Source organism: Catellatospora paridis, assembly GCF_009720365.1.
Classification (GTDB): domain Bacteria; phylum Actinomycetota; class Actinomycetes; order Mycobacteriales; family Micromonosporaceae; genus Catellatospora; species Catellatospora paridis.
The window spans coordinates 227,489-285,159 of sequence record NZ_WBZD01000020.1; the positions used below are offsets into that span (position 1 = coordinate 227,489).

A 57,671-nucleotide genomic window follows, 5' to 3' on the forward strand; every position below is an offset into this window, starting at 1 on the left:
CGGGTGAGCAGCTCGTCGACGGTGTGCACCTCCTTGGCCACCCGGGTGTTGACCGCGAACCCGGTCAGCCCGGACTGCCACGGCACCGCGTAGCGCAGCTCCTGGTCGTACGGGCGGGCCTTCAGCGAGGGCAGCAGGTTGCGGCGGTAGTTGGGCGTCTTGGCCGCGTCGAGTTCCTGGGCGAAGCCGTTGCGCAGGAACTTGTTGACCATCCAGTCCGAGAACACCACGATGTCGCGGTCGATCGGCTGGCAGGCCCCGAGCTGCGCACGGATCTTGCCGTAGTACTCGTTGTTGTCGTTGATGTCCTCGGTGTAGGACACCTCGATGCCGGTCCTGGCCTTGAAGGCGGCCAGCGTGGGGTGGCGCTTCTCGTCGTTGGAATCCACGTCGAGGTACTGCACCCAGTTGCCGAACGAGACCTTGCGCTCCGTGGCGGACAGGTCCGTGGCGGTGCAGGCGGGACGGGTGGACGCACCGGCCTGGGGTTTGATGCCCGACGGGCTGCAGGCAGCCAGCGCCCCGCCGGTCGCGGCGAGCGCGCCGCCGGCCAGGGCGCCGCGGAGCACGCGCCGCCGCGAGGAGGTCGCCGTGGTGGCCGCGAGCAGGGCGCGGGCCGGGGCCGACAGAGGACGAGCGCGCAATCGAGGCACCTTCCGCTGGGCAGGCTGAGAGCCTGGAGGGGTGACGGGTGACCCGCAATTGTGCCCAAAACGGCCCGCCACACGCCCGCTGAGGTGCGGCAGCTCACAAACCACCCGTTACTGCCCAACCATGTCGCCCAGGTTGCCGACGTACTACGAAATCCGTAGCCGTCGTGCGAAAATACTACTGAGAGGGTTGCTGCATCTCGACTACGTGTGCGATAACCGTAGGCAACGCCGCAACGTACCGATGAGTGAGGCCTCACGATGGGCAAGGAAACCGACCACCTCTGGATGCACTTCACCCGCATGGGCGCCTACCGCGAGGGCAGCGTGCCGACGATCGTCCGCGGCGAGGGCACGTACGTCTGGGACAGCAACGGCAAGCGGTATCTCGACGGCCTCGCCGGCCTGTTCACCGTCAACGCGGGCCACGGCCGCGCCGAGCTGGCCGACGCGGCCGCCAAGCAGGCGCACGAGCTGGCCTACTTCCCGCTGTGGTCGTACGCCCACCCGAAGGCCATCGAGCTCGCGGACCGGATCGCCGAGCTGACCCCCGGCGACCTCAACCGGATCTTCTTCACCACCGGCGGGTCCGAGGCCGTGGAGAGCGCCTGGAAGCTGGCCCGCTCCTACTTCAAGAAGGTCGGCCAGCCGCTGCGCCACAAGGTCGTCAGCCGCTACCTCGCCTACCACGGCACCTCGATGGGCGCGCTGTCCATCACCGGCGTCCCCGCGTTCCGCGCCGAGTTCGAGCCGCTGGTGCCCGGCGGCATCAAGGTGCCGAACACGAACTTCTACCGCGCGCCCGAGCACGGCGACGACTACGAGGCGTTCGGCGTATGGGCCGCCGAGGAGATCGCCCGCGCCATCGAGCGCGAAGGCCCCGAGACGGTGGCCGCGGTGTTCCTGGAGCCCGTGCAGAACGCGGGCGGCTGCTTCCCCGCTCCGCCCGGCTACTTCCAGCGGGTACGCGAGATCTGCGACCGCTACGGCGTGCTGCTCGTGTCCGACGAGGTCATCTGCTCCTGGGGGCGGCTCGGCGAGTACTTCGGTGCCCAGTTCTACGGCTACCAGCCCGACATCATCACCACCGCCAAGGGCATGACCTCGGGATACTCGCCGCTCGGCGCGATGATCGCCAGTGACCGGCTGATCGAGCCGTTCCTGGCCGACGGGCAGATGTTCGCCCACGGCATCACGTTCGGCGGGCATCCGGTCAGCTGCGCGGTCGGTCTGGCCAACCTGGACCTGTTCGAGCGCGAGGACCTGGTCGGGCATGTGCGCGAGAACGCGCCCGCGTTCCGGGCCACCCTGGAGAAGCTGTACGACCTGCCGATCGTCGGCGACGTCCGCGGCGAGGGCTACTTCTACGGCATCGAGCTGGTCAAGGACCGGGCCACCCGGGAGACGTTCAACGCCGAGGAGTCCGAGCGGCTGATCCGCGGCTTCCTGTCCGGGGCGCTGTTCGAGGCGGGCCTGTACTGCCGCGCCGACGACCGGGGCGACCCGGTCATCCAGCTCTCCCCGGCGCTGACCGCGACCCAGCAGCAGTTCGACGAGATCGAGCAGATCCTGCGCGACGTGCTGACCCGGGCCTCTTCACTGCTGTGACCTCCCTGTGGTTCGACACCGCGGGCGGGGCCGTCGCGTCCCGCCCGCCCCTTTCCGGCGACCTCGACGTCGACGTGGCGATCGTGGGCGCGGGCTACACCGGCCTGTGGACGGCGTACTACCTGCGCCGTGCCGACCCGGCGCTGCGAATCGCGGTCGTCGAGGCCGAGCAGGCCGGGTTCGGGGCGTCCGGGCGCAACGGCGGCTGGTGCTCCGGGCTGCTGCCCACGCCCTTGCCGAAGCTGGAGAAGCTGCACGGGCGGGCGGCGGCGGTCGCGTTCCAGCAGGCGATGATCGACACTGTCGACGAGGTCGGCCGGGTCGCCGCCGCCGAGGGCATCGACTGCCACTGGGACAAGGGCGGCACGCTGGGGCTGGCCCGGTCGGCGGCGCAGTGGCGCGGGGCCCGGGCGGAGTCGGAGCTGGCCGCGTCGTACGGGTTCGAACTGCGACTGCTCGACCGGGGCGAGGCGCTGGAGCGCTGCGGGGCGACCGACGTGCACGGGGCCACCTGGTCACCGCACTGCGCGGCACTGCACCCGCTGCGGCTGGCTCGCGGGCTGGCCTCGGTCGTGGAGCGACTGGGCGTCACGATCTACGAGCAGACCCGGGTGCTGGAGATCATGCCGGGCGCGGTCCGCACCGAGCATCGCACGGTACGCGCCGCCGTGGTCGTCCGGGCCACCGAGGGCTATACGCCCGGCCTACCCGGCTACCGGCGGGCCGTGGTGCCGATCTACTCCCTGATGATCGCGACCGAGCCGCTGCCGCAGTCCTTCTGGGACACCGCGGGTCTGGCCCGGCGGGAGACCTTCACCGACCACCGGCGGCTGGTCATCTACGGCCAGCGCACCGCCGACGACCGGCTCGCCTTCGGCGGGCGCGGCGCTCCCTACCACTACGGCTCCGCGGTGCGCCCGTCCTTCGACAGCGATCCCTCGGTCCACCTTGCCCTGCGCAACACCCTGGTGGAACTGTTCCCCGCGCTCGCCGACACCAAGCTCACCCACGCCTGGGGCGGCCCACTCGGCATCGCCCGCGACTGGCACCCGTCCGTCGGCCTCGACCGGACCACCGGCCTGGCCTGGGCCGGTGGCTACGTCGGCGACGGCGTCGCCGCCACCAACCTCGCCGGCCGCACCCTCGCCGACCTGATCACCGGCGCCGACTCACCGCTGACCGCCCTCCCCTGGGTCAACCACCGCTCCCCCCGCTGGGAGCCCGAACCCCTGCGCTGGCTCGGCATCAACACCGCCCTGCGCACCGTCGTCGCCCTCGACCGCTGGGCAGGACGGGGATCCGCTTAGTGCGGCGGCGGCACGATCGCTGTTTCGTGCCAAGACCTGCGGTCCGACCTCATGTGTTGACACGAAGCAGCGATCTTCGCGGTGCAGCACGCGGTGAGCTGGTGGTGCAGTGGCCCGGTCAGGACGGGGGGATGACGCGGAGGTGGCCGCGGCGGCCGGGGGTCGGCGGGCCGTGGGGCGGTTCCGGGGCGGGCTGGCGGGGGGCGGGGCGGGCTGCTTCGCGGACGGCTTCGGCCAGGGCGACGAGGTCGTCGGTGGTGGGGGGCGGGGGCTCGAACTCGCCGTCGTGGCGGACCAGGTCCCAGCCGCGCGGCGCGGTGAGGCTCAGGGCGTGCGGTTCGCACAGGTCGTACGTGTGCGGCTCCTGGTATGCGGCCAGCGGGCCGACCACCGCCGTGGACTCTGCATAGACATAGGTCAGCGTTGCTACCGCCTGCCGGGGGCAGCCGTTACGAGAGCAACGCCGTGGAGACCTCACGGCGTGTGACGTTAGCGCCCCGCCGCGCACCGGCACGCCGGTTGCGCCGCGACACGCCGAGGGAAGGATCACGGCCCCGTACCGGGTCCCGGTGCTGGCGCTCGGGGATACATTTGCCGGGTGACCAGTCCCGCCCGACGCCGCCCCACCGCCGCCCGCCGCCGCCGCGACCGCCACGGGCGGGGTATGCGGGGTCGGCTGGTGCCGGCCAGCGTGCCCCTGGCCAGGACCAAGGCCGAGGTCTTCGACGAGCTGGTGCTGGACACGGTGGAGTCGCTCGAGGCGCGGTTCGCGACCGAGCTGGCCGGGGTGGAGTTCGCGGTCGAGGACGTGCCGCCCGACCTCAACGTCTACGACTCCGACGTGCTGGAGGACGGGCGGGTGCCGCTGGCGCGGCTGCTGCCGGGACGGCCGGGACGGCACGGGGTGCCGCCGCGGATCGTGGTCTACCGGCGTCCGCTGGAGTTCCGGGCCTCGGACCGGGACGACCTGGGCGAGCTGGTGCGTGACGTGATCGTGGAGCAGGTCGCCAACCTGCTGGGCCTAAACCCCGACGACCTCGCTTAAACAAAGCCGGAACGCTGTCGGACCCGCCCCCACGGGCCCGACAGCGGCCGAAAGTCTCAGATCGCGCGGCGCTTGAGCTTGCGCCGCTCGCGCTCGGACAGCCCGCCCCAGATGCCGAAGCGCTCGTCATGCGACAGCGCGTACTCCAGGCACTCGGACTTGACCTCGCAGCGCGAGCAGATGCGCTTGGCCTCGCGGGTAGAACCACCCTTCTCAGGGAAGAACGCCTCCGGGTCAGTCTGGGAGCACAGCGCGTGCTCCTGCCACTCGGGCGCGTTGCCCAGCAGATCCGCCACGACGGGGCGACCGTCCATCTCCGCTGCCTCCTTATTGCGCGCCGGCTCGCGACCGGCGCAACCCCCCACCTGGAGAGCGTTTGTCCACATAGGCGGTTTTGTGGATGCCGCTACCTCCAGCCCCACGCAAAATTACACGCGTGTCCTACGTGCACCGTCAAGCTCACTCTGGTACACGCCCGGCAGGGCCGTTCGGTTCGGGTTTTCACCGTCCCGCCACTGCCCTATCGATTCAGACCCGAAACCGGTGACGGCATGTCGGGCGTGTCGTGGCGAAATTCTGCTGGCGTGTCGAACTTGACGGCAGGGTGCTGACTACCTTCGGACAGGAGTGAGCTGCTAGCGCGCGTAACTCGTCGTGCGCTGGCGGGCGGGCCGACCGGCGGCCGCGGCGATGGCGTGCAGCTGTTCCACCGTACGGGCCGAGCCGTGCGCCGACCCGGCCATTCGGGAAATCGTCTCCTCCATGAGAGTGCCCCCGAGGTCGTTGCAGCCGCCGTTCAGCATCGCGACGGTGCCCTCATCGCCCAATTTGACCCAGGAGCACTGGATGTTGGGGATGCGCCCGTGCAGCAGCAACCGGGCCATCGCGTGCACGACCCGGTTCTCGCGCCAGGTCGCCCCCGCGCGCGAGATGCCGGCCAGGTAGATAGGGGCGTTGGTGTGCACGAACGGCAGCGCCACGAACTCGGTGAAGCCGCCGGTACGGTCCTGCAGCCCGGCCAGCACCCGGAAGTGGCCCAGCCAGTGCCGGGGGTGGTCGACGTGCCCGTACATCATCGTGGAGCTGGACCGGATGCCCAGCCGGTGCGCCGCCTCGACGGTCTCCACCCAGGCCGAGGTGGGCAGTTTGCCCTTGGTCAGCACCCAGCGCACGTCGTCGTCGAGGATCTCCGCGGCGGTGCCCGGAATGGTGTCCAGTCCCGCGTCCCGCAGCCGGGTCAGCCAGTCCTTGACGGACACCCCGGCCTTGGCGGCGGCGGTGACGATCTCCATAGGAGAGAAGGCGTGCACGTGCATGCCCGGCACCCGCGCCTTCACCGCGCGGACCAGGTCCGGGTACACCGAGACCGGCAGCTGCGGGTCGATGCCGCCCTGCACGCAGATCTCGGTCGCGCCGTCGCGCCAGGCCTCCTCGGCCCGGTCAGCGACCTGCTCCACACTCAGCCGGTACGCGTCGGCATCGCGCTCACGCTGCGCGAACGCGCAGAACCGGCAGCCTACGTAACAGACGTTCGAAAAGTTGATGTTGCGATTGACCACATAGGTGACGTCGTCGCCGACGGTGTCCCGGCGTACGTCGTCGGCGATGCGGCACAGCTCGTCCAGCGCCTGGCCGTCGGCGTGCAGCAGTGCCAGGGCCGCCTCCTCGTGCACCGGCTCCAGCAGCGCCGCCGGGTTCTCCCGGGCGATCCGCAGCCCGGCCGCGAGCGCGCCCACGGTGACCGCGGGACCAGCGCCGCCGACCGCCGCCCCGACGGCCGACCAGTCGCCGTACACCGTGTCGAAGTCGCCGCGGCGGTCCTCGGCCCGGCCGTCGGTGTCGATCTCGCGGTGCAGGTCCACCCGGCCCGTGCCGCCCTCGACCTCGGGCTCCTGCCACGGACGGCCCACCACCGGTGCATCGGCGACGGCCATGCCGGACTCGTCGGCCAGCGCCCGCACGTGCGGCTGCAACCGCGGATCGAGCCAACGGTCGCCGCCGCCGCGCACGTAGTTCGGATACACCGTGAGCCGCTCCCGCAGCTCGAACCCGGCGGCCTTCGTCAGGTCCGCGAGCTCGTCCAGGTGCGGCCACGGCCGCTCCGGGTTCACGTGGTCCGGGGTGAGGGGCGAGACACCGCCCCAGTCGTCGATACCGGCCTTGACCAGCAGCTCGAACGACGCGTCGATCAGGTTCGGCGGAGCCTGGATGCGCATGCCGGGCCCCATCAGCAGCCGCGTCACCGCGACCGTGGCGGCCAGGTCCAGCACGGACGCGTCGGGAGTGGAGCGCATCGCCGTGTCCGGCTTGGCCCGGAAGTTCTGCACGATGATCTCCTGCAGGTGGCCGTACTCGCGGGCACTGCGGCGCATCTCGAAGATCGCGTCGACCCGCTCGGCGTGTGTCTCGCCGATGCCGATCAGGATGCCCGTGGTGAACGGCACACCCACCCGGCCCGCGTCGGCCAGCACCCGCAGCCGCACCGCGGGCTCCTTGTCCGGCGAGCCGTAGTGCGGGCCGCCCGGCTCCGACCACAGCCGCGTCGCGGTCGTCTCCAGCATCATGCCCATGCTCGGCGCGACGGGCCGCAGCCGCTGCAGATCGGCCCAGCTCATGACACCCGGGTTCAGGTGCGGCAGCAGCCCCGTCTCCTCCAGCACCGCGATCGCCACCGCGCGCAGGTAGTCGATCGTGGACCCGTACCCCCGCTCGGTCAGCCACTGCTGCGCCGCAGGCCACCGCTCCTCCGGCCGGTCACCCAGCGTGAACAGCGCCTCCTTGCAGCCCAGCGCCGCGCCCTGCCGGGCGATCGCCAGCACTTCGTCGCGGTCCAGGTAGGCCGCGGGCAGCCGGTGCGGCACCGTCGCGAACGTGCAGTAGTGGCATCGGTCACGGCACAGCCGCGTCAGCGGGATGAACACCTTCTTCGAGAACGTGATCACCCCCGGCCGCCCGGCGTCGCGCAACCCCGCATCGCGTACGCCCGCAGCCAGCCCCAAAAGCTCGTCGAACGCCTCGCCCGAGGCGCTGAGCAGGGCAGTCGCCTCCGCCACGTCCAGCGCCTTCCCGGCCCCCGCACGCTTGAGCGCACGGCCGATCTCCGCGGAAGTGACCACCGGCTGCGCTACGACCTCGCTGGACATGGTCGCCAGCCTACGACCCTGGCCCCGGCGTCCGGCCGCGGTGCGGGAGGATGTCGACATGCGGATCGTGGTGCTGGCAGGTGGCATCGGCGGCGCGCGTTTCCTGGCCGGAGTGCGGGCCCACGCCCACGCCACCGGCGACGAGGTGACCGCCGTCGTCAACGTGGGCGACGACGTGTGGATGCACGGGCTGCGCATCACCCCCGACCTCGACTCGGTCATGTACACCCTGGGCGGCGGCATCGACCCCGAACGCGGCTGGGGCCGCGCCGGCGAGACCTGGACCGTCAAGGAGGAGCTGGCCAAGTACGGCGCCGAGCCCACCTGGTTCGGCCTCGGCGACCGCGACATCGCCACCCACCTGGTGCGCACCCGCATGCTCAACGCCGGCTACCCGCTGTCGGCCGTCGTCGCCGCGCTCTGCGACCGCTGGCAGCCCGGCATCACCATGCTGCCCGCCACCGACGACCGCCTCGAAACCCACGTCGTGGTCGCGGCCGAGGACGGCAGCGGCGACCAGGCGATCCACTTCCAGGAATGGTGGGTACGCCACCGCGCCGCACTGCCCGCCAAGCAGTTCCGCTTCGTCGGCGCCGACACCGCCAAACCCGCGGCAGGCGTGCTCGACGCGCTTCAGGCCGCCGACATCGTGCTGCTCGCCCCCAGCAACCCCGTCGTGTCCATCGCGCCCGTGCTGGCCGTCAGCGCCCTGCGCGACGCCCTCGTCGGCGGCCCCGCCCCCGTCGTCGGCGTCTCCCCCATCATCGGCGGCAGCCCCGTCCGCGGCATGGCCGACAAGTGCCTGTCCGCCGTGAACGTCCCCTGCACCGCCGAGGGCGTCGGCCGCCTCTACGGCGCCCGCTCCGACGGCGGCGTGCTCGACGGCTGGCTCGTCGACTCCACAGACGCCGCCACCGACGTCCCCGGCGTACGGGTCGCCGCTGTTCCCCTGTGGATGACCGACGACGACGCCACGGCCGCCATGGTCCGCGCCGCCCTGGAACTCGGAGGACGAGCATGATCGACGGTTTCAGCGTGCACGCGGTCCGGGGCATCCCGGACGTGCAGCCGGGCGACGACCTCGCCAAACTCATCGTCGGCGCGGCCCCGTGGCTCGCGGACGGCGACATCCTGGTGGTCACCAGCAAGATCGTGTCGAAGTCGGAGGGTGCGCTGGCGTCGGTGCCCGTCGGCGGGCCCGAGCGGGAAGCCGCCCGGGAGCAGGTGCTGCGCTCGCAGACCGCCCGGCCCGTCGCCACCCGCGGGCACACCCGGATCGTGCAGACCCACCACGGGTTCGTCATGGCCTCCGCGGGCATCGACAACTCGAACGTGGACCGGTCTCAGCTCGTGCTGCTGCCTGTGGACCCCGATGCGTCCGCCCGTGCGCTGCGTGAGGCACTGCGGGAGCGGTACGGGCTCGACGTGGCCGTCATCGTCAGCGACACCATGGGGCGGCCTTGGCGCAACGGGCTCACCGACGTCGCCCTCGGGTGTGCGGGGATCGAGCCGCTGCGGGATCACCGCGGGGAGACCGACCCGTACGGCAACGAACTGCAGATCACGCAGATGGCGGTCGTGGACGAGCTGGCTGCTGCCGCGGAGCTGGTCAAGGGCAAGGTGGATCGGGTGCCGGTCGCGGTCGTACGCGGGCTGCTCACGTCCACGCGGGACAGCGGCGGGGTCGTGCCGACGCTGGTCCGGGACGCGGAACACGACCTGTTCTCGCTGGGCACCGCGGAAGCGCGGGAGCAGGGGCGGGCGGAGGCACTCGACCAGGCGTGATCCACAGGGGCTCGCTGGGTTATCCACAGGTGGTCCGGTAGGGGCTGTGCTCAGCGTGTTCAATCCGTTACCCTGCCCGCAGGCGTCCCGGCGGGTGTGGATCGAATGGTGCCGGGGACGCTTCCACAGCGCGCTTCTTTGGGGAGGGAAGCATGCCTGAACGACGTACACCGGTGCAGATCACCGTCGACCTGGCTGGCTTGCGCGAAGTCAGCGCCGACCTGCGTCACCAGACCGAGGCCCTCAAGTCCGACCTGGCCGTAGCACGGCGGAGAATGGGCTGGGGCGCGCGCTTCTGCCTCGCGTTGGACTGTGCCGAAGGGCGGGCTGCCCGAGTCTCAGCGGGCGACGTACTGGCCCAGCACCGGCACAACGCCGAGGTGCAGCTGCGAATCACCGAAGGGCTTAACAACGCTCTGGACCAGATCGCGAAGAACTACGCCGACGCCGATGCGCGCGCTGCCGCCCGCATTTACGACGTCGAGGCGGAGCTGAACAAAGCGATCGCTGAGCTGAAGAGGGCCGCCGAGACCAAGCAAGCACCTCTCCTCCGAGGAATGCTCCCATGACCACTCGGACCACGGGCATGCTCTCCTCTGAAAGAGGCTATGTCGTCACGCAGCAAGGTGCTTTGGCGCTGTGGCCGACGGTGGGGACGACGAATTGGGTCGCGGTCGATCCGCCCCGAGTCTGGGACATGCTGCAGCACGAGGATGACGCACTGGGCTGGGAGCAGGTAACCGGCCTACGTGCCTACGTCTCCCTGGTCAATGCGCAGGCCAACAGGTTGTCAGGCCACCGCACGGCGCTCGCCCAGATCTGGCCGGCCGAACAGAGCCAGGCTGCTGCAATCGCATTGACCAAGCTGGACGATATGATTGACCTGCTGCGCGCTGACAGCGAAGCCGCCATGCAGAACGCTCTCGCGATCCAAGGCATCATGGAGGCTACGGCCAAAGCCAAGCGCGAGGTGCACCAGATCGTGAAGGCGTGGGAGCTGACCACGAATGACGGGGGTCCGGAGTGGTGGGATCGTGAAGCCACCCGGCTGAGTTACGTGACAGAGCAGACCATGGTGGCTACGGAGCGGGCAATACGCGACCACCGTGCACAGATGGTCCTGCCTCCCAACTGGAAGCCTATCGACGACGGAACGCAGGTCGGAACACGCCTCCCACTCCGGGAGACCACCACAGCCGCCCGGCTGCTGCCCACCAGTACTACCCGCACCAACGGGCGAACCAACGAGCGGCCGACTCCTCCTAGCCTTCCCGGTCGTCCACCGCTCGTCAGTCTGCCGCCGTCAGGACCGGGGCCGGATCTGCAAGGTGCCACTCCACCAGTTCCGGCCGTTCCCGGGCAACCTGTATCCATGTTGCCCATCGCACCCGGCAATCCCTACGCGCCGTATGGCGGTGCTTACGTATTGCCCGGTCCTGGCGTGGGCCCGAACGGATACGTCGTGGCACTGCCCCCGCCCGGAAGCGGAGGCAGTCCAATCGTTTCGCAGCCGCGAACGAGCGGTGGATCACCAGGAATGATGCCAATGCCCATGGGCGGCCCGTTCGGGCAGCGGGATGGACGCGGCGGTGATGCGTCTTATCGGCGTGGCGCAGGCACCCACTGGGAGGTCGCGCAGGGTGTGACGCCAGTGATCCGGCCCGAAGGGTCTGGCCGGATCACCCCCACGGAGGAAGAGACTGAGGAGCAATTCCGCCAGTGGTTCACCCAGACAGCCATGCCCTGGCGCAATGACAACGCCCAAGACAGCCCCACCCCGATCGTCACTATTCGACGAGGAGCCGGTCCATCTTGATCCGATCCAGCCGAGTGCTCCGCGCCTTCTCAGCCCTCATCCTGACGGTGGCGTTACTCGGCACCGCCGCCCCGGCCCAGGCTGATGAAGTTTCTGATGGCCAGTGGTTTCACAGGTTCCTACGAACAACAGATGCCCACCGAATCACCGAGGGCGCAGGTGTGACAGTGGCCGTCATAGACAGCGGTATCGATGCGACACATCCAGACCTGCAAGGTTCGGTGTTACCAGGCGCGGACCTAACCTCGGAAGGACCCGGCAACGGGTGGATCGATAAAACAGGACATGGCACCGCCATGGCCGGGCTCATCGCCGCGCACGGAAAGGTCCAGGGCTTGGCTCCTGCGGCGAAGGTCATGCCCGTCCGTGAGTCGGAACGGGGCCTGGGGAACACGACAGAGATCGTAAATGCCATCACCTGGGCAACAGCTCAACACGTCGACGTAATCTCGATCTCCCTCGCCATGGACTTCGACGACCCCACAATGCGAACAGCGGTAGCCGAAGCGCTCAAGGCAGACATCGTCGTCGTGGCCGGGGCAGGTAACACTCCTGCCCGCAACGTTGGCTTTCCTGCCGCCATTCCTGGAGTGGTCGCAGTCGCGGGCGTCGGAAGAGACGGCGAGCACGCGAAGATCTCCGTGACCGGCGCAGCCGTTGCGATCTCGGCACCGAGTGATGACATCACCAGCACAGGCTTAGGCCATGGCTGGCGGAAAGGCACTGGAACCTCGGACGCGACAGCCATCGTCGCGGGTGCCGTGGCCCTCGTCCGCGCCCGCTACCCGGACCTCTCCGGGCCAGAGGTCGTACACCGGCTTACGGCCACCGCTATTGACAAGGGCCCCGCCGGCCGGGATGCGCAGTACGGCTTCGGCGTTATCGACTTGGTCGGCGCGCTGACGGCAGACATCCCCCCGCTCAGCTCGCCGACGGCATCCGCAAACGCGCCCCAGGACCCCGCGTCCGAAGGCCCGAGCCCGTGGATGTGGGTCGTCGGAGCCGTCGTAGTGCTCGGGGTACTCGTGTTGGCCGTCAGGTCACGACGGCGTGGGTGAGCGGCCGGCGAGCATCGCGTGGCCGAGGGGGGTGAGGGTGTGCAGGACGGTGTTGCGGTCTCTGAGGCTGTGCACGAGCCCGGCTTCGCGCAGCACGGCCACGTGCTGGCTCGCTGCCGCCGGCGACACCTCGAGCCGCCGCGCGAGTTCTGTCGTCGTGCTCCCGTCGGCCACCAGCTCGACCACCGCGGCCCGGGTACGCCCGAGCAGCGCCGCGAGCGCCTCCTGGCTGCGTACGACCGCGGCCCGTGCCTCGTGGTGGACCGAGTAGACCAGCACCGGCGGCAGGTCCGGGTCGAACAGGCAGACGGGTTTGCTGGGAGTCTTGAAGTAGGACGGGACGAGCTGCAGCCCGCGCCCTTCGAGGTGCACGTCCCGGTCCGACGGATACTCGGAGATCTCCAGGACGCTGCCGTCGAACCGTACCGTCGGGTGAATGGTGTTGAGCAGGCCTTCGGTGCCGGTTTCGAGCATGGTGCGGGCGCGCAGGCCGCGGTCGGCGTCGACGGCGGTGCGCACGCGGTCCCACATGGGCGCGATGGCCGTCTCGTGGTAGCGGCTGATGGCGGTGCCGAGTTCGCCCAGCGCCCGGGTGGATCCGACGCCGACGTCGTCGACGTTGCCCGAGAGGGATCCCTGCGCGTCGCCCAGGGCGTTGATCTCTTTGCGCAGCCGGTCCTTGGGAGTGGACAGCACGGCTTCGAGTCCGGGCGCGATGCCGGCGGCGGCTTCGGGCGGGGTGAGGAAGTCGGGGAAGTAGCCAACGGGCGGGTTGAGCGCGAGCAGCAGGCCGACCTGGTCGCGGAGGGCGCCGCCGGGCTTCAGGTCGGTGATCATGCGGTTCTTCCAGCCGCCCAGCAGCGGATCGGTGCCGCGGTATCGCAGCAGGTGGATGCTGAGCGCGAGTTCCCACATCGGGTCCGGTGTCGACGAGATCCGGGTACGGACCAGGTCGGCGCTGGAGAAGTGGATACGCAGCATGGGCTCTCCGGGCTAGGGGTCGGCGCTGACTCTACCGGCCGAGGTGACCTGGGTCTTTAAGTCACAACCGAAAGACGTAGACCCTTCACCGTTCGGTGGATGATCCTTGGCGCAGCCTGGGGAACCGAGGCCGCGCCTTTCTCGAGGCGCGAAACTCGGCCGTACGGGGGCGTACGGGGCGATGCGGTAGCGGCTGGTCGGTTTGCCGGGGGGCAGGCCGACCGGCCGCTCCGTACGCGGGACGAGGCTTGGGAACCCCAGTTCAAAGCCATAATGCGATGCGGTGGTCCTCGTCGGCCACGTACACGGGGGCACCGTCGCGTTCGGAGACGCCTTCGACGTGGTGCAGCGGTGCCAGGTCGGCGATCAGGTCCGGGGACACCAGCGCCGGGCCGGTGCCGTCCGGCAGTTCGAAGCGCAGGTGCCGGCAGGTGGCGTCGCGGGCGTCGGGGTGCTGCTCCAGCAGGATGGAGCCCTTGTCGAGGGCGTCGATCGAGCCGACGACGACGTCGAAGGCCCCGTCGTCGCGGGCCGCGAGCGCGCGTACGCCGAGCGGCCCCGGGCCGATGCCGGTGAGCGCGTAGACCCCGGCCACGCCGAGGGTTTCCGCGCCGCTGAACAGGCCGGGCACGCCGGTGATCTCGACGAGGATCGGCTCGCCGAGCGCGGTGACCGGCCAGCGGAGCCCGGCCAGCAGTGTGCCGCGGGCGGTGAACGCGGCCCCCTCGACGTTGACCGGGTGGTCGCCGGGCGCGAGCTGGTTGGTCCAGCGCTTGCCCTTGGCGGTGCCGCGGCGTACGGCCTCGGCGATGAAGCCGGCGTGCACCACGTCGCGGACGGGTTCGGGGGCGGCCGGGTGCCCGGTGACCGCCAGCGCGGCCAGGGCGTCGTTGACCGCGCGGTGCAGGGCGAACCGGTGCCTGATGATCTGGAGTTGCGGGCGCGCAGATTCGCGGAAGCGGGCCACGAAGGCACGTTTGGGCTGCAGCGGGCCGGCTTTGGAGCCGAAGTGGGAGCCCAGCACGTAGACCCAGCCGTCGAGCCGGGCGAGCGCCTCGGCGTCTTCGGTGCGTCCCTCGTGCTCGCCTGCCGTCGCGGCGACGTGCTCGGCCCGCCAGCCGCCGTCGTGCTGCTCGACGAGCAGCGCCAGGCACTCCTCGACCGGCCCCTCGTCGAGGACGGTCCAGTAGGCCCGGCGCGCGCCGAGTTCCGCGAGAAGATCTTCGTTGTGTACGGGCAGCAGGTCGCTCGCCTCATTGCCCGCCGCGGACAGCTCCACCAGTTGCATGGAGATCAGCTTAGGCAGTCCAGGCGAGCCCGCCGCCGGCTCAGATCCGGCTGTCGCCGCGCTCCTTGAGCTCGTCGACGAGCTTCTTGACGTCCTGGGCCCGATCGCGCGGGCAGACCAGCACCGCGTCCGGGGTGTCGACCACGATCATGTCGTGCAGGCCGAGCGCGGCGACGAGCCGGCCGGACTGCGGCACGACGACGGTGCCGGTGGAGTCATGCAGCAGCACCTCGGCCTTGCCGCCGTCGAGCGTGGCGCTGTCGCCGACGATCACGTTGCCGGCGTCGTCGGCGGGCAGCACGTCACCGAGGGTGTGGAAGTCGCCGACGTCGTTCCAGCCGAAGTCGCCGGGCACGGTCGCGACGAGCCCGGCCGCGGCCGCGCCCTCCATCACCGCGTAGTCGACGGAGATCTTGGGCAGGGTCGGCCAGATCTCGCCGAGCACCTGGTCTCGGTCGTCGGTGTCCCAGGCCGCGGCGATCCGGATCAGCCCGTCGTGCAGTTCGGGCTGCTGGCGGTGCAGCTCCTTGAGGAAGACGTCGACCCGCCACACGAACATGCTGGCGTTCCACAGGTAGCGGCCGGACTGCACGTACTCGGTCGCGACGGCCAGGGAGGGCTTCTCCTTGAACTCGTCGACGGTGCGGATCGGGCCCTCGACGGTGGGGCCGCACTGCAGGTAGCCGTACCCGGTCTCGGGGTGGGTGGGGGTGATGCCGACGGTCATCAGCAGGCCGCGGTGGGCGCCGGCCTCGGCGTCGCGCAGCACCTCGACGAAGCGCGCGCCGTCGCGGATCAGGTGGTCGGCGGCGAACGAGCCCATCACGGCCTCGGGGTCGCGCTGGGCGATGACCGCGGCGGCCAGGCCGATGGCGGCGCAGGAGTCGCGCGGGCTCGGCTCGATGAGGATGTTGGAGTCGGGCAGGTCGGGCAGCTGCCGCGCGATCCCGGGCGCGTGGGCGACGCCCGTCACCACGTAGGTGTCACCGAGTGCCGCCACCGGGGCGAGCCGGGCCACGGTCGCCTGGATGAGGGTCTCGGCGGTGCCGGTCAGGGGGTGCAGAAACTTCGGGTTCTTGGCGCGCGACAGCGGCCAGAGACGGGTTCCACTTCCACCTGCGGGAATAACGGCGTGCAGCATCCGGCCATTCTGCCTGACGGGTACGACCGGCATGTGCACCCCGCCCGTGACACAAGCCACAATTGTGTGCTAGTGAGCGGGGTGCAGGCCTGCTCAGCGCTGGTGCCGGATGGACCGCTGCCAGGCGGTCACATGCGCGTCGGCGCTGGAACTCCAGCTGAACTCCTTCGCCCGGGCCAGGCCGGCCGCCGCCAGCGCCGACCGGCGCGCCTCGTCGTCGAGCAGGATGGCGAGGTCCTTGGCGATGTGGTCGGCGTCCTGGCCGGTGTAGGCGACCGCGTCGCCGCCGACCTCGGGCAGCGACAGCCGCGGCGTGGTCAGCACCGGCGCGCCGCAGGCCATGGCTTCCAGGATCGGCAGGCCGAAGCCCTCTCCGTGGCTCGGGTATGCGCACAGCACCGCGCCGCCGAGGAAGCCGGGCAGGTCGGCGTACCGCAGATAGCCCGGGCGCAGCAGCCGCAGGTGCGCGGGCACCTCGGCGGCCACCCGGTCGATCTCGTCGTCGTGGCCCTGGCCGCCGGCCAGCACCAGCGCGGGCGGGTCGATCCGGTCGCGCACCGCCGCCATCCAGCCCCTGATCAGGTTCGGGACGTTCTTGCGGGGCTCCTTGGCGCCCAGGAAGGCGATGTAGCTCTGCTCGCCGAGCCCGAGGCGGGAGCGCACCCGGGCCTTCTCCTCCTCGCCGGGCACGTGGAAGGCCGTGTGGTCGACGCCGTGGTAGGCCACGTCGATCCGGGTCGGGTCGGCGTCGAGCAGCCGGATCAGCTCGTCGCGGGTGGCCTTGCTGGGCACGATGACCCGCTCGGCCCGGCGCAGCGAGGTCTTGATCGCGGACCGGAAGAAGGTGCCGCGCGACTTGTCGTAGTGCTCGGGCTCGGTGAAGAAGGTGGCGTCGTGCACGGTCACCGTCACCGGGCAGCTGGCCCGCAGCGGGCAGGTGTAGAACGGCGAGTGCAGCACCTGCGCGCCGACCTGCTGGGCGAGCAGCGGCAGGCCGGTCTGTTCCCAGGCCAGCCGGGCCGGGCGGTGGGCCACCGCGGCGGGCGCGGCGACGACCTGCGCATGCGGCAGGGTGCGGGCGTAGCGCTCCTGGTCGGTCCGTTGGGATACCACGACCAGGTCGATGTCGGAATGGTCGGCCAGAGCGCCGAGCAGCCCGTCGAGATACCTACCCACGCCGCCGCGGTCAGCGGGAACGCTGGTGGCGTCGACAAGCACCCGGGGAGAGCGAGCGATCGTCACGGTGAACACTCCTTGTGGGGGTGTGCAGCGCAGCCCAGCCGACCGCCGCTCTGCGGTTGTGAGACTGTGCGCTGTTTCACAGCAGTCACGCTTCAGACTACGCCCGACATGCCCCATGGCAAGGTCCACGACGCGGCAGTGTCGGTAGCCTGACCACGTGTCCACTATCGGTCAGCTCTTCGCCGCGACGGTCGCCACCGATCCGGCAAAACCCCTTCTCACCTGGTACGACGACGCGACGGGTGAGCGTACCGAGCTCTCCGGCGCGACGCTGGCCAACTGGGTGTCCAAGACGGCGAACCTGCTCGTCGACGGGTGCGGGCTCGGCCCCGGCAGCGTCGCCTCGATCTCGCTGCCGCCGCACTGGCAGACCGCTTCGATCATGCTGGCCTGCTGGACGGCCGGGCTGGCCGTGTCGCACAGTGCGGACGTGCCCGCCGACGTCGCCTTCGTCGAGCCCGAGGCCGCCCCCGCCGCGCCCGACACGTACGCCGTCAGCCTGCACCCGTTCGCGCTGCCGCTGCGCGGCCTGCCGTCGGGCGTGTCGGATTGGGTCAGCTCGGCCCGCGCGCACGGCGACTTCTACGGCGGCCCGGCCGCCGACCCGGGTGCGCCATCGCTGGTCGGGCTGCCCGGTGGCGGCGGTTCGATCACGCACGCCGAACTGGCGGAGCGCTCGCTGGCGCGCGCGAAGGAGCTGGAGATCGCCAAGGGCGACCGGGTGCTGATCGACATCGGCGCGCACCCGCGCCCGCTGGACTGGCTGACCGCCCCGATCGCCGCCGGCGCGTCGCTGGTCCTCTCCTACCGCACCGCCCCCGGCATCCTCGACACCCGCGCCGCCACCGAACGCGCCCGCCTCATCCCCTGACCGTCCCGACCCGCCCCAACTTAAATAGACACTGGCCTATCTAGTTGAAAAATCGTAGATCGCCCTCAACCAGATAGGCCAGCGTCTATCAAGGACGGTTGGTCGCGGCGGTGGGCCGCCCTGGCGGCAGCGGGTCAGCGGGACTTGGCGAGGTGTTCGAAGGCGAGGAGGGATTCGGGGTTGGCCAGGGCGCCCTTGGCGGCGGCGGACTCGACCGGGGTGCCGGTGAGGATGCGCTTGACGGGGACTTCGAGCTTCTTGCCGGACAAGGTGCGCGGGACGGCTGCGACCTGGTGGATCACGTCGGGAATGTGGCGCGGGGACAGCGCGGTGCGCAGCTCGCGGGCGATCTTGGACTTGAGGGCGCCGTCGAGGTCGAGGCCGGGCTGGAGCACCACGAACAGCAGCAGCTCGCCGGCGCCACCCTCGTCGTCTTCCAGGTGGACCACGACCGAGTCGGCGACCTCGGCCATGCCCTCGACGACGGAGTAGAACTCGGCGGTGCCGAGGCGTACGCCGCCGCGGTTCAGGGTCGCGTCGGAGCGGCCGGTGATGACGCAGGTGCCGCGGTCGGTGACGGTGATCCAGTCGCCGTGCCGCCATACGCCGGGGAAGACGTCGAAGTAGGCCTCGCGGTAGCGGGAGCCGTCGGCGTCGCCCCAGAAGGCGACCGGCATGCTCGGCATCGGCGCGCTGATGACCAGCTCGCCGAGCGCGTTGTCGAGCGGGTGGCCGGTCGGGTCGTACGCCTCCACCTTCGCGCCGAGCGCGCGGGCCGAGATCTCACCGGGGTAGACCGGGTTGAGCGGGGTGCCGCCGACGAAGCCGGTGCACACGTCGGTGCCGCCGGACAGCGAGATCAGCAGCAGGTCGGGCTTGACGTTCTCGTACACCCAGAGGTAGCCCTCGGGTGGCAGCGGCGCGCCCGTCGAGCCCAGCCCGCGCAGCTTGGACAGGTCCGCGATCTCCCGCGGCACGATGCCGTCCTTGCGGCAGGCCAGCAGGTAGGGCGCGGAGGTGCCGAAGTAGGTCATGCCCGCCTCCTCCGCCAGCCGCCACAGCGCGCCGAGGTCGGGGGCGGCCGGGTTGCCGTCGAAGAGCACGATCGCCGAGCCGACGGCCGGGCCGGAGACCAGGTAGTTCCACATCATCCAGCCGGTGGTGGAGAACCAGAAGTAGCGGTCGCCCGGCCCCAGGTCGTGGTGCAGGGCGAGCATCTTCAGGTGCTCCAGCAGGATGCCGCCGTGGCCGTGCACGATCGGCTTGGGCAGGCCGGTGGTGCCGGAGGAGTAGAGGACGTACAGCGGCTGGGCGAACGGGACCGGGGTGAACTCCAGCGGCTCCGCGGTGTCGGCGGCCAGCTCGCCGAGGCCGATCTGGCCCTGGGTGTACGGCAGCAGCACGGTGTGGACCAGCGACGGCAGCGCCGTTTGGATGGCCGCGACCTCGCCGTGGCGGTCGATGAGCTTCTCGCCGTAGCGGTAGCCGTCGACGGCGACCAGGACCTTCGGCGAGATCTGCTGCCAGCGGTCGGTGACGCTGCGGGTGCCGAACTCGGGCGCGCAGGACGAGAAGATCGCGCCGAGGCTCGCCGTGGCCAGCATCAGCACCACGGTCTCCGGGATGTTCGGCAGGTATGCCGCCACCCGGTCCCCCTCGCCGACGCCGAGCCGGCGCAGCCCGGCCCGCGCCCGGCGGACCTGCTCGCGCAGCTGCGCGGCGGTGAGGATGACCGGCTCACGGGTCTGCGAGTAGCCCAGCACCATCGGCTCGTCGTCGCCGACGCCCGGCATGCGCAGCACGTGCTCGGCGTAGTTCAGCGTCGCGCCGGGGAACCAGTCCGCGCCCGGCATGGTGGCGGCGGCCAACACCTCGGTGGGCTGGTCATGGGCGATGACCTCGAAGTAGTCCCAGATCGAGGACCAGAAGCCGGCCAGGTCGGTGGTGCTCCAGCGCCACAGCTCGTCGTACACGCCGCCTGGGCGGCCCGGCTGCTCGGTGAAGGTCAGCCCGCGCTCGCGCTCCAGCCAGCCCAGATAGTCGCCGATGCGGGAGTGCTGCCTGATGTCGGCCGGTGGGGTCCACAGCGCTTCGGTCATCATGATCCTCTCCCGCGAAACAACGTCGTACCGCAGTCGCATCCTGCCGCATGGCACGACGGATCATTCTCCGACCTGGCCGGGCCTGGCCGCGCTGGGTTCAGGCACACCGCATGCCGCCCGTCCATGGTCCACGCCGACATCAGCGCCCGCCACCGGTCCCTGTCACGCGGGACCGGCGGGACGAGGGCCGGGCGCGGTCAGGCGCCGTCGGCGCGGTGCTTGTCGATGGCCTTGCGGCGGGCGAGGCGATGCTCGCGGCGGATCTCGGCCTCGTGGGAGCGGCGTACGTCCTCGGGGCTCTCCGGGACCACCGGCGGCACCGCGCGGGGGTTGCCGTCCGCGTCGACCCCGACGAACACCAGGTATGCCGTGGCCACGTTGACGGGCTCTCGGTCGGCCTCGTTCCAGCGCTCGGCGAACACCGTCACGCCGATCTCCAGCGAGGTCTTGCCGGTCCAGTTGACCTGCGCCTTGGCGTGCACCAGGTCGCCGACCTTGACCGGCACCATGAGCGTGATCTCGTCGATGGCCACCGTCACCGCGTTGAACCCGCAGTGCCGGGCCGCGGCGGCGCCCGCCGCGTCGTCCACGAACTTCATGATCACGCCACCGTGCACGGTCCCGTACAGGTTGACGTCCTGGTTCGTCATGATGCGGCTCAGCGTGACCCGCGAGAACGCGGTCGGGTGGCCGTGCGGTGGAGTGTCGATCACGCCGTTCACCGTACGCCCCCGGCCGAACGGTTGACGCACGGCGGGATTTCAGTAAGGTAGCCGCACATGCGCCATGTATGGAGCCTTCTCGCCGGAATTGTGATCACGCCCCTGGCCTGGTTCGCCGTCGCGTACGGACAGGCCGTCATGTTCGACGCCGCGCAAGTCGGCGGTCACCGTCCGCTGTGGCTGGGGCTGGTGCTGTTCGCCGCCGTCGGCCTGCTGCTCGGCCTGGTCGGCAGCCTGCGGGTGTCACCCGCGGGACCGCTGTTCGTGGCGTTGAGCTACGTCGGCGCGACCGCCTTCCTCATCGCCCGGCCCGAGGCGGCCAAGCAGGCGCTGCCCGACCTGCTCGAGGTCTCCGGCACCCTGATCGTCCCGCTGAGCCCGGTGTCCACCGGCGTGCTGGGGTTGATCGGGATGATGCTGCTGATCGCCGTACTGAGCCTGCAGCGCTGGCGCAGCTGGCCGCGTCCGGCCGCGGCGACCGAGCCGACCTGGCCGGAGATGCTGGCCCCGTCCTCCGCCGACCGCCACGAGAACACGCTGGCAGACCGCGACTCGTTCAACGGCTTCGCCGACTTGCGGACCCCGGCAGACGCGAGCGGCGTCGATGCGCCATCCTGGAGCGCGCCAACCAAGGTCTGACCCCGGAGGCATGGATGCGCCACATTGGATCGTTTCTGCTCGCGCTCGTGTTCGCCCCAGCGATCTTCTTGCTGACCGGGACCGGACTCAGCGCCTTCCAGACCATGTGGGTGTCCGGCGGTGCGCCGTCCGCGGTCGTCGACGCCGCCGTCGCCACGGGCGCGCTGCTGCTGGCGAGCATCCTCTACGCGATCCTCACCATGGTCCGGCTGTCCCCGGTCGGCCCGTTCCTGGCCGGGCTGGGCATGTTCGTCATGAGCGCGTGGGCGGCGAGCTGGCCGCAGTCCTATGCCGAGACGTTCGCCATGCTCGACGTGCACATGGGCGGCGCGGTCGGCCAGTCCGGCCTCGGCCTGGTGCTGGCAGTGCCGCTGCTGGCCACGGTGGTGAGCCCGCGCCGCTGGCGCAAGCACGAGCGGCTGGCCGACGAGACCGTCGCGCTGCAGGCGTACCCGCTGCAGCAGGGTCGCCCGGCCGTGCCTGCGGACCAGACCCGGGCGTTCACCAGCGTGCCCGGCGAGACGGGGTACACCGGCCTGCCCGACGTGCCGCCGCCGTCGCTGCACTACCCGCGTGCCACGCCGCAGAGCATCCCGACGGTGAACGTGCCGCCCACCCCGGTCGCACCCCCGCAGGCCGCACCGCCGCAAGCTGCACCCCCGAAGGCTGCACCGTCGAAGGCGGCCCGGTCGAAGGCCGCGCCCGTCGCGGCTGCTCCGCCCGGCGAGGCCCCGCCGCTGCCGCGCCGCACCCCGGCGGCCGAGTCGGCCGTCGCCGCCGCGGCGACCCAGCCCGCGGTTTCCGCGCAGGCCACGACCCAGCCGGCGCCCCCGGCCCAGGCTGCTCCGCCGGTGGCGCAGCCTCCGGTCGCGCAGCCCGCGGTCCCGCCGCAGCGTTCGGCCACGGCGCCTTCCTCGGCCGCTCCGGCGGCTTCGCAGAGCCCGGTGCCGCCGCCGCTGCCCGAGGAGTCGACGGTCATGCTGACCCCGCCCGCCGACCAGCAGACCATCAAGTTGGAGAGGGACTGACTCACCCGGCCCACGACTGCGTTGTTGTGACAACGACACAGCAGTCGTGGGCCGCGCCGTCAGCTGTCCGCCGGGCGCGGCCCGTCGGCGTCAGGCGGGCAGGCTCGCCAGGGCGCGGTAGATGCGCTTGTCGGAGACCGGGTACGGCGTGCCCAGCGACTGGGCGAAGTAGCTGACCCGCAGCTCCTCGATCATCCAGCGGACCTCGGCCAGGGTGTCCCAGCCGGGCGCGCCGGGCCGGACCGCGGCGCGGGCATCCGCGTACTCCTGCTGGACATCCTCGATCAGCAGCAGCCTCTCCCGGTCGCGCTGCGGCGACTCGGGCAGCTTCGCCAGCCGCTGCTCGACGGCGCGCAGGTAGCGCACGAGGTCGGGCAGCCTGCGCAGCCCGGTCGCGGCCACGAACCCGGGGTAGACCAGCCGGGTGAGCTGGGCCCGGATGTCGGCCACCGAACGCACCAGCAGCACGTTGGTGATCGACTTGAGCTGCCGGTCGATGTCGTAGGTGAGCGACAGGATCGGGTCCAGCTGCTGCAGGATCTCGTACATCGTGTCGGGCATGTCCGCCCGTGCCTTCGCGACCAGGGCGGCGAACGCGTCGGCGTCCCAGGCCGGGCCGCCCGCCTCGATGATCACCTTGTCGACGGCGGTGGTGACCACGTCCTCCAGCAGCTTGCCGACGCTGCCGTGCGGGTTGCGGCTCAGCGCCAATTTCGCCTGGTTGGACAGCCGTCCCTGGAGCGACTTCAGCGGTGGCGGCGCGCACAGCAGCACCAGCCGCCGGGTGCCGCGCCACATCGCGTTCCACTGCTCGCCGGGGCTGTCGAAGACGCCGACGCCCACGCTGTCGCCCTCGTCGACCAGGGCCGGATAACCCTTCACGGCGTAGCCACCGCGCTGCCGCTCGACGACCTTCGCGAGCGGGCCGATGGTCCAGGCGCGCAGCCCGTGCTGCTCCATGTCGTCGGCCGCCGCGGCGACGGCGGCCTGTGCCTTGTCCCGCAGCCGTCGCTTGAGCTCGGCCAGGTCCTTGCCCTCGGCGAGGGTCTTGCCCTGCTCGTCCTCGACCCGGAAGGTCATCCGCAGGTGGTCGGGCACCTTGTCCGGCTCCCAGGCCTCCCGGGCCACCACCACACCGGTCATCGCGCGCAGCTGCCGTTCCAGCAGCGCGAGCAGCGGCTGCCCGTCGGGCTTCTGCCCGGCGAGCGCCTCCTTCACGTAGTCGGGCACCGGCACGAAGTTGCGCCGGATCGACTTGGGCAGCGAGCGCACCAGCGCCACGGCCAGTTCCTCGCGTACGCCGGGGATCTGCCAGTCGAACCCGGCCGGGGTGATCTGGTTGAGCAGCGGCAGCGGGACGTGCACGGTCACGCCGTCGGCGTTGGCGCCCGGCTCGAACTGGTAGGTCAGCGGCAGCTCGAACTCGCCCTGCTGCCACACGTCGGGGTAGTCGTCCTCGTCGACACCGCCCGCGGCCTCGTTGACCAGCATCGACTTCTCGAAGCTGAGCAGGTCGGGGGTTTCGTGGCGGGCTTTCTTCCACCAGCTGTCGAAGTGACGGCCGGAGACGATGTCGGCGGGCAGGCGCTCGTCGTAGAAGTCGAACAGGGTGCCGTCGTCGACGAGGATGTCGCGGCGGCGTACCCGATGCTCCAGCTCTTCCACCTCGGCCAGCAGGTCGCGGTTGGCGTGGAAGAACTCGTGGTGGGTCTCCCAATCGCCGTCGACCAGGGCGTGCCGGATGAACAGCTCCCGGGACAACACCGGGTCGATCCGGCCGAAGTTGACCTTGCGTTTGGCGACGATCGGGATGCCGTAGAGCGTCACCTTCTCGTACGCCAAAACCGCGGCCTGCTTCTTCTCCCAGTGCGGTTCGCTGTACTGCCGCTTGACCAGGTGTTCGGCCAGGCTCTCGGCCCACTCAGGTTCGATCTTCGCGGCGATGCGGCCCCACAGCCGCGACGTCTCGACCAGCTCGGCCGCCATGACCCACTTGGGCGACTTCTTGAACAGCGACGAGCCGGGGAACAGCGAGAACCGCGCGTTGCGGGCGCCGATGAAGTCGCGCTTCTCGGGGTCGTGCATGCCGATGTGCGACAGCAGGCCCGACAGCAGCGACTGGTGCATCCGCTGCGGGTCGGCCGGCACGGTGTTGAGCGTGAAGCCCATGCCCTTGACCACCTGGCGCAGCTGGGACTCCAGGTCCTGCCACTCCCGGATGCGCAGGTAGTGCAGGAAGTCGGTCTTGCAGGTGCGCCGGAACTGGTTCGAGGACAGCTCCTGCTGCTGCTCCTTGATCCAGTTCCACAGGTTGAGGAACGCGACGAAGTCGGAGTCCTTGTCCGCGAAGCGGGCGTGCTTCTCCCCCGCGGCCTGCTGCTTGTCGGCGGGACGTTCCCGCGGGTCCTGGATGGACAGCGCGGCCGTGATGATCAGCACCTCACGCAGGCAGCCGTTGCGGTCTGCTTCGAGGACCATGCGGCCCAGGCGCGGGTCGACCGGCAGCTGGGCCAGCTTGCGGCCGAGCGGGGTGAGCTTGCCGGGCTCGCCGCGCACTGGGGCCTCCAGCGCACCCAGCTCGTGCAGCAGGTCCAGGCCGTCGGCGATGTTGCGGCGGTCCGGCGGGTCGATGAACGGGAACGCGGCGATGTCGCCCAGGCCTAGCGAGATCATCTGCAGGATGACCGAGGCCAGGTTGGTACGCAGGATCTCCGGCTCGGTGAACTCCGGCCGGCCGAGGAAGTCCGCCTCCTCGTAGAGCCGGATCGCGATGCCGTCGGAGAGGCGCCCGCAGCGGCCCTTGCGCTGGTTGGCCGAGGCCTGCGAGACCGCCTCGATGGGCAGCCGCTGCACCTTCAGCCGGTGGCTGTAGCGGGAGATGCGGGCGGTGCCCGGGTCGACCACGTACTTGATGCCCGGCACGGTCAGCGACGTCTCGGCGACGTTGGTGGCGAGCACGATGCGCCGCCCGGTGTGCTGCTGGAAGACCTTGTGCTGCTCGGCGGTGGACAGCCGGGCGTACAGCGGCAGGATCTCGGTGTGCCGCAGGTTGCGCTTGCGCAGCGCCTCGGCGGTGTCGCGGATCTCCCGCTCGCCGCTGAGGAACACCAGCACGTCGCCGGGGGCCTCGTTGGCCAGCTCGTCGACCGCGTCGGAGATGGCCTGGATCTGGTCGCGCTCCTCGTCGCCGTCCTCCTCGTCGCCCTCGACGACGAGCGGCCGGTAGCGCACCTCGACCGGGTACGTCCGGCCGGACACCTCGACGATCGGGGCGGGCTTGGGATCGCCGCCGACGACGGCCGTCGAGAAGTGCGCCGCGAAGCGCTCCGGGTCGATGGTCGCCGAGGTGATGATCACCTTGAGGTCGGGACGCTTCGGGAGCAGCTGCCTGAGGTAGCCGAGGATGAAGTCGATGTTGAGGCTGCGCTCGTGCGCCTCGTCGATGATCAGCGTGTCGTACATCGAGAGCATCCGGTCGTGCTGGATCTCGGCCAGCAGGATGCCGTCGGTCATCAACTTGATCATGGTCTGGTCGCCGACGTGGTCGGTGAACCGCACCTTCCAGCCGACGACGCCGCCGAGCGGGGTGTCCAGCTCCTCGGCGATGCGCTCGGCGACCGTACGGGCGGCCAGCCGGCGCGGCTGGGTATGGCCGATCAGCCCGCGTACGCCGCGGCCCAGCTCAAGGCAGATCTTGGGGATCTGGGTGGTCTTGCCGGAGCCGGTCTCGCCCGCGACGATCACGACCTGGTGGTCGCGGATCGCGTCGGCGATGTCGTCGCGCTTCTGGCTGACCGGCAGTTCGGCCGGATAGGTGACCGCGGGCACCCCGGCGACCCGCAGCGCGAGCTTCTCCTCGGCGGTGGCGACGGCGGCAGTGATCTGCGCCACGGTGGCGTCCAGCGCCGGTCCGGGCTTGGTCCGGCGTACGCCGTCGAGGCGCCTGCCGAGCCTACGGCGATCCTGCGCCGTCAGCTCGTCGACGCGTTTACGCAGCTCAGCGAGCTGGCTGGGGTTGCGGGGCGGCCTGTTGCGGAGCGGCGCGGGCTCGGACTGCGATGTCATGACGGGCCCCAGGATATGCCGCCGACCTCCCCTGCCGACCAGCGGTTTTCACTCGGAGCCGGTCACAGCCCGGCGAGCAGCGCGACCACCTCGTCGGCACACCCCCAGGACAGCGTCACCCCGCACCCGGAGTGCCCGTAGTTGTGGATCACGGTGCGTTCCCCGGACCGGTCCACCTCGACCCGCACCCCGGAGGCGCGGTTGGGCCGCAGACCCACCCGCCGCGCCCGGACCGTGGCACCCGCGAGCCTCGGCTCGATCACCTCACAGCGCTCTCGGATCCCCTTCTCGACGGCAGAGTCGGGGTCAAGGGTGTCCTTCGCGTCGTCGTGGTCGACGGCGATGCCCCCCATCACCACATGATCACCGTGTGGCAGGAAGTAGGTGAGGTCACCGTGCTCGGCCGAATCCTGGAAGAACCAGTCCACCCCGGGGTTGTCCACCACCACCAGCTGGCCCCGGGTGGCCTGCAGGTCCGGGTCCTTGGTCAGGTCACGCGCCCCCAGCCCGGTGCAGTTGATCAACACGCCGGGCAGCGACACTTCCGCGAAGCTGCGCAGCGGACGGGGCAGTTCGGTCACGCGGACCCCCGCCTTCGCCAGCCTCGCGGTCAGGTATCGCAGGTAGACGGGCATGTCGATGAGAGGGATGGTGTGCCACCAGCCGACGACGAACCCGGCGGGCAGCTCCGTACTGTCGCAAAGCCGATAGTCACTAAGAGCAGTCGCCCACGCGGGCGGCTCCGCCGGCTCGACCGACGCCTCCATGCCCCGTACGAACCGCACCCCGGAGGCATCGCCGTGCGCGATGCGCGCGAATTCACCCAGGGTCGTCGCGCTCCAACCCGTCACCCGCTCGTCATCGACCATGTACGGGCCCCAGCTCGCACCGGCGAGAGCGGAGGTGGTCCGTGACGGCGGCCGCCCGGCGATCACCTGGACTCGGACGCCGGTCTCGGCGAGCCGAATGGCCGTGGTGAGACCGGATACGCCCGCCCCGATGACGACTGCCTCCTGCCGCGAAGAAGCCACCATTCGATTAGATTAACTTACATGGAGAAATGTAAGGACCGGCCCGCCACCTCGATCACGCTCCGTGGCTGAGCTCGAACGTTCGGTCTATTGTGACCCTTGGACGTCTTGTCACGCCACACCCTCATGGAGTGCAATCAATCGATCATCTTCACCACGGGCGGGAGCGTTGCTTGACGACCACCAGGCAGGCGGCTGAGGTCGTCATCGGTGAGGTGCACACCGCACTGCTGCAGCACTCCAGCGCCGTGTCCGCCACCACCGGCGCCAGCCTGCTCGCCCTCACCTCGGGCGAACGGGTGCGCCGATCGGAGCGGCCCATCGCCTATGCCGTGTCCCCGGCACAGCTGACCGGCGTCGACTGCGACCTGCCGGCGGCCGTCGGAACGGGCCGGCGGACCCGGCTCGCCCCGGTGCGCGCCGTCGGCACGGTGACGTCCCGGGCCGTGCTCACCGGCGGCCACGTGCTGCAGGGCTCCGCATACGCCCGGGTCGTCGCGGACGGTGAGCGCCGCCGTATGCCGTGGTCGCACTACCTGGCACGGCCCGGCGTGCTGGAACTGATCGGCAAGTCCGGCGGCCTGGACGTCGCCGGCGGGCACCTGCACAGCACCGAACCGCAAACCGGCCTGCTCGACCTCGGCGCCATCGGCAACCGCACCATCGACACGGTCCAGGCATCCCGGGACATCGACCGCGCGGCGCCGTTCAAGTCGGCCCGCACCGGACTGCGCTGGTCGGCGTCCGAAGGCGGGGCGTTCGAGTTCCGGCTCGTCGACGACCGCCACCGCACCGTCCGGCTGCCCCGGGTCGTCGCCGACGCCGAGGCGGCCGCGGTCCTCTGCGAGGACATCGCTTTGCACGACTGGCTGCTAACGACATTGTTGTCGCTGGTCAGCCGAGCTCCCGCCGGCAGGGCGGGACGCCGTCAGGTGGTCGAACGGCTCGCGCCGGCACTCGACTACCTGTTGCACCTGTGGATGCCCGCCGCCCGCGTCGACGCGGCGCTCGCGCCCGTCTGGCGCGGCCTCGAACAGCGGCCGGGCCTGACCCGGCAGTGGCAGACCAACGTCGACCGCGTGCGCGACCAGTTGGCACTGGCCGTGATCGAGGCATCCGGTCACCGCTCGTGACAGGGGGAGTCATGGCCAATCAGAACGACCGCGCCAACCGTACGCCCATGAAGGTGCTGGTCAGCCTCGTCGCCTTCGGCATCACCTTCCTGGCGACCTATCTGTTCGAGGCGCTGGGCACGCATCCCGACGTCCTGGTCGGCTTCGGCGCGTCGCTCTTCGTCGCCGGCGTCACCTTCGTGGTCCAGTTCCTCTACGACGTCGAACGGCGGCTCGACAAGATGGAGGAGCAGCTGTCCCGGCACTCGGCGGAGAACGAATCGCGGATCAACGAAGGCTTCCAGCGGATCAGCGAAGCGACACACCTGTTCAGCCTGGTCGAAGCATCGGCCATGCAGACCGATGCGATCACCCAGCTGGTGGGCAACTCGGTGCGGATCAAACCCAGCCCGCAGCTCGTCTTCGATCTCGCCCAGGCGGAGATCCAGCGGTTGTCGGAGATGCTGAAGACCCTCGGCGACTCGGGCGACCTCACCTACGACGGCGAAGACCGCGACTGGCTGCTCGGCCTCACCAAACACGTCAACCACAGCCTGGACGCGATCAGCACCACCCTGGACGTCGGCGGGCAGGACTACTTCGACGGCAGTCTGTGGCAGAGCGATCTCGGACAGCGCTACCTGGAGGCGCAGCGCGACGCCATCCGGCGCAACGTCCGGGTGCGCCGGATCTTCATCCTCGACCGGGCCGAACTGGTCGAGGACGAGAACTTCCGTCGGGTGATCGGCATGCACCACGACATCGAGATCGAGGTCCGGGCACTGGATCCGACGCGGTTCCCCCGCCAGTTCATCCCGCCGTTCGGCGACTTCATCGTCTTCGACGGCGTGGTGAGCTACCAGACGTCGCCGTCCGCGCCGGTCACCGACCTCAACCGGGCCACGATCGCGAGCACGCAGCTCGTCACCAATCCGGTGAAGGTGCAGCGCAACGTCGACCGCTTCAACGACCTGTGGAAGGTCGCCGCGCCGCTCACCTGAGCGGTGCGGTGGCTCCGTTGACGAACGTGTAGTCGATGCGGTCGAGGATGTCCGCGGACAGTGTCCCGCCCTCGTCGGCGGCGCGGGCGAGCACCAGGTCGTTGACCGCGGGATCGACCGACACCTGGCCCAGGATGGTCCGCACCGCCCCCTCCACCGGCAGGAAGCGGGTGCCGAGCACGGAGAACGTCCGGTACGCGAAGAACGGGCGGGCGCCCGGCCGCAACCTGGTCACCGGCGCCAACTCGCGCCAGGTGGCCGGGAGTTGGCCGGCCGGGTCCCGAGGGACCGCCACCGCCCGTCCCTCGTGTCGCAGCAGACCGAGCCGCAGCAGCTGCCACACGGCCGCCAGCATCGGGCACGACCAGCGCCGCCCGCTGCGCGGCTCGTCCCACAGCTCTACATCCATGAAGATCGAATGCTGGTGCACCAGGTTCTGGCGCGGCGGCCGCCAGGGCTCGACCGCCTCCATGGCCTCAGCGGCGACCGAGTGCGGCGACCGCTCGCCGTTGCTGAGCCAGCCGGTCTCGGTGACGGGCGGACGGCTGCCGTTCGCGTGCCGCGGCGGTTCGGCCACCAGCCGCCCCTCGACCAGCCGGGCCGGCTCGACACCGTCCGCGGTCGCGCAGGCCGACTCCCTCGCCAGGTAATCGATGACCAGATCCGCTTCCGCCGCCGCCCGCTGGAGCATCGGCACCAGGTCGGCGGGCGAGCCGAACGGCGAGAAGTAGTCGTCCACCAGAAAGCAGGTGCTGATCCGTGCCTTGTCGCCCCAGACCGTGCGGCACACCTCGCCGGCCAGGTGCGCCCACGGTCTGACCCTGGTGAACAGCTCCACCAGCCGGCCGTAACCCGCCTTGAAGTCCTCCATGTACAGGTGTCCGAGTTCGACGGACAGGTGCGACAGCGGAACCTCGTCGAGCTTTGCCGTGGCCGCGCTCTCCTGGAACACGATCTCCAGGTCGGTCACGCGCCCTCCCAGACAGCGTCCTCGGTGAGGCGTTTCGCGATGCTGTCGAACGCCTCCACCGTGGCCATGTTGGCGATCTGCTTGGTCACCGTGTCGGCGTCGGAGATGAGCTGTTCGCGCAGCTGGAGCACCGGTTCCAGCGGCACCGAGCCCAGCGTGACCGCCTGGCCCAGCCGTTCGGCCCCCGCCAGCCGCTGCAGTTCCCCGTTGTACGCCTCGAACCACTCCATCTGCGCCGGGCGCAGACCGGACAGCTGCTCCGAACCCGGATCGAGCACCGCGGTGCGCACGAACCGGATCGCCCGCCGCAACCGCTCCGGGTCGTGCCCGCGGGCGGCTCCCATCTCGATGATCCCCCGCTGGCCGTAGACCAGCCCGGAAGCGGCGATGATGTGCTGGCGCGTCCACCGGTGGAACACCAGCCAGCGGGCGGTGACCCCGCGCAGCTGCGGAGCCGCGAGCGCGGCGAGCACGATGTCGGTGGCGTACGACCGGCCGGAGCTCAGGTCCACCAGGGTCAGGTCGAACTCCTCCTCCATGCGCAGCATCAGCTGGACGCAGCGTTCCACGATCGCCGGGTCGGCGGCGAACTCGGCACCGCCGCTGTCCCCCGGGATCAGGCAGAGCTGCCCCGCGCCGTCCGGACGCCCGCGCAGGCTGAGCCGGTCCGACTCGCCCCAGACATCCACCCGCATCGGCCACGGCACCTTCTCCCGCAGGTAGGAGTGGAGCCCGTTGGCCCGGGTGCCGCGCGCCAGGTCGGCGATGGCGAAGATGGCTCCCGCCGTGGGCGAGCCGAAATCGAAGTCGAGGTAGCAGACGTCGCTGCCCTGCAGCGACCTGCGGTAGATGAGGTTGCTGCTGGTCACGGACCTGCCGGTGCCTCCCTTGTCGGAGGTCGCGAACACGAGCATGTCAGGACGCCCCCGTCACGTCGCGCCGCGCCTCCGCCAGGCTGTCGAGTTCCCGCAGCACGTCCAGGACGAGGGCGACGGTGGTGCCGGGCCGCTCTCCGACGATCTCGCGGGCGTGCCGCAGCCGGGTGCGCAGCGCCTGCATCGCGTTGCGCATGTTGGCGCCGCTCTCGGTGGATCCGACGAGCTGCTGCTTGTCGAACAGGTGCTCGGCCTCGGCCAGCAGCTCCCCCGCCAGCACGTCCAGCTCTGCGCTGCTCAGCGGATCGGTGCGGGCCAGATCCGCCGCGAACACCAGGCTTTCCACCACCCGCACCGTGTGGTGCCAGCTCAGCCGTCCGGCATCCGCCTCCGCGGTGGTGAGCACACTGGCCGCGGCCGGGTCGAACGCGCCCGCGGGCTGGTCCCACAGACCGCGGTTGCGGCCCACCTGGATACGGCGTTTGAGCAGGTGATCCCAGATCTCGTCGGCCAGCGACAGGAGCTGTCCGCGCAGCTGCACGCTGGTGAGGTTGCGGGCGATGCGGATGGTCCGTTTGAGCAGCAGCGGCGCGAAGTCTGCCGCGACCCAGTTCAGCTCGGGCACCTCGGCCTCGGTGGCCGATGCTCCGACCGAACCGCTCGCCTGCTCCGTCTCCGACTTCTTCTCCGGCTCCCGGTCGAGCGCGATGGCGACACCCGGATGGTGCATCGCGAGCGCCGTGTCGGCGGCGATGGGGCGGCGGGTGATCCGGGCGCGGTTGGCGAGCTCGGAGAGGACGCGGCCCAGGCGGCTGAGGTCGGCGTCGCTGTCGCGGTCCTCGAGCAGGCCTCGGGTGGCGATCGAGGTCACCAGGAGGCTGAAGTAGTCCGACTCGGCGCCGTCCGTGGTGCGCCAGGGCAGGTCCTCCAGCGGCCAGCGGCCGGCGCCGAAGCCGGCGATGACCGACCAGTAGTTCTGGGTCAGTTCCCAGCGCAGCTGCAACGCCGCCGCCAGCCGCAGCTGCTCGTCGTCGAGCAGGCGCAGCAGGCGGGTGCGCGCGGAGAACAGGTCGGCGATGCCGTCGAGCGCCTGCACGGTGAAGTAGAGGTACGGCGCGTCGTAGGCGTAACCGGCGCGTTGGGTGCCGGAGCTCTCGACGAAGTCGACCTGCGGCGCGCCGGGGATGACGCCCCAGGACCAGCCGCACTCGAACAACCGGTCCGGCGACTCGAGATCGTTGAGCTCCTCGATGCCCACGGTCAGGTCGCGCAGACCCGCGATGGTCGGGCGAAGCGCCTCACGGAGGTCGGTGACCAGCCGGTTGTCGGAGAGGTTCGACTGGTTGATCGTGCGGATCAGGTGCTGGCCGTGCGGGCCCGCGGCCTCGTACGTGAAGACCGTGAAGCTGCGCAGCAGTCCCACCATCGCCTCGGTGAGCCGCTTCTTGGCCAGCCGCACGAGCTCGTCCAGCTCGTCGAGTTGGTGCTGCTGGTAGGTGCCCGGGGCGAGAGCGTTGCGGTACACCCCGACGAAACCCAGCGTCGCCAGGGTGAGGGTGATGGACAGGGCGAAGGATTCGACGACGTCCAGGGAGAGCTCGTCCTCGGTCAGCACCTCGGCCTGATCGCGGGCTGCCAGGTACGAGCCGCCGGGGAAGATCGGCCGGCCGCCGTCCTGCGAATAGCGGCGGTGGTAGTCGCTGAGCGCCTTGACCAGCACCTGTGGAATCCGCAGCTTGTTGCCGAAGGGCGCCAGCGCCGCGGCCACGTCGTCCTCGGTCAGGTCGGGCTGGTCGAGCCGAAACCGGGGGATCTCCGTCGCGGGCAACATGATGCACAGGAGCTGCTCGGCATCTTTGATCGAATCCCAGCGGCCGTCGCCGCCCCACACCCACTGGCCCTCGACGTAGGAGCTGCGAGCCGCGGCACGCCAGATCTCCAGCAACTGTTGACGCGGTTGGATCTTCATGGCTGCCCGTCCGCCGTTCCGTCAGCTGAGAGCGACTCCCGTCGCGAGGATCATGCCGCCGTAGCCACGGCGCAACGGTCTCTTCGTCTCCACCATGTCGATGCCGACGACCTCCGCCACCACCGATAGACAGTCTTCCACGTCGGCGATGCCGACGGCAACGGCCGGAAACTGGGTCTTGTCCACTTTATAGCCCTGCGAATCGGCCATGAATGCGGCGGCGAATGGCGCCCCGGGCTTGAGCGCGCGGACGAAGCAGCCGACCGCCCGCCAGAACTCGCGCGGATCGTACGTGAGCGATTCGGCGACGAAGAACATGGTGCCCATGTCCCATTCGCGTTCCGGCAGGTCGAAGATGCTCATACGCTCCACCCGCGCGGCCTTGCGCATCGCCTCCCGCGGATTGGCCAGACTCCGATATGCCGGGACCTGCCGATAGACGTTCCAGAAGTCGTCCCAATGCGGGTCGTAGTGCTCCAGCTGGTCACTGAGCCAGCGCACGTTGGAGCGGGAGAACTCGCGCAGGTCGATCTGTTTGCAGTGCGGAAGCATGGACATCGCCGGGTAGAGGTTCGCGCCGCTGCCGACGTCCAGGCCGCGCAGCGGGACCGCGGGCGGCTTCAGCCGCGCCTGGAAGAACTCGCCCACGGCGGTCATTATCGCGGTGTCGTCGTCGCGCAGGCTCAGGTAGTTGTGGGCGCGGTACCAGTCGGAATTGAACTGGTCCCAGTCGAAGTCGGCGTTGTATCGCCGCTTGCCCGTGCGACGCCCGGCGGTGGCCGCATGGCCGGAGGAACGGGCCGTCGTCAAGGCCCCCGCCGGATGCTTCATCGTGCCCTTCGCTCTGTGGCCACAGACGGAAGGGAGCAGGATGGCCACAGTTCCCGCCCGGCAGATCCATGTCAACGAACGTCGAGGCTGACGGTAGCGCCCCGGCTCCACGGACCCGCCTGAGCAGACAGCAACCGAGTTGGCTGTGTCAATGGGTCATAAGCACGAAATGCATGAATCCGCACCACACCGAACGAAGAGTTCAACGAGGTAGACCCGCTGTGGTAGCGAGATTCACTCGACCCGGTGGCACACCAGAGACGATCGGGGGTTCCCGATCGCCGCGAACACCGTTCGCCTTCACCGAAGCCGGGACGACCGACGTCGTGGCCGGCGGATCCGTTGCCACGGATCCGCCGGCCACAGGGCGGAGCTAGTTCAGGACCGGGCCCAGCGCGCCGATGAGCGCGTTGTCGTCGGAGTCCTGGCTGAGTTCCCACGCCATCGCGCCGCGCAGGCCGAGCAGCTTGATCAGCGCGGTGCGCTCGGCGAGCGACTTCGGATCGGTGTAGACGATCGTGGTCGGCGCGGTGACGGTGCCGGTGGTGAGCACGTGCTCCGCCGCCGGGTTCCACAGGTAAGGCTCACCGGCGAACACGTTCCACTTGCGGGTCCACCCGTTGGCGCCGGCCCCGGCGGGGGTCAGCGCGCCCGACACGTCCACCAGGTCGTGGTACGACGGCTGCGGCTTGGAGTCCCAGATCAGTGAGTCGGGATTCATGCCGGTGTTGTCGAACGCCTTGTACAGCCCGTTGGGGTTGCGGATGTACTGCACGCCGTAGAAGGGCACGCCGACGACGATCTTGCTGGCGGGCACCCCCTGGGCGAGGTAGTAGCCCACCGTGCCGACGGTGTTCCAGGTCCAGTCGTCGGCCTCGGGGTCGCGCGGGTCGCCGGTGAACAGCGTGCTCGGGCCCGCCACGGAACCGCCGGGCACGTTGAAGTCGTAGGTCATGATGTTGACCCAGTCCATCGACTTCGAGAACTCGCGCAGCTCGTAGTACTTGGTGGAGCTCTTCGCCGCGGGCAGCGCTGCGGTCAGCAGGTAGTGCTTGCCGTCGAGGCGGCCCTGCACGTCGAGCTGGCGGCGGAACTCCTGGGCCAGCAGCGTCGCGTTGTGCCGGTCCTCCGGGCCGTAGTCGACGTTGCTGTCGGCCTTGGCCGTCGGGTACTCCCAGTCCAGGTCGATGCCGTCGAAGATGCCCTTCGCGACGCCGATGCCGCCTGCGTCCTCGGGCCAGCCGCCGGTCGGCAGGTTGCCCTTGATGAAGGTGTCGATGCAGGCCGCCACGAACGCCTGGCGGCGCTCCGGGGTCTTCGCGACGCTGGAGAACCAGGTCGACTTCGTCCAGCCGCCGAGCGAGATCTCGATCTTCAGGTGCGGGTTGGCCGCCTTGAGCTTGCGCAGCTGGTTGAAGTTGCCGTAGACGTTCTGGCCGGGGTACGTGTCGGCGACACCGTCCACGGTGTTCTCCGGACCCCAGTAGACCTGCTGGTAGTCGGCCCACGGGTCGAGCACGTCGCAGCCGACCGCGCCGGTGGCCTGGTTGAACGTCGGCACGCCGAAGGCGTACTGGATGACGTTCAGCTTGTCGGCGGGGATGTCCTTGACGAAGTAACCCCGCCCGTAGACGGACCAGTTGGTGAAGTAGGCGGAGATCACCTTCTTCGGCGCGTCCGGCTTGGGGGCGCCGCCGGCCGCGGTGGCCGGAGCTGCCAGGAAGCCGGCGCCCAGGGCCAGGGCGACCGCCCCGGCGATGCCCGGGCGGAGCAGTGTTCTGAGCATATGCACTCCCATCGTTCGTCCATGCGAACCTTCACGCGGGAGCGGCACTTCAGTCAAGAGACCTAACAGTTAGATTTCCTAAGTGTCCCAACGGAATCCGGCGCCGCCTGCAGCGACCGGGGCGGATCAGCCGGGCCGGCGGAGGTGTGCGTCGGCGGATACCGCCGCCCGGCGGGGGCGCACCGGCTCGTCGTGGAAGTCGGGCTCCGGCCTGCCGTCGGCGCGCCGATCCTCGGCGAGCGAGTCCTCGCCCACGAAATAGCCCGGCCGGGCCTGGATGCCCCGGTAGATCCGGCCCACGTACTCCCCCAGCAGTCCCAGGCAGATGAGCTGGGCGGCGCCGAGGAACAGGACCACCAGCGAGAGCGAGGTCCAGCCCGGCACCACGGCGCCCTGGGCGTACGCCACGAGCACCTTCACGGCGGCGACGGCGCAGGCAAGGGCGCCGAGCCCGCCCAACCAGATGCCCAGCCGCAACGGGGCCGCCGTGAAGCTGACGATGCTGTCGACCGTCAGGTTGATCATCTTGGCGAGCGGGTACTTGCTGGTCCCCGCGGCCCGCTTCTCCCGGGTGTAGACGACCTGCCCGCTGGGGAAGCCCAGCCACGGCACCAGCAGGCGGTAGACGGGCGCCTGCTCGGGCAGGCTGCACAACGCGTCCACCATGGCCCGGCTGAGCAGCCGGAAGTCACCGGCGCCCGAGGGCATCCGGTTGCCGACGATGTGGCGCATCAGCCGGTAGTAGAGGTCGGCCGTGCCCCGCTTGAAGGCGGTGTCGCTGGCCCGGTCGCCGCGTACGCCGTAGACGATGTCGAGGCTCTGCGCCTCGGCCAGGCCCAGCATCTCGGCGATGGCCTCGGGCGGGTCCTGCAGGTCGGCGTCGAGGGTGACCACGTGGTCGCCGCGCGAGCGGTGCAGGCCCGCGGTGATCGCGGCCTGGTGCCCGCTGTTGCGGCGCAGCCGGATCAGCCTCAGCTCGGGCCACTTCGCCCGCATCAGGGTCACCATCGCGGCGGTGGCGTCGCGGCTGCCGTCGTCGACGGCGACCACCTCGTAGGTCCGGCCGAGCCCGTCGAGGACCGGGCGCAGCCGGCTCACGAGCAGGGGCAGGACCGCCTCCTCGTTGTACATGGGGATGACGACGGACAGTCTCGGCACGGCCATGGCGAAACGATAACCACCGAAGTGCGCAACGCCTCCGTTCGCGCCGGGCTGTCTCAGATGGAGAAGTCGGGGTTGTTCTTGATCACCGAGAAGGTCGCGCCCTGCGGGTCCTTCAGGATGGCGAACCGTCCGGCGGGCGAGTCCTCCGGTGGCATGACCTTGGTCGCGCCCAGCTCCAGTGCCTTGGCGTAGACCGCGTCGCAGTCGTCCACCGCGAAGTACACCGACCAGTGCGACGGCATCGGGCCCCACGCGGCGTCGATCGGCATGGCACCCGCCACCGCCCGGCCCTCGGCCTCCAGCAGGGTGTAGGTCAAACCCTCCGCCATGGACACGTCACGCATGCTGACCCCGAAGACCTCCTGGTAGAAGACCTTGGCGGCGTCGATGTCGGAGGTCATCAACTCGTTCCAGGTGACGCTGCCCGGCTCGTTCGCCAGCTCGAACCCGGAGAACGCCAGCGGCTGCCACGCCGAGAAGAACGCGCCCTCGGGGTCGGTGAAGACCGCCATCCGGCCCTGGCCCATCACGTCCATCGGCGGCACGATGACGGCGCCGCCGTGCTCGGCGACCTTCGCCATGATGTCGTCGGCGTCGTTCGCCGCGAAGTACGTGGCCCACGAGCTGCCCCGGCCGCCGTCGGTGGCGGGGCCGAGACCGGCGACCTGCCTGCCGTCCTTGCGGAACATCCGGTAGCCGCCCGCGTCCGGGCCCAGGTCCTCGTCGGTCCAGCCGAACAGCCGCCCGTAGAAGGACACCGAGCCGTCGACGTCCGTGCTGCCCAGATCGACCCAGCTCGGGGTGCCCTGCTCATACATTGCCGCCATGCCGACATCCTTGCTCCGCGCGCGCGAGAAGACTCCGGCATCACCGAAATTCCGCTGAAAGAGCAAATCTGCCGCAGAAGTGTTCAATCTTCAGGTTTGGCACGCGGCGCATTGGCTACAGACCAAGACAGCCGCGGCGGACTTCCGCAACCGGCAGTCCGCCGCAGGCCGCTCCTGAAAGACTGGCCACGGCGTGCCGCGTACCCACCGGGTCGGCATTTCTGCTGGTTGCAAGCCTGCGCTCGGCTATGCCGGCGCAGCCGGAACGAGAGGAACCTCGATGCCCACCAAGTCGCCCGCGAAGGCCGCCGCGGCCCGCGGCAGCCAGCCCATGCTGCACCAGAAGGGCGTGCAGATCCAGGAGTTCGGCACCGTACGCCAGCTCCCGGTGGGCCTGTCCCACGACGCCCGGATGTACTCGTGCGAGCGGCTGAACCAGTGCCTCGCCGACTCGCAGATCCTCTATGGCCTCTACAAGAAGCACCACTGGCTGATGCGCGGCCCGACGTTCTACCAGCTGCACCTGCTGCTGGACAAGCACGCGGGCGAGCAGCTGGCGCTCATCGACACCATCGCCGAGCGGGTGCAGACACTCGGCGGCGTGGCCATCGGCGACCCCCGCCACGTCGCGGAGATCACCGTCATCAAGCGCCCGCCGGACGGCGTCGAGGAGGTGCCCGCGATGATCTCCCGCCTGCTGGAGGCGCACGAGACCATCCTGATCGCCGCGCACGACGCCGCCAAGCGCGCGGACGAGATGGGCGACGACGGCACGAACGACCTGCTCGTGTCGGACGTGATCCGCACCGGCGAGCTGCAGGCCTGGTTCCTCGCCGAGCACCTGGTGGACACCCCGCTCGTCGAGTCCTGACCCGCGCCGCGCGCGCCCCAAGGTCGCTCGACCTGCCAGGCACCTGTGCGTATCTTGACCGCACAGCTGCTCATGTGCCTGGCAAGTCGAGCGATCAAGCGATGTACGTGGCGGGGGTTCCCAGGTCGGGTTGCTCGCGTACTTCGACCACCGGCCGGGCGGGTTCGGCGTCGAGTTCGAGCACGATGATCTCGTTGTCGCCCTCGCGCAGCAGCGGCCACGGCACGTAGAGGGTGACCTGCGGACCCGCCTCCCAGTACCGGCCGAGGTTGAACCCGTTGACCCAGACGTAGCCCTTGTGCCACCCGGGCAGCGCGAGGAACGCGTCGCGCACCTCGCCGACGCGCAGCACGCCACGGTGGAACACCGGCCCGGCCGCGCCGGTCGCCCGCCCCCACGGCAGCGCCGAGAGGTCGTCCAGCGGCACCGGGTCGATCTCGTACCCGTGCAGGAACTGCTGGCCGTGGAAGACCCCGCCCACGATGCCCTTGCGCTCCCCCACCAGCGGGCCGTAGTTCACCCGGCCCATCGCCTCCACCACGAGGGTCACGTCGGCCGCGGCGCCGTCGACCGGCACCGGCAGCCCGCTCGGCTCGTTGCGGTCGAGGATGCCGGCCGGTGATCCGTCCACCAGCACCAGCGCGCGATCGTGCAGCCCCTTGACGCGCAGCTGGTGGCCGGTTCGCGGCCCGGGGATCCTGGTTCGGTAGACAGCCAGCCCGTACGCCTGGCCGAGCTCCTCGAAGGTCTTCGTCGTGGCGCTGTGCACGGTGCCGGTGGACAGCACGTCCAGGCAGTCCAGCAGCGACAGGCGCTGCGTCAGCTCGACCTGCCCGGCGGGCAGCGTCCTGGGCTGCTCCGACGGCGGGTCGGGCAGCTCCACGCCCCGCCCCAGCACCTCGCGGAACGCCCAGTACTTCGGCGTCAGCGCACCGTGCTCGCTCAGCGGGGCGTCGTAGTCGTAGGACGTCACGTCGGGCAGGTACACGTCGTCGAGGTGTTCGCCGACCGCGTTGGCACCGGCCAGAAAGCCGAAACTGGTGCCGCCGTGCGCCATGTAGAGGTTGACCGACGCCCCCGCGTCCACCATCTCGGCCAGCGTCGCCGCCGCCTCCGCCGCGGGCCGTACGTGGTGGTCCTTGCCGTGGTGGTCGAACCAGCCGTTCCAGTACTCCATGCAGAACGACGGCCAGCGGCGCAGCGCGCCCATCTCGGCGAACCGCTCCGCCGGGCGGCTGCCGAAGTTGGCCGTGGCGTAGACGTCGTCGAGCGTGCCCCCGGTGACCATCAGGTCGGTCGGGCCGTCGGAGGTGAACAGCGGCACCTCGATGCCCCGGGCGCGCAGTCCGTCGGCCAGGTGGCGCAGGTAGCGCCGGTCCGAGCCGTACGAGCCGTACTCGTTCTCGACCTGGACCATCAGCACGTTGCCGCCCCGGGTCACCTGGTGCTCCACCAGATGCGGCACGAGCTGGTCGAAGAACCGGTCGACCGGCTCCAGGAAACGGGGGTCACAGCAGCGCAGCGGGATCTCCTCGGTGGCCCGCAGCCAGGCCGGCAGGCCGCCGTTGTCCCACTCCGCGCAGATGTACGGCCCCGGCCGCACGATCGCGTACAGGCCCGCGTCCGCCGCTTCGGCCAGGAAGCGCCCCAGGTCGACGCGTCCGCCGAAGTCGAACTCGCCCGGCCGCGGCTCGTGCAGGTTCCACGGCACGTAGGTCTCGATCGTGTTCAGGCCCATCGCGCGCAGCTTGCGCAGCCGGTCGCCCCACTGCTCGGGCAGCACCCGGAAGTAGTGGATCGCCCCGGAGAGCACCTGGAACGGTTTGCCGTCGAGCTCTAGGGCGTCCGGCGTGACGGTGAAGACTGGCATGGTCGCGGAGTCTAGACCAATGGAAAGCGCTTTCACCAGCCTCCGGGTGTGCTTTCGTCACCGACACCGCCACCGTCGCGTAACCGGTTACCCGCACCGCGAAAGTGCGGGGCGGTCCGTGGTTCCCAGCCCGGTAGGAAACCACGATCCGCCCCGCACGCAGGAAGCGGTCAGGCCCGGCCGGCGAGGCCGCCCTCGTCGAGCAGTCGGAGTGCCTCGTCGGCGGCGGCCGCGTCGACCAGGATCTGGTAGTGGTCGGCCTGCATCGCCGACACCGAGGAGAAGTCGCGGCGACCGCCGGTGAGCGCGTGGCCGGCGAGGCCGAACAGCCCGCCCGCGACCGCGCCGAAGGCCGCGCCGTACAGGATGAGCAGCAGCAGCGAGATCAGCGGTGTGACCCAGTTGAAGAAGCCGAACAGCCAGGCGAACAGCGCACCGAGCAGGGCTCCGCTCACCGCGCCGTGCACGGCGGCCCGCCACGACGTCATCCGCCCGGTGACCTGCTCGACCAGGCTGAGCCCGCGACCGGCGATCGCGGTGCGCTCGACCGGGAACCCGTTGTCGGACAGGTGGTCGACGGCCCGCTCCGCCTCGGCATAGGTGTCGTAGGTCGCGACGACGACCTGTCCGGCGGCGCGGCTGTCCGCGGCCCATTCGGTCTGTGTCATGGGAGCCTTCCTCATCACGGCTGACGTTGCCGGGCGGATACCCGCGGTGCGGGCTCGCCAACCGTGTCCGTGCACACCCGACGTTCGCCGTCAGCGGACGGCGGGCCGGGTGCCGGGAGCGAAGCGGAACTGGACCGCCTCCATCAGCGAGCGGCGTCGGGTGTTGTGGAAGGCCGCCACCCGCCAGCCGTCGGGTTCGCGTACCAGCGTGTAGGTCTGGACCTTCGTCGGTGCGGGGCTGCGGTGTCCTTTGTAGGTGTCGCCGCGGCCGACGACCACGGCGGTGTCCGGGCCGAGGAAGGTGGTGGCGATCGTCTCCCCGGCCAGCCGGGTGCCCTTGGTGAACGCCTTGAACAGCGCGCGATGGCTCTCCGTGATGTCGGCGCGGCCCCGGTAGACGGTGCCGACGAAGGTCACGTAGCTGGCGTCGGCGGTGAAGGCGCGGCCGAACGCGTCGGCGTCGGCGGCCTCCCAGGCTGCTGCGATCGAGGCGAGGAGCTGCTCGATCGCCACCAGGTCGGCGGTGCGGTCGGGGTGGTTCACGTGTTCCTCCCTGGTCGGCCGGGCCTAGCATGGCTCCGGACACACAGAAACTGCATACATGCAATATCTGCACGTATGCAGAGACTAGCGCAGAGGGAGCCGCCACGCCATGGCCGACGCCACGCCGCCCACCGGCCTGCCACAGGGAGCGCACCAGGTCTTCCGGCGCTACCTCGACGCGATGACCGCCCACGCCCAAGCCGCATCCGACGCGGCGGGCATGCACCCGACCGACTGGGCCGCGCTCAGCACGCTGAACCTCGCCGGCCGCCTGACCTCGGGCGAGCTGGCCGAGCGCACCGGGCTGACCACGGGCGCGACCACCCGGCTGATCGACCGGCTGGAACGCGCCGGGCACGTACGCCGGGTCGCCGACGCCACCGACCGCCGCCGGGTGCTGGTCGAGCCCGTGCCGAAGCTGGACGTGGACAGCATCGTCGGGCCTGCCCGGCAGCGGCTCGGCGAGGTGTTCCAGGGGTACCGGCCGGACGAGCTGGCGGTGCTGTTCGACTACTTCGCCCGCGCCGCCGACGCCCTGCTCACCGCCACCCACGAGGTCCGCGCCGACACCGCCCGCCGGGCCGACCGCCCCTGAGGCCGCCCGCGGCTCGGAAGATCGTCAACCGGTGGCCGGGCCCCGGTCCTGGAACTGGTACGTGGTGGTCAGGTTTTCGGGGAGGTCGGGGACGAGGGTGTCGGGGCCGTCGACGACTTGGACGTAACGCCTGCCCTGGAAGAGCGACCAGGTCCCGTCGGCGACCTGCTCGATCCTGAACAGCTGCGCCTGTTCGGCCTGGTCGCACACCCGCCCGCGCACGCTGCCCGGCGCGGCGTCGTGCACCGCGGTCATGCACACGCGTTCGGCACCGCGCGGTGCGGCCAGCACGATCCGGAAGCGGTCCCCCTCGGGCCGCAGCACCCAGGTCGACCGGTCGTCGATTCCCTGCTCGGCGGTGGCCCGCACCCGGTCGTCGTCACGGCCGATCGCCAGCACGGCACCGCGCATGCTCGGCACCACGATCCTGACCTGCCGCCGGCCGTCGAGCATCTCCCGAGGACCCACCGAACCGGTCACGGACGCGACGGCCGACGGGATCGTGCTTGCCTGGTCGGCAGGGGTTGCGGCACCGTCGCGTGCCTGAAGCAGGGCGGTTCCGGCAGCCAGGACCAGCACGACCAGTCCCGCCCCGGTGACCGCGGTACGGCGGCGCCGACGCCGGTCGCCGCGCTCGCGCAGCGCCTGACCGGCAGGCAGCTTCGCGGCCCGGCGGGCTCCGTCGGCGATCGAGGCGAGGTCGTCGTGCAGATCAGCCATGGGGAGCCTCCTCGTGGTGCGCCTCGGTCAGCATCCCGGCCATCGCCCTGCGGCCGCGGGCGAGGTACGTCTTGACGGTCCCGACGGGCTTGCCCATCTCGGTCGCCACGTCGGCGACGCTCATGTCGTTCAGGTGGTGCAGCACGACGGCTTGGCGCTCCACGGCGCTCAACTGCTGTAACGCCTGCAGCAGGGCGACGTGGTCCTCGGTGAGTCCGGGCACGCTGGTGTCGACGGCAGCCCGGCGGTGTGCGCGGATCCGGTTGAACGCCTTGCGCCAGGCGCTCACCGCGATCCGGGAGGCGACCCGGCGGACCCACGCCTCCGGGCTGTCCGCCTCACGGACCGCCGGCCAGCGCTGCCAGGCCCGGGTGAACGCCTCGGCGACGGCATCCTCGGCCTCGCTGCGGTTGCCGGTCAGCGTGTAGACGTGACCCACGACCCGTCCCGCACAGGCGGCGTAGAAGGCGTCGAACTCCTCGGCGTCACTCGTCCGGCCTGTGCCACCGAAGCCTCGTCCCGTGGTCACCCGGCGAATGCAACCCGGCTCGGCCCGGCCGCCGACCGGCACGGGGCGGCATTGTGTCCGCCGTCACACCAAGGTGATCAACCGGTGGACGGCGCCAGACGTCATCGTGCCGTCCCGGGAGACACCCGGTGGCGGAGAGGACGATGTGCGACGACGGCAACGACACGCACTGACAGCCGGGGTGCTCGCTACTGCGCTGGTCACTGCGGCCATCGCGGCTCAGCCCGCGACCGCTTCGGCGACGGGGAGCCTGAGCGCTCCACCCGGCACCGGGCAGAAGACCACCGGCACGCCCCGCGCCTTCACCCTGATCACCGGGGACCGGGTGTCCATGGACGCGACCGGTCACCTGGACATCCAGCGCGGACCGGGGCGGTCCGCGATGCGGTTCGTGAGCACCCGGGAGGACGGCCACCAGTACGTCGTCCCGGCCGACGCGATGCCGCTGCTGCGCGACGGGCGGCTCGACCGGCGGCTGTTCGACCTCACCGCGCTCGGCGGTTTCGGCTACGACGACCGGGCGGCCGAACTGCCGCTGCTGGTCGCGTACCCGGCGGACAGCGCCGCGCAGGCGCGGTCGGCCGTCGTCGGCGGCGACGCGCGGGTGCGGGCCGACCTGCCCGCCGCCGACGTGCTCGCGGTGCGGGCGGGGGTGCAAGACCGGGCGGACCTCTGGTCGTCGCTGACCCGCGGTAGTTCCTCGCAGCGCACGCTGACCGCCGGGGTCAGCCGCATCTGGCTGGACGGCAAGCGGCGCGTCTCGCTGGACCACAGCGTGCCGCAGATCGGCGCGCCGTCGGCCTGGCAGGCCGGATTCGACGGTACGGGTGTCACGGTCGGCGTGCTGGACACCGGGATCGACGCCGCCCACCCCGACTTCGCCGGGCAGCTCGCCGCGGTCCGCGACTTCACCGGCGGGAACGACCCGACGGACAACGTCGGCCACGGCACCCACGTGGCCTCGACCATCGCGGGCACCGGTGCCGCCTCGAACGGCGCGTACCGCGGGGTGGCGCCTGGTGCGAAGCTGGTCATCGGCAAGGTCTGCGCCACGAACGAATGCCAGGACTCCGACGTCATCGCCGGTATGGAATGGGCCGCGTCGCAGGCCAAGGTGGTCAACGTGAGCCTGGGCGACACCGACCGGCCGGGACTCGACCCGCTGGAGACCGCGGTCCAGGACCTGAGCCGCCGGTACGGCACCCTGTTCGTCGTCGCGGCGGGCAACGAGGGCAAGCCTAAGTCGATCTCCTCGCCCTCCACCGTGGACGAGGCGCTCGCCGTCGGCGCGGTCGACGCCGACGACCAAAGGGCGTACTTCTCCAGCAAGGGTCCCCGCCTCGGCGACAACCACATCAAGCCCGACATCAGCGCGCCCGGCGTCGACATCGTCGCGGCCGCCCCCGGCGGCGGCTACCAGCCCATGGCGGGCACCTCAATGGCCACCCCGCACGTGGCGGGCACGGCGGCGATCCTCGCCGGGCAGCACCCGGACTGGACCGGCCCGCAGCTCAAGGCCGCGCTGATGGACTCCACCAAGCCCGGCGGCGAGGACAGCCTCTACGAGCAGGGTGCGGGGCGGGTCGACATCGGCCGCGCGGTCGCCCAGCCGGTCGCCGCCGAGATCGGCGCGATCGACTTCCCGGTCCAGCGTTGGCCGCACCCCGACGACACCCCGTTCACACAGGTCATCGGCTACCGCAACGCGGGCACCGCACCGGTCACGCTGACTCTGGGCGTCGTCAACGCCCCGGCGGGCATGCTCACCGTCAGCCCGGCCACCCTGGTCGTGCCGGCCGGCGGCCGCGCCGAGGCGACGGTCACCGTCGACACCCGGGTCGACACCCCCGACGGCGTCTACCAGGGCGCGGTCACGGCCACCGGGGCCGGCGACCTGCGGGTGCGCACCGTGTTCGCGCTCGACAAGGAGATCGAGAGCTACGACGTACGGCTGCCCCACCTCGGCCGCGACGGCAAGCCGGCCACGGACTACGAGACCGTGGCGGCGAACCTGGCCACCGGCGAGTTCACCACCCTGACCGGGACCCCGGGCGGCGGCACGATGCGGCTGCCCAAGGGCCGCTACGCGCTGTACAGCACGATCCACGAGGGCAGCGTGTCGACGCTGCTCGTACAGCCGGTCCTGGACGTGCGCGGGCCGATCACCGAAGCGCTCGACGCGCGTACCGCCAAGCCGGTCGCGCTGACCGTGCCGCAGCGCGACGCCGCCCCGATGGCCGTCAACATCAGCGCCAACTGGGACGACGGCCTGCGCTACCCGGGTGTCCAGCTCAGTGGGGTGTCGTTCCAGGACGTCTTCTTCGGCCGGATCGGGCCCGCCGTGGCGGCACCGGAGTTCGCGGTGACGCTCGGTGTCGGGCTGGCCCGGCCTGGCAAGGACGGAACCTTCCGGAACAGCCCCTACACGTACGACCTCGCGTACGTGAGCAAGGGCGACATGTTCACGGGCCTGGCCCGGAAGCTGTCCCCGGCGAACGTCGCCACCGTCCAGGCGGTCTACCGCAGCCAGTCGGCCACGGCCACCGCGGTGCGCTACCACCGCGCGGCAGCCCCCGGCGGCCCCGGTCCGATCGGCTCGAACACGGCGATCGACCTGCCGTTCCGCGCCACCGAGTACTACAACACCGACGGCGGGCTGATCTGGACGTCGACCTTCGTCGAGGGCGCGAACTCCACCAGCCAGGAGTCGACCTACCAGCCGGGGAAGACGTACACCCAGACCTGGAACGCGGCGCCGTTCGGGCCGACGGTGCTGGACGCCCCGACCTGGTCGCCGACGGGATACGCGGGCCGTGACGGTGACGTGATCACGGTCCAGCCGGCCATGTTCGCCGATGCGGCCGGCCGCCCCCTCGGGCGCGACGACCTCCAGGTCCACCTGCGGTTGTCGCGCAACGGCAAGGAGATCGGCACGGCCGAGGGCTCGTACGCGGAGTTCACGGTCCCCGCCGCGAAGGCCGCGTACAAGCTGGAGGCGACCGTCACCCGCGGCGCGCCGGACACCCTGTCGACGTCGGTCTCGGTGGCCTGGACCTTCACCTCGGCGCACACCGCCGCGCCGGAGCGGTTCCCGCTGACCACGGCCCGGCCGACGCCTCTGCTCGACGACACCAACTCCGCCCGGGCAGGGCGGCCCACGGCCATCCCGGTGGTGCTGGACCGACACACCACGACGGCGTCCGCGCCGTGCCGGGAACTCGGCGTCGAGGCTTCCTCCGACGACGGCCGGACGTGGGTCAGGCTGCCCGTGATCTGGGGAACTGCCTTCATCAGCCACCCGAAGCGGCCCGGCTTCGTGTCCCTGCGGGTGAAGGCCACCGACACGGCAGGCAACACAGTCACGCAGACGATCGTGCGCGCCTACCGCATCGCCTGACCCAGAACGGACAGGGCCCGGCGGCAATCCGCCGGGCCCTGTCCATGTCCGAAGGCCGCATCCGCAGCCGGTACTTTCCGCGTTTGCACCTCGCGGTTTCCGCGTTTGCGGCGCCGTGTCCGCGTCCGACGCCGTCGCCGTGCCGGACTAGATGACGCCCTTGAGCAGCTGGCGCGCCATCACGATGCGCTGGACCTGGTTGGTGCCCTCGTAGATTTGGGTGATCTTGGCGTCGCGCATCATGCGTTCCAGCGGGAAGTCCTTGGTGTAGCCGTAGCCGCCGAGGAGCTGGACCGCGTCGGTGGTGATCGCCATGGCCGTGTCGGAGGCGAAGCACTTGGCGGCCGCGCCGAAGTAGGTCAGGTCGGCGTCGCCGCGCTCGGAGCGGGCCGCGGCGGCGTAGGTCAGCTCGCGGGCGGCGGTGAGCTTCATGCCCATGTCGGCGAGCATGAACTGCACGCCCTGGAAGTCCGCGATCGGCTTGCCGAACTGGCGGCGCTCCTTGACGTAGTCCAGGGCCGCGTCCAGCGCGCCCTGGGCGATGCCGACAGCCTGGGCGGCGATGGTGACCCGGGTGTGGTCCAGGGTGCGCATGGCGGTGGCGAAGCCGGTGCCGGGCTCGCCGATCATCCGGTCGGCGGGGATGCGCACGTTGTCGAGGTACACCTCGCGGGTGGGCGAGCCCTTGATGCCGAGTTTCTTCTCCGGCGCGCCGAAGCTGACGCCCGGATCGGACTTCTCGACCACGAAGGCGGAGATGCCCTTGGCGCCGACGCCGGGCTCGGTGACCGCGAAGACGGTGTAGTACTCGCTGACGCCGGCGTTGGTGATCCAGCGCTTCACGCCGTTGAGAATATAGTGATCTTCATCACGAACTGCCCGAGTTGTCATGGCGGCCGCGTCGCTGCCGGCCTCGGGCTCGGAGAGGCAGTACGAGAACATGCCTTCGCCGGAGGCGACCTTGGGCAGGTAACGCTGCTTGAGCTCGGCCGATCCGGCCAGCAGCAGCGGCATGGTGCCCAGCTTGTTCACGGCCGGGATCAGCGAGGACGAGGCGCAGGCGCGAGCGACCTCCTCGATGACGATCGCGGTGGCGAGCGCGTCCGCGCCGGCCCCGCCGTACTCCTCGGGGATGTGCGGAGCGTGGAAGTCCGAGGCTCGCAGCGCATCGAAGCTGGCCTGCGGGAACTCGCTCGTTTCGTCCGCTTCAGCGGCGTGCGGGGCGACCTTGGCGTCGCAGACCTCCCGCACCGCCTCGCGGATCGCCACGTGCTCCTCGGAGAGCTGGTACAGCGCGAACACCCGAGACCTCCTCTGAACCGACCTTCGTATGGGGCGTACCGGTCGGTAGCTTAACGCTCGATCAGCAAAGGTCGTCCAGCGCCTGCCGGTAAACTTTCATTGGGATGGTCCAGGGCGTAGGCTCTTCAACTGCTCAAACCTGATGCCCCCACCCCTTGCGGATCAAGGAGACGAGAAGCGTGACGCTCCCGTACGCGAGCCAGCCTGCCCCGGTCACCCCGCCGTCAGGCGCCGCCCGGCCCCGACTGACCTTCATCGGCACCGGTTACCTGGGAGCCACCTACGCCATCTGCTATGCCGAACTCGGTTACGAGGTCATCGGGTTCGACGTGGACGTCGACAAGATCGAGAAGCTGGGCAAGGGCGAGGTGCCCTTCCACGAGCCCGGACTCGACGAGATGCTGCGCCGCAACCTGGCCGCGGGCCGGTTGCGCTTCACCACGTCGTACCAGGAGACGGCCGACTTCGGCGACGTCCACTTCATCTGTGTGGGCACCCCGCAGCGCGCCAGCGGTCTGGGCGCCGACCTCACCTACGTCGAGGCGTCGGTCAGCAACCTGGCCCAGCACCTGAGCCGCAAGGCCCTGATCGTCGGCAAGTCCACCGTGCCGGTGGGCACCGCCGAGTGGGTCGAGCAGCTGGTCGCCAAGCACGCGCGCCCGGAGCTGGCCGTCGAGGTCGCCTGGAGCCCCGAGTTCCTGCAGGAGGGCTTCGCCGTCGACGACGTCATGCGGCCCAACCGCATCGTCGTGGCCACCAAGACCGAGTGGTCGAACTCGCTGCTGCACGCCGCCCACAAGGGCGTCTTCGACCTGGCCGCCACCGAGGACCGCGAGGTGCCGGTGGTCTCCACCGACTTCGCCACCGCCGAGCTGGTCAAGGTCGCCGCGAACTCGTTCCTGGCCACCAAGATCTCCTTCATCAACGCGATGGCCGAGGTCTGCGAGGTCGCCGGTGGCGACATCACCCAGCTGGCCCGCGCGCTCGGCTACGACCCGCGCATCGGCAACCGGTTCCTGCAGTCGGGCGTCGGCTTCGGCGGCGGCTGCCTGCCCAAGGACATCCGCGCCTTCCAGGCCCGCGCCCAGGAGCTGGGCGCCGGTGAGGCGCTGCGCTTCCTGCACGAGGTCGACCTGATCAACCTGCGCCGCCGCCAGCGGGTCCTCAACCTCGCCGCCGGTCTGCTCGGCCGCAAGTTCGGCCCGGCCGGCCCGGACCTGTCCGGCGCGCGTATCGCCGTGCTCGGCGCGACCTTCAAGCCCAACTCCGACGACGTACGCGACGCGCCGGCGCTCGCCGTGGCGGCCATGCTGTCCCGTGCCGGTGCCACGGTGCACGTGTACGACCCGCAGGGCATGGAGAACGCGAAGCGGGCGCTGCCCGAGGTCGAGTACGCCAAGTCGATGGTCGACGCCGTCACCGACGCCGACCTGGTCTGCGTGCTCACCGAGTGGGCCGAGTTCCGCAACGCCGACCCGGTCGCCCTCGGCGCCGTCGCCGCGACCAAGCTCGTCGTCGACGGGCGCAACTGCCTCGACGCGACCGCCTGGAAGTCCGCGGGCTGGACGCTGCGCGCGCTGGGCCGCCCGACGGTCTGACCGCACCACGCGAAGGGCCCATCCGCATACCGCGGGTGGGCCCTTTCGCATGCGTGACGCTCCGTGCGTCCCGCCCGGCCACTAGCTGACTGAAATGGGGCTTTTCAAAGGTCACTCCTATTAGGCATGCTGCTGCTGAGTGGATCCATACGCCGCGTCGTCATCCGGTGACGTGCCGGGAGTCGGAGGTAGCCATGGCTGCGGCCACCAGCACGTGCTCGATGTGTGGCCGGGAACGTGATCCCTCGGTGCGCTGCCCGCACTGCGGCAACACCCCTGAGCAGCTCGCGGCCGAGGTGAACCGGCTCAACAAGGCCATCGCCGACATGAACGCCGAGGACCTGCGCCTGTCCGGCGAGCGCAAGAAGCTGAGCAGCAAGCTGCAGGCGGCGCTGTACCAGCGCGACATCCTCGCCCACGCCGAAGCGCAGCGGCAGAAGAAGGCCGCGCCCAAGCAGCGTCGCTGGCTCCCGCGCCCGCCCGGCGCGCAGACTCCCGCCGCACCGCCCTCCGCGCCGCCGGGCACCCGGCACCCGGACACTGGCACCACCACAGCCGACGAGTCCGGCGTGCCCCGGCAGGCGCCCACGGTCCCTCGCGAGCGCACGGCACCGCGCAACGGCGGCACGCGGCCGGAGGGCATGGGACGGCGGGAGGGCGGTACGCGGGTCGCGCCGCTGCCGCCGTCGCCGGCCGAGCCGCCGCCCGAGGCGTCCGCGCGCTCGGTGCAGAACATCATGCTCGCGCTGGGTTCGCTGCTGCTCGGCATCGCCGCGGTGGTGTTCGCCGCCGTCGCGCTCAGCAACGTCGCCCCCGGCATCCGGCTCACCGTGCTGGCGCTGGCCACCGCCCTGCTGCTCGGCATCGCGCCGAGCCTGGTCCGGGGCGGGCTCTCGGCGACCGCGGAGGCGCTGGCCGCGGTCGGTCTGGCCCTGCTGCCGGTCGACGGATACCTGCTGGCGCAGTTGAGCCTGATCGACACGTCGCTGGTGATCGTCGCCGGGCTGGTCTTCGCCGCCACCGCCGCGATCGCCTACCTCTACCACCGGGCCACCGGCCTGACCATCCCGCGGTACGCGGTGGTGATCGCCATCCAGCCGGTGCTGCCGCTGCTGGTGTACGACCTGATCAACGGTCCCGCCGGCTGGGCCGTGGTGCTGACCGTGGTCGCCGCGCAGAACGCCGTGATCGCGCGCGCCGTCGAGCTGGCCAACGTCCCCGCCCGCCCCGGCCCGCCGCCGCGCCTGGCCACCCCCGCCCCCGCGGGCGCCTCGACCACCGTTCTTCCACCGGACACGACATCGGGCGCGCAGGCGGCGGGCGAGGCCGACGCGGTCGGTCATCCCGGCGACGGCATCCCGACAGTGGCCCGTCCCACCCGGACCGCCGGGCTGCCGGAGGGCCTCGCCACCTTCATGCGGCGGCCCGAAACCGCCGCCACGACGACCCGGCGGTCCGCATTCTGGCTGCGCGAACTGGCCTGGGTGCTGCACGGGCTGGCCATCGCCGCCGCCACCGTGTACGCCGTGGCCGCCCTGCTCACCGCCGATACGCTGCCGTCGGTGCTGCGCGCCTCGGCAGCCCTGCTGCTGGCGGTCGGGGTGGCCCTGGTCGGCGCGCTGATGCTGCGCCGGGCGCCGCTCAACGAACTCGCGGCCGGGGCCATGGTGCTGGCCGTCATCGGCTCCGCGGCACGGGTCGCCGTGGTCGCCCTGCCCGACCGGGCGCTGCTGGTCATCGCCGCCGCCGTGGCGATCACCGGCCTGGGCGTGCGGGCCATCCCGGAGCCGACCCGGCGCGGCCCGCAGCTCGCCTCCACCCTCGCCCTGGTCGTGATCAGCCTGTTCACCGCGGGCAGCGCGCTGCGTGCGGCGCTCGCCCCGGTCGCCGCGGCGTGGCCGTTCGGCAGCGCCGACGTGGCCGGGTTCGCCGCCGAGATCGCGCAGCGGGCCGGGCACCCCGGCTGGCCGCTGGTCGCCACGATCGCCCTGCTCACCATCGCGGCCGCGCTGGCGCTGCCGGCGGCCTGGCGGCACGAGACCGTGGTGGCGGGCGCGGCGCTCACCGCGCTGGCCGCACCGGCCTCGCTGGGGCTGGACTGGGTGGCCACCCAGTGGCTGCTGGCCGCCGCCGCGATCGCGCTGCTGGCCGCCGGGATCGGCGTCGCGGGGATCGGCTCCGCCGAGGGCGGCGCGCCCTGGGCCGCGGCCACCCCCCGGGCGGCCCGCGCCCACCTGATCGCGTCGTTCCTGGTCGGCGCCACGGCGGTCGGCGTCGCGCTGGCGCACACCTGGTCCACCGCCGGGCTGATGGTCGCGTACACCCTGGCTGGGGTGCTGCTCGCGGCAGCGCAGCGGGTGCTGCCCACGCCGCCCGCTACCGGGCTGCTCGGCGACGCCGCGGCCGGGGCCGCCGCGTTCGCCGCGCCGGTCGCGGTCGGCACCGGCGTGCTCACCGTCTTCCCGGCGGCCGGGCGGCAGGTCGCGCTCGCCGCCGCCTTCCTCGCCTGTGCCGCCACCCTGGCCCTGGTCGCGGCCCGCCTGGTCGCGCACCGCCGCATCGGCACCCCGCTCTCGCTCGGCGCGGGCCTGGGCGCGCTGGTCGTGGCCGGGGCGGCGTTCGGCACGGCCGAGGCGGGCGTGCTCGACGCCGGACTGGGCGCACTGCTGCTGGTCTCGGCGATCCTGCTGGCCCTGGCCCCGTCCATCGACTCCGGTCGCCGCGCCGACCGCGCCCTGGACGGCGCGGACCTCGCCGCCGCGGCGGTCACCACGGCGATGATCGCCGCCCTGGCCCGGGTCGCGCACCTGGTCGCCCCGCAGTACTGGCTGGTGCTGTCGGCGCTGCTGGTGCTCGCGGTGGGGGTCACCGTCCGGCTGCTCCCGCAGGAGCTGCGTCGCGGGCCCGTCGCCGGCAGCGCGATGGCCGGCGGCATCCTGGTGCTCATCGCGGGCTATCCGGCGCTGGCCGGCGGGATCAAGGCGCTCGCCCTGCCCGGTGAGCTGTGGGCCGCCGATCTGGCCCCGGTCGGCGGCGGGGTGGAGTTCGGCTGGCAGGCTCCTGCCGCGCTGGTGGTGCTCGCCGTGGCCGCGGCGGTGGTGCTGCCCCCGCCGCGCAGCCACCAGGCCGCCGCGGTCGCCGCGATCCTCGCCACCGTCGGGACCCCGGTCGCGCTCGGCTGGCCCTGGTGGGCGCCGATCGTGCTGGGCCTGACCATCGCCACCGGGTACGCCCTGGCGGCGGCCGTGGCCGAGGACGCCCGGGCCGGGTACACCCGGCTTGCGGTCGCCACCGCGGTCGCGCTGCACGCGCTCGGCGCGAGCCTGGTGCGCCCGTGGACCACCGCCGCGGCACTCGGCATGATCGCCCTCGTCGGGGCGGCGCTGGTGCTGATGGCGGTGCTGATGACCCAGCAGGCCGAGCAGGCGGACGCGCCGCCGCCCGCGCACCTCGACGTGCTCGGCGGCGCGGGCGTGCTCGCCGTGCTGCTGGCCGGCCCCGCGGCGCTGGCCGCGTTCGCCGCGAGCGTCGGCAAGGAGCCCGACGTTCTGCTGACCGCCGCACTCGGCGGGGTCAGCATCGGGCTGGCGGCGCTGGCCGCGGCCCGCCGGCCCGCCGCGCCCTATCTCGGCTGGGGCACCGTCGGCGTGGCGATCTCCGGCACGCTGATCGCCCTGCTGGCGCTCGCGAACGGGCACCCCGCCGGGGTGTACGCCGCCGCGGCGGTGCTGCTCGTGGTGCTCGCCGAACTGCTGCGCACCACCACCCGCGACCAGCTCGGCCTCACCCCCGAGCGGGTCGCCGTGCCGAAACCGCGCCGGGTGCCCAAGGAGGGGCCGCAGCGCTGGCGCGTCGGGTTCGACAGCCGCCAGGAGCTGATCGAACGCAGCCGCCGCTTCCCGTCGTACCCGGGCGCGATGGCCGCCGCCGCGGCAGCCGCACCGGCCTTCATCGCGCTCACCTCGCTGGCGCCCGCGCTGCACACCGCGCTCGTCCGCCCGTACGACAGCCTGAACGCGATCTGGCAAGGGCCGCCCGCCGCCACCACGGTCGCCGCAGACGTCGCCGCGGTGCTGACCGCGGTGCTGCTCACCGTCGCCGCGGGCATCGCCGCGGTCGGCTTCGGCGGCGGCCCCACCCGGGCCGTCTCCGTCGTGGTGCCCGGTGCCGCGGTGACGCTGCTGATCGCGCCGACCGGCCTGGGGCTGGCGTGGCCGGCGAGCGTACTGGCGGGGCTCGGGGTGTTCACGGTCTGCATGCTCAGCGTCGCGCTCACCGAGCCGCCGTCCGGCGAGGACGTCGACCGGCCAGTCCGGGCCGCCCGCGTCGCGGTGCTGCTGCTCGGCCTCATCGCGGGCGGCGCGGGCCTGGCCGGTGCGCTGGCCACGCCGGGGCTGACCATCTTCACGTTCGGCGGCGCGGTCGCCGTCGGAGCCGTCGCCGCGCTCGGCGGCAGGAGCCAGCGCGCCCGCATCCTGGGCTGGCTCGGCGCGGCGCTGGCCGCGCAGCTGTTCGTGCTGACCGTCAGCCTGCGTATCGGCGCGAAGCCGGAGTGGGCGGCGTTCGGCGTGCTGGGCGTCGGCGCGATCCTGATCGTCGGCGTGGCCCTGCACCCCCGGTTCACCCGTCCCGAGGCGCTGCGCGAGGCCAGCGCGGTCGAGTGGGCCGGCTACACCGCCGGGGTGATCGCCCTGGCCCTGGCCGTACGCGCCCCGTCACAGGTCGCGGCCCTGCTCGTCGGCTGGGGTGCGGTGCTCGGCATCGCCGCGACCCGGGCCGGGCGCCCCACCGCGCAGCGCAGGGTGCTGTTCTGGGCCGCCGCGGGCAGCGAGATCGCCGCCTGGTGGCTCATCATGCGCAGCGCCGACATCGCCCTGCCGGAGGCGTACACACTGCCGTTCGCGCTGCTCGCGCTCGTGGTCGGGCTGCTGGAACTGCGGCAGCGCCCGCAACTGGGCAGCTGGGCCGCGTACGGGCCGGCGCTGATCGCGGGCTTCGGCCCGACCGTGGTGGTCGTGCTGGTCACCGACACCAACCCGATCCGCGAGGTCGGCCTGCTCGTCGCGGCCATCCTCACCCTGGTGATCGGCTCCCGCTACGGCCAGCAGGCCCCCGTGGCGATCGGCACGGCCGTCACCGTCATCGCCGCCCTGCACGCCCTCACCCTGGTCGGCACCACCTGGCTGGGCGTCCTCGTCGGCGGCATCGTCCTCATCGTCCTGGGCGCCAACTCCGAACGCCGCCGCCGAGCCGCCGACCGCTACAAACAATTCCGCTGACCCGCGCCCTGCCCACCACCGCGGGATCATGGCGCACCATGATCATCGGACTTGCCAGGCACCTGTGCGTATCAACGGTCAAGATACGCACAGGTGCCCGGCAAGTTCAGCGATCAACGGCCACGAGCGGGTCCGGCGATCTTGGTCACGCCGGCTTCGGAGGCACCGCCCGGCGAAATGCGCCGATGGCCCGAACCATCGCGCCGGTGCGACCGGCAGCCCGCCGACCGCCGGGTTCGTGATCTGTTTTTGTGGACGCTGGGTGCCGTTATAGGGGCATCCAGCGTCCGCAAAAACAGATCATGGGGTGGGTAGGCGGCTGACCGCGAGCGATATGGGCGGTTTGCGGAAGGGCCGGTCAGAGGGTGGCCTGGAGGGCGGCGTCCTTCTGGGCGACGAGTTCGGTGAGGCTGTGGGCGTAGTCGGTGAGCTTGGCCCGCAGCGTGGCGTCGTGGGCACCGAGAATGCGGGCCGCGAGCAGTCCCGCATTGCGGCCGCCCGCGATCGACACGGTGGCGACGGGGATGCCCGCTGGCATCTGCACGATGGACATCAGCGAGTCCATGCCGTCGAGGTACTTCAGCGGCACCGGCACGCCGACCACCGGCAGCGGCGTCACGCTGGCGACCATGCCCGGCAGGTGGGCCGCCCCGCCCGCGCCCGCGATGATGACCTTGATGCCGCGGTCCGCGGCCGACTGCCCATAATCGATCATGAGTTGCGGCGTCCGGTGCGCCGACACGACCCGGACCTCGTACGACACGCCGAACTCGGCAAGCGCCTCGGCGGCGGGCTTCATCACCGGCCAGTCCGAGTCGGATCCCATGATGATCCCGACCTGCGGTGCAGGAGTCTGCTCGCTCATGCCTCGAGTGCCTTTCCGTAGGTCAGCCAGTGGCCGGCGCGGGCCGCGCGGGCGCGGCAGTCGGCGAGGTCGTCGCCGAGCGCGGTGACGTGCCCGATCTTGCGGCCGGGGCGGGTCTGCTTGCCGTACAGGTGCACCTTCACGCCCGGCTCGGCGGCCATCAGGTGGTGCAGCCGCTCGTCGATCGACATGCCGCCCTCGGGGCCGCCCAGCACGTTGGCCATCACCACGGCCGGCGCGGCGAGCGAGGTGTCGCCCATCGGGTAGTCCAGGACCGCCCGCAGGTGCTGCTCGAACTGGGAGGTGCGGGCGCCCTCGATGGTCCAGTGCCCGGAGTTGTGCGGCCGCATGGCCAGCTCGTTGACGACGAGCCGCGGCGCGCCGCCCGGCACGCGGGGGGCGACCTCGAACAGCTCCACCGCCAGCAGCCCGACCACGCCCAGCTCGTTGGCGATGTCGATGGCCAGCTTCTGCGCCCCGACGGCGATCTCCTCGGGCAGGTCCGGGGCGGGGGCGAGCACCTCGACGCAGATGCCGTCCTGCTGCACCGTCTCGACCACCGGATACACCGCGACCTGACCGTACGGCGAGCGGGCAACCTGCACGGCGAGTTCGCGGCGCAGCTCGACCTTCTCCTCCACGATCAGCTCGGCCCCGCTGGCCAGCAGGTCGATGATCTCCTCGACGTCGTTGACGACGAACACACCCCGGCCGTCGTACCCGCCGCGGGCCGTCTTCACGACCGCGGGCAGCCCGAAGGCGACCAGCTCCGCAGCAGACGAGATCGGGGCCCAGCGCGGCACGGGCGCGCCCAGCTCCGACAGGCGGCGGCGCATCAGGTGCTTGTCCTGGGCGTACTGCAGCGCGTCCGCCCCCGGGAAGACCTTGTGGCCCGCCGCGACCAGGGCGCGGATGTGTTCGCCGGGCACGTGCTCGTGGTCGAAGGTGACCACGTCGCACGACTTGGCGAAGGTGCGCAGCGCGTCCAGGTCGGTGTGGCTGCCCAGCTGGACGTCGGCCGCGACCAGGGCCGCGGACTCGTCGACGTCGTTGGCCAGCACCCGCAGGGACTGGCCGAGGGCGATCGCCGCCTGGTGGGTCATACGGGCGAGCTGGCCGCCGCCGATCATGCCGACGACGGGGAGGCCGGTGCGAGTGTCCATCGGCAAGGAGTCTAATCAGCGCCGACGTGCCGAAGCCTTAGCGCCCTTGCGTCCAGTGGACTGCGCCACGCGCCGCGGCGCGGCGAGCGCCAGCACCAGCGGGGTGCGCTCGTCGCCCTGGCCGAAGGGGTTGCGCTCACAGAGCCGCTCCAGGAGCCCCGCGGGCGGCTCACCGGGCTGTGACCAGCCCAGCAGCCGCATGCCGCCGTCTCCT

45 protein-coding genes and 1 pseudogene (2 of these 46 running past the window's edge) are annotated in these 57,671 nt (G+C 71.2%); 18 read left to right on the forward strand and 28 right to left on the reverse strand.

Going from position 1 to position 57,671, the window contains the following annotated elements; genetic code table 11:
* On the reverse strand, nt 1-644 hold the 5' portion of the coding sequence (locus F9C41_RS33615) for an ABC transporter substrate-binding protein (RefSeq protein ID WP_230690204.1). Its footprint begins 595 nt before the window's first position; only the first 644 of its 1,239 coding nucleotides appear in the window; it begins with the start codon at nt 642-644; its stop codon lies beyond the left edge, outside the window.
* A gap of 267 nt (nt 645-911) precedes the next feature.
* On the opposite strand from F9C41_RS33615, the gene F9C41_RS33620 reads away from it, so the two are divergent.
* Both F9C41_RS33620 and F9C41_RS33625 read left to right on the forward strand, forming a co-directional pair.
* Nucleotides 912-2,258 carry an aspartate aminotransferase family protein gene (locus F9C41_RS33620; protein ID WP_155390872.1) on the forward strand — a complete coding sequence of 449 codons (1,347 nt, stop codon included), beginning with the start codon at nt 912-914 and terminating at the stop codon, nt 2,256-2,258.
* On the forward strand, nt 2,255-3,565 hold the full coding sequence (locus F9C41_RS33625) for an NAD(P)/FAD-dependent oxidoreductase (RefSeq protein ID WP_155390873.1): 1,311 nt from the start codon (nt 2,255-2,257) through the stop codon (nt 3,563-3,565). Before F9C41_RS33620 ends, F9C41_RS33625 begins: the two co-directional genes overlap by 4 nt.
* Before the next feature lie 118 nt (nt 3,566-3,683).
* Here F9C41_RS33625 and F9C41_RS33630 read toward each other — a convergent pair whose 3' ends face one another.
* A complete protein-coding gene (locus tag F9C41_RS33630) occupies nt 3,684-4,043 on the reverse strand; it encodes a DUF3499 domain-containing protein (protein WP_120321490.1) in 360 nt (119 codons plus the stop codon).
* A gap of 120 nt (nt 4,044-4,163) precedes the next feature.
* On the opposite strand from F9C41_RS33630, the gene F9C41_RS33635 reads away from it, so the two are divergent.
* Nucleotides 4,164-4,610, forward strand: coding sequence for a metallopeptidase family protein (locus F9C41_RS33635; RefSeq protein ID WP_120316910.1), 447 nt, complete (start codon nt 4,164-4,166; stop codon nt 4,608-4,610).
* Between the two features lie 56 nt (nt 4,611-4,666).
* Here the strand turns inward: F9C41_RS33635 and F9C41_RS33640 are convergent, their stop codons facing one another.
* A complete protein-coding gene (locus F9C41_RS33640) occupies nt 4,667-4,924 on the reverse strand; it encodes a WhiB family transcriptional regulator (protein ID WP_120316911.1) in 258 nt (85 codons plus the stop codon).
* A 321-nt stretch (nt 4,925-5,245) separates the two neighbouring features.
* A complete protein-coding gene (locus F9C41_RS33645; RefSeq protein ID WP_155390874.1) occupies nt 5,246-7,753 on the reverse strand; it encodes a bifunctional FO biosynthesis protein CofGH in 2,508 nt (835 codons plus the stop codon).
* A gap of 58 nt (nt 7,754-7,811) precedes the next feature.
* On the opposite strand from F9C41_RS33645, the gene cofD reads away from it, so the two are divergent.
* From cofD to F9C41_RS33670, 5 genes and pseudogenes are all read left to right on the forward strand, one after another.
* Nucleotides 7,812-8,774 (forward strand): 2-phospho-L-lactate transferase, encoded by a 963-nt coding sequence (cofD, locus tag F9C41_RS33650; RefSeq protein ID WP_155390875.1) that lies wholly within the window; start codon nt 7,812-7,814, stop codon nt 8,772-8,774.
* Nucleotides 8,771-9,523: pseudogene (locus F9C41_RS33655) on the forward strand (coenzyme F420-0:L-glutamate ligase); the annotation flags it as partial. The gene cofD and the pseudogene F9C41_RS33655, both read left to right, overlap by 4 nt.
* 167 nt (nt 9,524-9,690) lie before the next feature.
* A complete protein-coding gene (locus tag F9C41_RS33660; RefSeq protein ID WP_155390877.1) occupies nt 9,691-10,107 on the forward strand; it encodes a hypothetical protein in 417 nt (138 codons plus the stop codon).
* Complete coding sequence (locus F9C41_RS33665; RefSeq protein ID WP_155390878.1) at nt 10,104-11,354, forward strand: hypothetical protein; 1,251 nt, start codon at nt 10,104-10,106, stop codon at nt 11,352-11,354. Before F9C41_RS33660 ends, F9C41_RS33665 begins: the two co-directional genes overlap by 4 nt.
* A 161-nt stretch (nt 11,355-11,515) precedes the next feature.
* Nucleotides 11,516-12,412 (forward strand): S8 family serine peptidase, encoded by an 897-nt coding sequence (locus F9C41_RS33670; protein ID WP_330164805.1) that lies wholly within the window; start codon nt 11,516-11,518, stop codon nt 12,410-12,412.
* Here the strand turns inward: F9C41_RS33670 and F9C41_RS33675 are convergent.
* The 4 genes from F9C41_RS33675 to F9C41_RS33690 form a co-directional block, all read right to left on the reverse strand.
* Entirely contained in the window at nt 12,395-13,393 is a 999-nt protein-coding gene (locus F9C41_RS33675; RefSeq protein WP_155390880.1) for an ArsR/SmtB family transcription factor, read from the reverse strand. The genes F9C41_RS33670 and F9C41_RS33675 overlap by 18 nt on opposite strands.
* A gap of 262 nt (nt 13,394-13,655) precedes the next feature.
* On the reverse strand, nt 13,656-14,687 hold the full coding sequence (locus F9C41_RS33680; RefSeq protein ID WP_155390881.1) for a hypothetical protein: 1,032 nt from the start codon (nt 14,685-14,687) through the stop codon (nt 13,656-13,658).
* 34 nt (nt 14,688-14,721) lie between these two features.
* Nucleotides 14,722-15,822, reverse strand: coding sequence for a mannose-1-phosphate guanylyltransferase (locus F9C41_RS33685; RefSeq protein WP_155390882.1), 1,101 nt, complete (start codon nt 15,820-15,822; stop codon nt 14,722-14,724).
* 93 nt (nt 15,823-15,915) lie between these two features.
* The gene (locus tag F9C41_RS33690) at nt 15,916-17,064 is read right to left on the reverse strand and encodes a glycosyltransferase family 4 protein (RefSeq protein WP_155390883.1); all 1,149 of its coding nucleotides are present in this window, start codon (nt 17,062-17,064) and stop codon (nt 15,916-15,918) included.
* A gap of 157 nt (nt 17,065-17,221) precedes the next feature.
* On the opposite strand from F9C41_RS33690, the gene F9C41_RS33695 reads away from it, so the two are divergent.
* Entirely contained in the window at nt 17,222-17,935 is a 714-nt protein-coding gene (locus F9C41_RS33695) for a TIGR03089 family protein (RefSeq protein WP_155390884.1), read from the forward strand.
* A 134-nt stretch (nt 17,936-18,069) separates the two neighbouring features.
* Here F9C41_RS33695 and F9C41_RS33700 read toward each other — a convergent pair whose 3' ends face one another.
* Nucleotides 18,070-20,034, reverse strand: coding sequence for an acetoacetate--CoA ligase (locus tag F9C41_RS33700; RefSeq protein ID WP_155390942.1), 1,965 nt, complete (start codon nt 20,032-20,034; stop codon nt 18,070-18,072).
* Between the two features lie 200 nt (nt 20,035-20,234).
* Entirely contained in the window at nt 20,235-20,687 is a 453-nt protein-coding gene (locus F9C41_RS33705) for an acyl-CoA thioesterase (RefSeq protein ID WP_155390943.1), read from the reverse strand.
* Nucleotides 20,688-20,816: 129 nt separating this feature from the next.
* Here F9C41_RS33705 and F9C41_RS33710 point away from each other — a divergent pair, with 129 nt between their 5' ends.
* Nucleotides 20,817-21,398, forward strand: a complete 582-nt coding sequence (locus F9C41_RS33710) for a hypothetical protein (RefSeq protein WP_155390885.1) — start codon at nt 20,817-20,819, stop codon at nt 21,396-21,398.
* Nucleotides 21,399-21,412: 14 nt separating this feature from the next.
* The gene (locus F9C41_RS33715; RefSeq protein WP_155390886.1) at nt 21,413-22,426 is read left to right on the forward strand and encodes a hypothetical protein; all 1,014 of its coding nucleotides are present in this window, start codon (nt 21,413-21,415) and stop codon (nt 22,424-22,426) included.
* 90 nt (nt 22,427-22,516) lie between these two features.
* On the opposite strand, the gene hrpA is transcribed toward F9C41_RS33715, so the two are convergent.
* Entirely contained in the window at nt 22,517-26,491 is a 3,975-nt protein-coding gene (gene hrpA, locus F9C41_RS33720; RefSeq protein ID WP_155390887.1) for an ATP-dependent RNA helicase HrpA, read from the reverse strand.
* Nucleotides 26,492-26,553: 62 nt separating this feature from the next.
* The gene (locus F9C41_RS33725) at nt 26,554-27,525 is read right to left on the reverse strand and encodes an FAD-dependent oxidoreductase (RefSeq protein WP_230690205.1); all 972 of its coding nucleotides are present in this window, start codon (nt 27,523-27,525) and stop codon (nt 26,554-26,556) included.
* A 170-nt stretch (nt 27,526-27,695) separates the two neighbouring features.
* On the opposite strand from F9C41_RS33725, the gene F9C41_RS33730 reads away from it, so the two are divergent.
* Complete coding sequence (locus F9C41_RS33730; RefSeq protein ID WP_155390888.1) at nt 27,696-28,655, forward strand: SCO2521 family protein; 960 nt, start codon at nt 27,696-27,698, stop codon at nt 28,653-28,655.
* An 11-nt stretch (nt 28,656-28,666) separates the two neighbouring features.
* Nucleotides 28,667-29,635 (forward strand): phosphatidylserine/phosphatidylglycerophosphate/cardiolipin synthase family protein, encoded by a 969-nt coding sequence (locus F9C41_RS33735; protein ID WP_155390889.1) that lies wholly within the window; start codon nt 28,667-28,669, stop codon nt 29,633-29,635.
* On the opposite strand, the gene F9C41_RS33740 is transcribed toward F9C41_RS33735, so the two are convergent.
* The 7 genes from F9C41_RS33740 to F9C41_RS33770 form a co-directional block, all read right to left on the reverse strand.
* A complete protein-coding gene (locus F9C41_RS33740) occupies nt 29,628-30,605 on the reverse strand; it encodes an SCO2522 family protein (protein WP_155390890.1) in 978 nt (325 codons plus the stop codon). The genes F9C41_RS33735 and F9C41_RS33740 overlap by 8 nt on opposite strands.
* Entirely contained in the window at nt 30,602-31,519 is a 918-nt protein-coding gene (locus F9C41_RS33745; RefSeq protein ID WP_155390891.1) for an SCO2523 family variant P-loop protein, read from the reverse strand. The genes F9C41_RS33740 and F9C41_RS33745 overlap by 4 nt, the downstream gene beginning before the upstream one ends.
* Nucleotide 31,520: 1 nt before the next feature.
* Nucleotides 31,521-33,449, reverse strand: a complete 1,929-nt coding sequence (locus F9C41_RS33750) for an SCO2524 family protein (protein WP_155390892.1) — start codon at nt 33,447-33,449, stop codon at nt 31,521-31,523.
* 21 nt (nt 33,450-33,470) lie between these two features.
* Nucleotides 33,471-34,280, reverse strand: coding sequence for an SCO2525 family SAM-dependent methyltransferase (locus tag F9C41_RS33755; protein ID WP_155390893.1), 810 nt, complete (start codon nt 34,278-34,280; stop codon nt 33,471-33,473).
* A 373-nt stretch (nt 34,281-34,653) separates the two neighbouring features.
* Nucleotides 34,654-36,066 carry a glycoside hydrolase family 18 protein gene (locus F9C41_RS33760; protein WP_196280063.1) on the reverse strand — a complete coding sequence of 471 codons (1,413 nt, stop codon included), beginning with the start codon at nt 36,064-36,066 and terminating at the stop codon, nt 34,654-34,656.
* 126 nt (nt 36,067-36,192) lie between these two features.
* Nucleotides 36,193-37,230 carry a glycosyltransferase family 2 protein gene (locus F9C41_RS33765; RefSeq protein WP_155390895.1) on the reverse strand — a complete coding sequence of 346 codons (1,038 nt, stop codon included), beginning with the start codon at nt 37,228-37,230 and terminating at the stop codon, nt 36,193-36,195.
* Between the two features lie 53 nt (nt 37,231-37,283).
* Nucleotides 37,284-38,057 (reverse strand): VOC family protein, encoded by a 774-nt coding sequence (locus F9C41_RS33770; RefSeq protein WP_155390896.1) that lies wholly within the window; start codon nt 38,055-38,057, stop codon nt 37,284-37,286.
* Between the two features lie 280 nt (nt 38,058-38,337).
* Here F9C41_RS33770 and F9C41_RS33775 point away from each other — a divergent pair, with 280 nt between their 5' ends.
* Nucleotides 38,338-38,928, forward strand: a complete 591-nt coding sequence (locus F9C41_RS33775) for a Dps family protein (protein WP_155390897.1) — start codon at nt 38,338-38,340, stop codon at nt 38,926-38,928.
* 94 nt (nt 38,929-39,022) lie between these two features.
* Here the strand turns inward: F9C41_RS33775 and F9C41_RS33780 are convergent, their stop codons facing one another.
* The 3 genes from F9C41_RS33780 to F9C41_RS33790 all read right to left on the reverse strand — a co-directional run bounded on the left by F9C41_RS33780 (nt 39,023) and on the right by F9C41_RS33790 (nt 42,009).
* Nucleotides 39,023-40,798 (reverse strand): glycoside hydrolase family 35 protein, encoded by a 1,776-nt coding sequence (locus tag F9C41_RS33780; RefSeq protein WP_155390898.1) that lies wholly within the window; start codon nt 40,796-40,798, stop codon nt 39,023-39,025.
* A gap of 170 nt (nt 40,799-40,968) precedes the next feature.
* Nucleotides 40,969-41,466: a YflT domain-containing protein gene (locus tag F9C41_RS33785; RefSeq protein WP_155390899.1), complete on the reverse strand. Its 498-nt coding sequence runs from the start codon at nt 41,464-41,466 to the stop codon at nt 40,969-40,971.
* A 90-nt stretch (nt 41,467-41,556) separates the two neighbouring features.
* Nucleotides 41,557-42,009 (reverse strand): SgcJ/EcaC family oxidoreductase, encoded by a 453-nt coding sequence (locus tag F9C41_RS33790; protein ID WP_155390900.1) that lies wholly within the window; start codon nt 42,007-42,009, stop codon nt 41,557-41,559.
* A 109-nt stretch (nt 42,010-42,118) separates the two neighbouring features.
* Here F9C41_RS33790 and F9C41_RS33795 point away from each other — a divergent pair, with 109 nt between their 5' ends.
* Nucleotides 42,119-42,604 carry a MarR family winged helix-turn-helix transcriptional regulator gene (locus F9C41_RS33795; RefSeq protein ID WP_155390901.1) on the forward strand — a complete coding sequence of 162 codons (486 nt, stop codon included), beginning with the start codon at nt 42,119-42,121 and terminating at the stop codon, nt 42,602-42,604.
* 24 nt (nt 42,605-42,628) lie between these two features.
* Here F9C41_RS33795 and F9C41_RS33800 read toward each other — a convergent pair whose 3' ends face one another.
* Both F9C41_RS33800 and F9C41_RS33805 read right to left on the reverse strand, forming a co-directional pair.
* On the reverse strand, nt 42,629-43,324 hold the full coding sequence (locus F9C41_RS33800; protein WP_155390902.1) for a hypothetical protein: 696 nt from the start codon (nt 43,322-43,324) through the stop codon (nt 42,629-42,631).
* Nucleotides 43,317-43,853, reverse strand: coding sequence for an RNA polymerase sigma factor (locus tag F9C41_RS33805; protein ID WP_155390903.1), 537 nt, complete (start codon nt 43,851-43,853; stop codon nt 43,317-43,319). The genes F9C41_RS33800 and F9C41_RS33805 overlap by 8 nt, the downstream gene beginning before the upstream one ends.
* 181 nt (nt 43,854-44,034) lie before the next feature.
* Here F9C41_RS33805 and F9C41_RS33810 point away from each other — a divergent pair, with 181 nt between their 5' ends.
* Nucleotides 44,035-47,250: a S8 family peptidase gene (locus F9C41_RS33810; protein ID WP_155390904.1), complete on the forward strand. Its 3,216-nt coding sequence runs from the start codon at nt 44,035-44,037 to the stop codon at nt 47,248-47,250.
* Nucleotides 47,251-47,397: 147 nt separating this feature from the next.
* Here the strand turns inward: F9C41_RS33810 and F9C41_RS33815 are convergent, their stop codons facing one another.
* Nucleotides 47,398-48,552, reverse strand: coding sequence for an acyl-CoA dehydrogenase family protein (locus tag F9C41_RS33815; RefSeq protein ID WP_196280064.1), 1,155 nt, complete (start codon nt 48,550-48,552; stop codon nt 47,398-47,400).
* Nucleotides 48,553-48,797: 245 nt separating this feature from the next.
* Between F9C41_RS33815 and F9C41_RS33820 the strand changes: the two genes are divergently transcribed.
* Nucleotides 48,798-50,150 (forward strand): UDP-glucose dehydrogenase family protein, encoded by a 1,353-nt coding sequence (locus F9C41_RS33820; RefSeq protein ID WP_407924765.1) that lies wholly within the window; start codon nt 48,798-48,800, stop codon nt 50,148-50,150.
* 194 nt (nt 50,151-50,344) lie between these two features.
* Nucleotides 50,345-55,429 (forward strand): SCO7613 C-terminal domain-containing membrane protein, encoded by a 5,085-nt coding sequence (locus F9C41_RS33825; RefSeq protein WP_155390907.1) that lies wholly within the window; start codon nt 50,345-50,347, stop codon nt 55,427-55,429.
* Between the two features lie 358 nt (nt 55,430-55,787).
* Here the strand turns inward: F9C41_RS33825 and purE are convergent, their stop codons facing one another.
* The 3 genes in view from purE to F9C41_RS33840 are tightly spaced (at most 15 nt apart) and all read right to left on the reverse strand, a layout consistent with a single transcriptional unit that may run on beyond the window.
* Complete coding sequence (gene purE, locus F9C41_RS33830; RefSeq protein ID WP_155390908.1) at nt 55,788-56,294, reverse strand: 5-(carboxyamino)imidazole ribonucleotide mutase; 507 nt, start codon at nt 56,292-56,294, stop codon at nt 55,788-55,790.
* On the reverse strand, nt 56,291-57,457 hold the full coding sequence (locus tag F9C41_RS33835) for a 5-(carboxyamino)imidazole ribonucleotide synthase (RefSeq protein WP_155390909.1): 1,167 nt from the start codon (nt 57,455-57,457) through the stop codon (nt 56,291-56,293). Before F9C41_RS33835 ends, purE begins: the two co-directional genes overlap by 4 nt.
* A 15-nt stretch (nt 57,458-57,472) precedes the next feature.
* Nucleotides 57,473-57,671 carry the final stretch of an asparagine synthase-related protein gene (locus F9C41_RS33840; protein ID WP_155390910.1) on the reverse strand. It continues 1,979 nt past the right edge of the window, so 199 of the gene's 2,178 nt are visible here — the last part of the coding sequence; its start codon lies off the right edge, out of view; the stop codon is at nt 57,473-57,475.

Bases quoted from the DNA above. Each gene is read 5' to 3' on its own strand.
- F9C41_RS33620 (WP_155390872.1), top strand. From the start codon at position 912: ATGGGCAAGGAAACCGACCACCTCTGGATGCACTTCACCCGCATGGGC.
- F9C41_RS33640 (WP_120316911.1), bottom strand. From the start codon at position 4,924: ATGGACGGTCGCCCCGTCGTGGCGGATCTGCTGGGCAACGCGCCCGAG.
- F9C41_RS33645 (WP_155390874.1), bottom strand. From the start codon at position 7,753: ATGTCCAGCGAGGTCGTAGCGCAGCCGGTGGTCACTTCCGCGGAGATC.
- cofD (WP_155390875.1), top strand. From the start codon at position 7,812: ATGCGGATCGTGGTGCTGGCAGGTGGCATCGGCGGCGCGCGTTTCCTG.
- F9C41_RS33660 (WP_155390877.1), top strand. From the start codon at position 9,691: ATGCCTGAACGACGTACACCGGTGCAGATCACCGTCGACCTGGCTGGC.
- F9C41_RS33665 (WP_155390878.1), top strand. From the start codon at position 10,104: ATGACCACTCGGACCACGGGCATGCTCTCCTCTGAAAGAGGCTATGTC.
- F9C41_RS33675 (WP_155390880.1), bottom strand. From the start codon at position 13,393: ATGCTGCGTATCCACTTCTCCAGCGCCGACCTGGTCCGTACCCGGATC.
- F9C41_RS33685 (WP_155390882.1), bottom strand. From the start codon at position 15,822: ATGCTGCACGCCGTTATTCCCGCAGGTGGAAGTGGAACCCGTCTCTGG.
- F9C41_RS33700 (WP_155390942.1), bottom strand. From the start codon at position 20,034: ATGACCGAAGCGCTGTGGACCCCACCGGCCGACATCAGGCAGCACTCC.
- F9C41_RS33705 (WP_155390943.1), bottom strand. From the start codon at position 20,687: ATGACGAACCAGGACGTCAACCTGTACGGGACCGTGCACGGTGGCGTG.
- F9C41_RS33710 (WP_155390885.1), top strand. From the start codon at position 20,817: ATGCGCCATGTATGGAGCCTTCTCGCCGGAATTGTGATCACGCCCCTG.
- F9C41_RS33715 (WP_155390886.1), top strand. From the start codon at position 21,413: ATGCGCCACATTGGATCGTTTCTGCTCGCGCTCGTGTTCGCCCCAGCG.
- hrpA (WP_155390887.1), bottom strand. From the start codon at position 26,491: ATGACATCGCAGTCCGAGCCCGCGCCGCTCCGCAACAGGCCGCCCCGC.
- F9C41_RS33725 (WP_230690205.1), bottom strand. From the start codon at position 27,525: ATGGTGGCTTCTTCGCGGCAGGAGGCAGTCGTCATCGGGGCGGGCGTA.
- F9C41_RS33735 (WP_155390889.1), top strand. From the start codon at position 28,667: ATGGCCAATCAGAACGACCGCGCCAACCGTACGCCCATGAAGGTGCTG.
- F9C41_RS33745 (WP_155390891.1), bottom strand. From the start codon at position 31,519: ATGCTCGTGTTCGCGACCTCCGACAAGGGAGGCACCGGCAGGTCCGTG.
- F9C41_RS33750 (WP_155390892.1), bottom strand. From the start codon at position 33,449: ATGAAGATCCAACCGCGTCAACAGTTGCTGGAGATCTGGCGTGCCGCG.
- F9C41_RS33755 (WP_155390893.1), bottom strand. From the start codon at position 34,280: ATGAAGCATCCGGCGGGGGCCTTGACGACGGCCCGTTCCTCCGGCCAT.
- F9C41_RS33760 (WP_196280063.1), bottom strand. From the start codon at position 36,066: ATGCTCAGAACACTGCTCCGCCCGGGCATCGCCGGGGCGGTCGCCCTG.
- F9C41_RS33765 (WP_155390895.1), bottom strand. From the start codon at position 37,230: ATGGCCGTGCCGAGACTGTCCGTCGTCATCCCCATGTACAACGAGGAG.
- F9C41_RS33770 (WP_155390896.1), bottom strand. From the start codon at position 38,057: ATGGCGGCAATGTATGAGCAGGGCACCCCGAGCTGGGTCGATCTGGGC.
- F9C41_RS33775 (WP_155390897.1), top strand. From the start codon at position 38,338: ATGCCCACCAAGTCGCCCGCGAAGGCCGCCGCGGCCCGCGGCAGCCAG.
- F9C41_RS33780 (WP_155390898.1), bottom strand. From the start codon at position 40,798: ATGCCAGTCTTCACCGTCACGCCGGACGCCCTAGAGCTCGACGGCAAA.
- F9C41_RS33785 (WP_155390899.1), bottom strand. From the start codon at position 41,466: ATGACACAGACCGAATGGGCCGCGGACAGCCGCGCCGCCGGACAGGTC.
- F9C41_RS33795 (WP_155390901.1), top strand. From the start codon at position 42,119: ATGGCCGACGCCACGCCGCCCACCGGCCTGCCACAGGGAGCGCACCAG.
- F9C41_RS33800 (WP_155390902.1), bottom strand. From the start codon at position 43,324: ATGGCTGATCTGCACGACGACCTCGCCTCGATCGCCGACGGAGCCCGC.
- F9C41_RS33825 (WP_155390907.1), top strand. From the start codon at position 50,345: ATGGCTGCGGCCACCAGCACGTGCTCGATGTGTGGCCGGGAACGTGAT.
- purE (WP_155390908.1), bottom strand. From the start codon at position 56,294: ATGAGCGAGCAGACTCCTGCACCGCAGGTCGGGATCATCATGGGATCC.
- F9C41_RS33835 (WP_155390909.1), bottom strand. From the start codon at position 57,457: ATGGACACTCGCACCGGCCTCCCCGTCGTCGGCATGATCGGCGGCGGC.